This is a genomic window from Hyphomicrobium sp. B1 (genome assembly GCF_049532635.1).
In the GTDB taxonomy this organism is placed as follows: domain Bacteria; phylum Pseudomonadota; class Alphaproteobacteria; order Rhizobiales; family Hyphomicrobiaceae; genus Hyphomicrobium_B.
Map to the genome: position 1 here is coordinate 1,576,206 of NZ_CP134871.1, position 57,671 is coordinate 1,633,876.

Genomic DNA, 57,671 nt, shown 5'->3' on the forward strand with positions numbered 1-57,671 from the left:
GTCGGCTTCTGGGCCATCGGCGAAAAACCAACCGGCTCCGGCGACCCCTATCAGCTCCGCCGCGCCGCCCTTGGCGTCATCCGCATCGTGCTGGAAAATGATCTAAGAGTACCGCTTTCAGAACGGCTCGCCGAACATGGCGCACCAGTGGTCAGAAGTATCTTCACTGCTGGGTTAGCGAAGACCAGCGTGAAGGAATTTTTAAGTTCATGGAAATTGCCGGGCATTAAGCCAGATTTGTTCGATCGGGAACGGCCATCCGACGCGACATTGCAAACGATCGCCGAAGAGGTGGTTGCTGCTTGGGGAGTTGAACGCGTTCCGGACCTCCTCTCCTTCTTCGCTGACCGACTGAAGGTCTTCCTGAAAGACCAAGGCCAGCGTCACGACCTGATCGACGCAATCTTTTCGCTCGGCGGCCAGGATGATCTCGCCCTCATCGTCCGTCGCGTCGAAGCGCTCGACGCATTCCTCAAAACCGACGACGGCACGAATCTGCTCGCAGGCGTCAAGCGCGCCGCGAACATCCTCTCGATCGAAGAGAAGAAGGATAAAAAATCCTACGCCGGTCCCTACGACTTGGCGCTTCTCAAAGAGAAAGAGGAAATCGCGCTGGCCGCCGCCATCGAAGCGGTGAAGCAGGACACGACGTCGGCCATCCAGGTGGAAAATTTCGCTGGCGCCATGCGCGCGCTGTCGGAACTTCGTGCGCCGGTCGATGCGTTCTTCGACAAAATTCTCGTCAACGCCGACGATAAGCAGGTCCGCGAAAACCGTCTGCGCCTCTTGTCGGAAATCCGCGCCGCGACGCTCACCGTCGCCGACTTCTCAAAGATCAGCGGCTGAAAAACATCGGCGGCGGGCCTGGAATGCTGGTCGCCGACGCCGAAAGGTGATGGCCTCACTATAGCCCCACCACCGTCATGCCGACGGAGGTCGGCACCCAGACAAGCTTCAGCTTATCGCTTGCAAAAGGCTTGCCTGGATCCCGGCCTGCGCCGGGATGACGTTTGTCGGGCGGTGGCCCCTACCGCAAGCGCTTCAAAAAAGTCCTCGGGTTTAAGCCCGAGGATCAGGATCACGAGGCGTGGAGGAACAACAAACTCAATGCGCGGAAATCATTGCGACCTTTGCAGGCGCGAACGGCTTCACATCGGTCTGTGAAACCGGCAGTGCCTCCGACGTAAAGAAGCCAGGGCCGTTCATGATGTGAAGCCAATGCACGGTGACGTTCGCGGCGTAAGCGAACGTAATGATTGCAATAACGACCGCCGCGGAAAGCATCGTAACGTACGCAAGATACTCAGAAACGACCAACTTCGCGCTCGCAACACGGGCGCGCGGCGCATTCGTGCGATTGAGGGGATGGTAGACGAATTTCTGGTCCATGATCGTTCTCGCTTGCGCAGTACGCGGGGGAAATGGGGGGAGCACTTAGCCTGCGCGTTCCATTGAACTTCTGGATCGTGAAATGGGTTCCGAAATTCGTTTCGTCCAGGTGTGGATAGGCGCGGCGATTTCGCAAAATCGCCCATCTTTTTCGAATCGCACTGAAAAAATCGGGGTGCTAGCCGCTTGGCCTATGCCTCCGCGGCGGCCGAAGCTTCTTCATAGGCTTCCGTGGCCTCCAGCCAGGCGTCCTCGGCGGCCTGCAGGTCGCGGGCGAACTGGCCGCGCTGCTGGGCGGCCGCCTGAGCCTTTTGCGGGTTGGAGGAATAAATCTCCGTGTCGCCCAGGAGCGCATCAAGCGCCGCAATCTCCTTCGCCAGCTTATCGACGTGCTTTTCGGCCGCCTGCATGGCTTTCTTGAGCGGCGCCAACTCGGCCCGCTTTTCGGCGGCGGCCCGGCGTTGATCCGTACGCGACGTCCGCGCATCGCTTCCGTTTTCGTCGCGCCGTTCTGACGTTCGCGCGCCACGCTCTTCGAGCAGCAACGCGCGATAGCTTTCCATGTCGCCGTCGTAAGGCTTCACCGTGCCGTTGCGCACCAGCCAAAGCCGGTCGGCCGTCGCCTCGATCAAATGCCGGTCGTGGCTGATGAGGATGACAGCGCCGTTGTATTCCATCAGCGCGTGAATGAGCGCTTCACGGCTATCGACGTCGAGATGGTTCGTCGGCTCGTCGAGAATGAGAACGTGCGGTCCATGGAATGCTGTCAGCGCCAACAGCAGCCGCGCTTTCTCGCCGCCCGAAAGCTTTCCGCACGCGGTATCGGCTTTGTCGGCGCTGAAGCCGAACGTGCCGAGCTTGGTGCGCCGCTGCGCTTCCGTCGCTTCCGGCATCAGCTTCACCATGTAGTCGTACGGCGTCGCATTCGGCAGCAGGTCGTCGAGCTGATGCTGCGCGAAATAGCCGACTTCGATTTTCTGCGCGCCGAAAACCTCGCCCGACAACGGCTTCAGCCGCCCCGCGATCAGTTTCGCGAGCGTCGATTTACCGTTGCCGTTCTGGCCCAGCAGCGCGATGCGGTCGTCGTTGTCGATACGCAAGTCGATGCCCGACAAAATCGGATGATCGGCTTCATAGCCCGCGCTCGCCTTCTCGATCCGCAGCAGCGGACTGGCGATAATCTTCTGCGGATCGGGAAAATGAAACGGCACGACGCGATCATCGACCTGCGCCGCGATCGGCTGCATCTTGGCGAGCGCCTTGACACGGCTCTGCGCCTGCGCGGCTTTGCTCGCCTTCGCCTTGAAGCGGTCGATGAATGCCTGCAAATGCTTGCGCTGCTCGTCCTGCTTCTTCTTGAGCTTCATTTCGAGACGCTGCCGCTCGCGGCGCGTTTCCTCGAAATCGTCGTAGCCGCCCGCATAAAGCGTCAGCTTACCCTTGTCCAAATGCAGGATCTCGGTCACCGCGCTGTTCAACAGATCCCGGTCGTGGCTGACGATCAGCACCGTGTGCGGATAGCTCTTCAGATGGTTTTCGAGCCAGAGCGTGCCTTCAAGATCGAGATAGTTCGTCGGCTCGTCGAGCAGCAGGATGTCGGGCTTCAGGAACAGGATCGCACCGAGCGCAACGCGCATGCGCCAGCCGCCGGAAAATTCCCGGCACGCGCGCCGCTGCGCCTCTTCGTCGAAACCGAGGCCCGATAGAATGCGCGCCGCCCGCGCCGGTGCCGAGTGCGCGTCGATGTCGGTCAACCGCATTTGAATTTCCGCGATGCGTTCCGGATCGGTCGCGGTCTCCGCCTCGGCCAGCAGGCTCGCGCGCTCGGTATCGGCCGACAGCACCCAGTCGATCAGGCTCTCGTCGCCGCCCGGCGCTTCCTGCGCCACATGACCGAGCCGCGCATTCTTCGGAATGGAAATCGAGCCGTCGTCGGGCGCGATCTCGCCTTTCAGCAAACGCAGCAGCGTGGATTTGCCCGCGCCGTTGCGGCCGACGAGCCCGACTTTGTGGCCTGACGGAATGGCGGCTGTCGCCTGATCCAGGATCGGCCGGCCTTCGATGCGATAGGTGAGATCGTTGATATGCAGCATGGCATCGCGATAGCCGGTCCGCCGCCCGCTGTCACCGGGTCAGAGCGTAACGCCGAAGCGGGCAAGCGCTGCCGTCATCACCAGATAGGCCGCGAACGTCAGCGCCGAGGCGATGGCGAGGCTTAACCAAAAGCCGAATCCCTGCCCGAGCAACATCGGCAGCGCCAGAAACAGCACGAGAGACGGCAGCACATACCAAAAGATGCTCGTCGAAAGGCTCGCGATCTTGGCCGTATCGCCGGTCTCGCCGTAGAGCCAAATGAAAGCCAGCAGCGATGTCAACGGCAGCGAGGCAACGATGCCGCCAAAGACCGTCGAGCGCTTCGCGATTTCGGAGATTGCGACAACCAAACCCGCGGTCAAAAAAACTTTGAGCGCGGTGTAAAGCATCAGCCGGACACCACAGGCTTCAGCGTTTCGTAGAGCAGGCGGTCGCGGACAGCTTTATCCTGCACGGCCAAGTGCGCGATGAACCATTCCTGCACCATCTTGCACACTTGCTCCGGCTCACGCTTCGCGAGCAGCGTCGGATTGGAGAACACCTGCAGGTCTTCTTCCTTCCAGCCGAGCTTGCCGAGTTCCTTGATCAGGATGTCGTAGTCGCTCTTGACCGCCGAGTCGTGCTTGACCGGATTTTTCGATCCCTCGGAGATGGCCTCGAAAATCGCGTCGGTTTGGGCGTTAAGCGCCGTCGCGGTCTCTGGATGTTCCATTGTCTGGATCACGGCCGGGCTCATCTCGCCCTTTGAGATAAAGCCGAAGCAGGCGCTGACGCTTTGCGCCCTGAGCGCCTTGAGATGATTGAGGAACGCTTCCGCGATCGCTTGCAGCTTCTCTGGGCTTGCCTCAAGGGCCTTTTCCGCATTCTGGCGGCGAAGCGTAACGAGACCCTGCGCTAAGAGCGTCGCGACATCGCTATCGGGCTTGTTGTCAGCAACGAGCTTGTTGGCCGATGAGATTTCGTTCGAATACCAATCCGGGTATTCGCGCTTGATGAGTGCCCACACCGGAACGGTCTGCAGGCGCAGATCGAGCGGCGAGCCATCAACGGCAGGCGGCGAAGGTGGGGTCGGCGATTGTGGCTCGACCGCGGCAACTTGTGTCTGCGAGGACGGCGGCGGAGAAGAAGACGCGTCCGTCGCGGATGGTGAGACCGACGACGTCGTCGTTGCGTCGGCCGGCGGCGCGGACGAAATCACGTCGTTCGTCGGTGTTGCGGACGGAGCGCTTTCATTGGACGCAGTCTGCGTCGTATCAGTGGCTGCGGGTTGGGCCGATTGATCGGCGGAAGCCGCCGCCGTCGTCGCAGTCGACGATGGATCGGATGGCGCAGCGACGACCGGCGCATTGTCCGCGGTCGTGCCATTCGAGCCGCCGACCATACCCATGATGGCGCCCCGATAATTCGTGAATGCGAACGCGCCGCCGCCAATGACCATGATCGCGACGCCGGCAAGCGCCAGCCGTTTGATGAGATTGCTGCGGTCGGGCCGAGGTGCCGCGTCGCTCTCATAGTCGATGCCACGCTGATCATGTTGCGCTGTTGCTTGCCCGTAGGTCACCGCTTGTGGCTGAGCGGCTGGCGCGGACGGCGAAGCAGCGATCTGCTTCGGCTCTTGTCCGAGCGCCTCGAATGCCGTCGGAAATACGTTCGGCGCCGATTGCCATTCCGGCATTCCGGGCCGCCAGATCAGATCGCTGATACGCAGATAGTTATGCGCGACGAATGTGCGCATTTCGATATCGGTCAACGGCCCGTGCTGCTTACCGTCGCGGGCGATATACCACTGAATGTCGTTGGCCTGTGCCGTCATCATCGCTTCTTCGCACACGTAGGCATCGCTGCCTAACCCCCAGACCGTGCGCTCTTCGCCGGCCCACACTGTTCATACGTAGTTGCGCGCGTCAATCGGGCGATTATGCGGTAAAACTCCACTTTCGCGTGTGACGTGCAACCGAATGCTCTGCGGGGCGACGGTCCAGCGCTTGCTGGCGGCGGTGCGCGTCGCTATAAGCCCGCGGAACCCACATAAAATCCGTAAAGCGAGACAGACTTATGGCCATCGAACGCACGTTTTCCATCATCAAACCCGACGCCACGCGCCGCAATCTTACCGGTAAGATCAATGCCGTGATCGAAGATGCGGGTCTGCGCATCGTGGCTCAGAAGCGCGTCCGCTGGACCCGCGCCCAGGCCGAGAAGTTCTATGAAGAACACAAGGCACGGCCTTTTTACGGCGAACTCGTGGATTTCATGACCTCCGGCCCGATCGTTCTGCAGGCGCTGGAAGGCGAAAACGCCATCGCAAAGTATCGTGAAGTGATGGGCGCGACCGACCCGAAGGAAGCCGCCGAGGGCACCATTCGGAAGCTTTTCGCAGAGTCGAAGGGCTCCAATTCGACGCACGGATCTGACAGCCCGGCAGCCGCCGAGCGCGAAATTGCCTTGAATTTCCGCCTCGACGAGATCGTTGGTTAAAAATCTTGGCCGGAGCGCCGCGTGCGCTCCGGCCTCTGCAATGCCAAGGAAAATGGCGATGATTTCGCCGTCCTACCTCCGCACAATGGCCCGCTACAACAGTTGGCAGAACGCCAGCGTCTACCGGGCCTGCGAACAACTGACGGACGCCCAGCGGAAAGATAATCGCGATGCGTTCTTCGGCTCGATCCACGCCACGCTGAACCATATTCTCTGGGCTGATCAGATGTGGCTGTCGCGGTTCGAAGCCGCTTCGCCGCCAGCCAAGCCCGCTCTTTCCGATAGCACAACATTATTCGAGGACTGGGACGCCCTGAAAGCCGAGCGCCAGCGCTTCGACCGCGTCATTGAAGATTGGACCGATCGCTTCGAAGCATCCGGCTGTGAAGGCGATTTGACCTGGTATTCAGGTTCGGCCGGGCGCGAGATGACCCGTCCGAAAGCCCTGATCCTCATGCACATCTTCAATCACCAGACCCATCATCGCGGTCAGGTGAATGCGATGCTGACGGGCTTCGGCATCAATCCCGGCGTGACGGATCTGCCGTTTTCGCCCGATCCCGCCTAGGCGGCGTCGACGATAACACCGCCGTTTCCGCCCAGCTCCCGCTCAAACGTCTCCTCATCGATCGCACCTTCCGACTTGGCGATCACAATGGTCGCGATGCCATTGCCGATCAGGTTCATGAGCGCCCGGCCTTCCGACATGAAGCGGTCGATCCCGAGGATCAGCGCCAGCGACGCAACCGGAATATGCGATGTCGTGCTGAGCGTTGCGGCCAACGTGATGAAGCCCGATCCCGTAACGCCTGCAGCGCCTTTCGACGTGAGAAGCAATACGCCGAGGATCGACACCTCATGCCAGATCGTGAGCTCGGTGTTCGTCGCCTGTGCCAGGAAAATCGCGGCCATCGTCAGGTAAATGCAGGTGCCGTCGAGATTGAACGAATACCCGGTCGGTACGACAAGCCCGACCACGCTTTCCTCGCAGCCGGCCTTGCGCATCTTGGCAATGAGGCGCGGCAGGACGCTCTCCGAGGACGACGTCCCAAGAACGATCAGCAACTCGTCCTTGATGTAGGCGAGATAGCGCAGGATCGAAAAGCCTGACAGCCGCGCGATTACGCCCAGAACGCCGAACAGAAAAATCAGACACGTTAGATAGAAGGCGAACATCAGAAAGGCGAGGCTCGACAGCTTGTCGATGCCGTATCGCCCGACCGTGAAGGCCATCGCTCCGAACGCACCAATGGGTGCCAGCTTCATGATGAAGCCGACCATCTTGAACAGCACGTCGCCAATCTGTGCGACCAGATCAAGCATGGGTTTGCCGCGCGGCCCAAGCGACTGCAGCCCGAACGCAAAGAGCAGGGCGACCAGCAAAACCTGCAGGATATTGCCGTCGACAAAGCCGCTGAGAAACGTGTTCGGGATAATGTCGAGAATGAAGCCGACCGCCGACTCTTCCTTCGATTTCGCAACGAAGCTTGCGACGGCCTTCGCATCGAGCGACGCGATATCGACGTTCATGCCGGCACCGGGCTTCAGAACGTTGACGACGACCAGACCGATGACGAGCGCCAGCGTCGTGAGGACCTCGAAGTAGATGAGGGCTTTAATGCCGACCCGTCCGACCTTTTTCAGGTCGCCCATCGACGCGATGCCGTGCACGACCGTAACGAAGATGATCGGCCCGATCAGCATCTTGATGAGTTTGACGAAGCCGTCGCCCAGCGGCTTCATGGCCTCGCCTGCGGACGGATAGAGATGCCCAAGACCAACGCCCAGAGCGATCGCCGTCAGGACCTGGAAGTAGAGATGGGTATAGAACGGCTTCCCACGTGGCTCCGCGAGAATGGTTTCGTAGTCTTGCTGCATGAAAAGACGTTAGCGCCTCGCTCGATTGAGAGGCGGCACACTAACGGTGACGTTCCGGGCGCGATAGTTTCCGGCCGCAGAAATATCTCGTTCGATGGTTGAATGCGAAAGCCGGTGGCAAAGGCAAATGTGGAATTCGCCGCGAGGGTCGCGCCGAATGCGGCGGAACTGACCCTCGTGGCGCTTCGTCCGGTTGCCAAAGATGCACACCGACGCATCCGCAGGCCGGACGGTGGACGGCGCTTAGGCGGCCGCGACCCAACTTCCCGCGACGAACCCGAAGGCAACGGCATCGGGGTTGCGGCGTGCAGTTTCTATCAATTTCTCGGGCGCTTCCACGTCTAGCGCAACCGCGACGTTCTTTTCTTTCGATCTGCGCGGTTTTGCACCCGTCAACAAGAAGACGGGCTTGCCAAGTACGACGGTTCTCACGGACTCCATGGTGAGGGCCTCCTGGAGTTTGGAACGTAGGCGTTTCGGCTGTGTCTGGACGACACGGGGGGCAGTGACATCCAGAATGTGCTATTAATTCATTAACGTGCAGAGACTATGACAGCATTAACCAGTGCAGGAAACCCGGCACTCTCGCGTATGCGAGCCTCTCTACAACTCGAATTTGCACTTTCCTGAGCACTTTGCGGGCGTAAAAGCCTGTATCGCGGCGCGATATTGCCTGTGGAAAACATTGCGAATGGTATTCACGGACAAGGAATCAAATTGAGTAACGCGATGTTACGCGCACGACTTGAGTGCAAATCCGGCTGAAAAGTTCTGAAAAAGAAATGGCCGGGACGATTTCCCGGCCATTCTGCATCTCAACGTCAATTCGCTGGCAACAAGCGTCAGCTCAGCTCGTGGATTTTGAATTTCAAGCCGCCCTTCGGCGTCAGCGTCACCGTCGCGTTGAGCCCAGCCGGATCCTTGCCGACATACTCGGGCCGGAAGCGACGCAGAAGACGCGACAGCGCCAGCGTGTTCTCGACTTGGCTCATCGCGCCGCCGATGCATGAACGCTTGCCGGCACCGAACGGCAGATAGCTATATTTCACTTGCTTCTTGGCGTTGCCCGCCATCCAGCGCTCAGGCTGGAAGGACTCAGGCTCGGGCCAGAATTTCGGATTGTGGTGCGCGCCGTAGCTGAAGATCGACACGCGGTCACCCGGGTTGATCTTGACGCCGCCGATTTCGTCTTCGGCCGCGGCGATGCGGATGAGGCTCCAGACGGGCGGATAGATGCGCATCGTTTCCTGGATGACAGCGCGCGTATAGGCGAGGCCGGAATAATCCGCCGCCGTCGGTTCGCGATCGCCGTAGACCTGATCGCCTTCGCGACGAATCCGTTCGGCCATTTCCGGCCGCCGCGACGTCTCATAAAGCGCCCACGCCAGCGTCAAAGCCGTCGTCTCGGTGCCGGCCCACAGATACTGTTTCAGCTCGTCGATGGCCTGCTGCTGGTCGAATTCCGGAACGGAAGGATCGGCAACCGTCGCCTCGATCATCTTCAGCAGCGTGCGCTCGCGCATCTCGCGCGGATCGGCGCCCATCACGGCCGGCGGCACGCTCGCCCAAACTTCCATCGCCTTCGCCGGATCTTCGTCGGTCAACTCGAAGATCTCGCCCGCCTGTTTGCGCAGGCGGATGTCGCGATGGTTCATGACGTCGGTATAGGTCTTCACGCACTTGAACACGACGTGCGGATTGAACGGCATATCGCGGTCGAACAGCGCCTTGCAGATCATGTCGGCTGCGAGCGTCCACGTCTGCTCGACCATCTCGACCGTCTCGCCGCTTTTCGCAAGGTCGGCCCAGAGCGCCATCTTCGTATCGATCGCGCGCAGGAAGTACGGAATGTACTCGGCGAACATGTCGGGGTGGAACGCGGGCTGCTGCGGCATCCGGATCTTCTGCCAGAGCGCACCGTCGTTCGTGATCATCGACTTGCCGAAGATCGGCTTCAGGCCGTCGAAGTATTTGATGTAGTTGTCGGCTTTAGTGACCAGCACGTGCTTGAAATATTCGGGCTCTGAAATAAGCACGACACGTTGATTGGCCATATTGACCGGCAGGACAGGACCGTAACGGTCCATCATCTGCATGAGGATGCGCATCGGGTTATCCGGATCGCCGCGCAATAGCGGCGTCAGGTTGAACCAGATGCTAGATTCGTCGCCGAGACCCAGGGTGTGGCTGGGGGTCGTTTCCATAGGCATTCTCCATTCGGGACCGGAGGAGCGGTGCGCGTATCAGCCTTGCGGGCGCTTCGTGCGCCCATCGGGCTCGCGCTGCACTTCGGTCGCCGGATCTCCCTCTCCGGAAGCCATAGAAATACCACGGTTTGGGGGGTGCCTGTCCATGCGACGGCCAGTGCAAGGTAACCAGCAAATGACGCTGTGGATCAGATCACTGGAGAGTACAGTGGGTTCGTTTCGCTAACTTCCGAAGATATAACAATTTTCTCCCCTTCGCAGCATACCTGCCCTGCGGCGACAAGTCTTAACGCTGCCGGGTAAACTCGGTGTTCCACTTTGAGGATCTTGGCCGCGAGTGTCTCCGCGGTATCACTCGATAGGACTGGAACTGCCGCCTGCGCGATGATTGGACCGGCATCCATCTCCGGCCGGACATAATGAACCGTGCAGCCCGCGATCTTCACGCCAGCCGCAATCGCCTGCTCGTGCGTGTGCAGGCCCTTGAAGCTCGGCAGCAGCGACGGATGGATGTTGATCATCCGATTCTGCCAATGCGCGACGAATTCGGGCGTCATCAGCCGCATGAAGCCCGCAAGCGCGACAAGCTCGACATGGTGCGTATCAAGCGCCGACTGGAGCGCCCGCTCGAACGCCGCGCGCGACCCGTAGCCCTTGTGGTCGATGATGACCGTCGGCAGCCCCTGCTCCACTGCCCACGCGATACCCGCGGCATCAGGCCGGTTCGAAGCGACAAGCACGATCTCGGCCGGATAGTCGGGGGCGCGTGCAGCAGCCACCAGCGACTGCATGTTCGAGCCGCGGCCGGAGATCAAAATGGCGGTGCGTTTCTTGGTGCTCATGGCCGCCCGGAATAGCAGAGCAGGCTTCGGTGCGCGAGTGCATCTGAGGTGAGACATGAACGCCACGAGCCGCAGGGTTTGTTAGCCATGGTTGACGACCGTTGTTGCAGCAGGGTGTCACCTTACGCATTCTGAAAGGGATCGGGGGCCACGATCGCAGAAATGGGCGACTGATACGTCAGCGGCGCTTCTGCCGCGCGGCGGTCAGTTATCTGCAAAATCGGGTCGAAATGGCACGCCGGATTTCATTGCTTACCGTTGGAACGCTGGGCGACGTCGGGCCGATGGTTGCCCTCGGCTTGGCGCTCAAAGAGGCTGGCTACGAAGTCAGCGTCGCAGCTCCCGAAGACTTCATGGACTACGTCCGCAGCAAGGGGCTCGAAGCGCGCCGCTGCGGCACGGATTTTTCGAAGTTCATGAAAGAGGGCGAGATGGCGGAGATCGCCGGCGCCCACACGCTCGTCACGGTCAAGAAATGGCTGAGTCCCGGCCCCGACATGCGGGCGCTGTTCGAGAGCATCCTTCTCGATTCCGTAGCTGCGACCGCAGATGCCGATGCCATGATCTTCCATCCCGTCATCTCGGTCGCCGGTGAAATCGCCGAAGCGCGAAACATCCCTGCCGTCATGGCCGGTCTCGGCTCCGTTTCGCCGTCGGCCGAAAACCTGTTGTCGGTCATTCCCGGAACCGGCATCCCGGCCTGGAACCGGTACGGCTACAAGACGCTCGGACTGCAGCGGCTGGCCTATCGGCGTGTCATCGGCGAGATCCGCAAGTCGCTGGGCCTTGGCCGGTCGTTCTGGATGAAGCATCCGCATCGCGTCCACGGCAAGCGTGCGTCCGTTCTCTACCCCGTCAGCCCAGTTCTGCAGCCGCGCGCGAGCACGGAAGGCGACGAGATCTACTTCACAGGTTACTGGTTCCGCGATGAGGCGCCGAATTGGCGTCCATCCGGCAAGCTCGCGGAGTTTCTGGCCGCCGGACCGCGTCCGATCTACGTCGGCTTCGGCAGCATGCCAGCGCTTGGCCTTGAACGCACCGAGATGATCTTGCGCGCCTGCGAGGCGGCCGGACAGCGTGTGATCCTCGGCAAGGGGCGCGGCGAGTTCGATCGCGTGCCATTGTCCGCCAACTTCCATCTGATCGACCAGTTCGTGCCGCACGATAAACTGTTCCGCGAAGTCGGCGCCGTCATCCATCATGGCGGCCTCGGCACGACGACGTCGGCCTTGCGTGCCGGACGTCCAAGCTTCGTCGGTCCCTTCATGATGGATCAAAAATACTGGGGCCATCGGATCTTCCAGCTCGGCGCCGGGCCGGACCAGCTCCCGATCCAGGACTGGACGCTTGAGGCATTGACCGCCCGCATCCGCGACGTGGCGACCAATCCATCGTATGCGCTGAGGGCCGCCGAGATCGGCCGCGCCATGGAGCAGGAAGACGGCGCCGCCAACGCCGTCGAGATTATCAAGAAGCTCCTCGGCGGGCCGGCAGGCGACGCCGCGCACACCGGCGCTTCGCAGGTCGTCGCCGCTTAAAGTGCGCAACGAAGACGTCAACGGATAAATGCGAGATCGCCCGCAATCGGCAGTGAACTTCGTTTTCGATGCGCACCGCGATGACGCCATGTTAGCGCAACAGTCAGGCCAAATTCTCCTCGTATAGGCGCGAGCGTCAAAGAACGAGGAGAAAACATGCTCAGCTCAAGGATCATCCTGGCTGCTATCATCATCGCAGGAACTGCCGGGACCGCCACATCTCAGACCATTCGGCTGGATGATCGCGGCTTCAGCTTCCGCTTCGGCAAGGACGATCGCCGTGGCGATGTCGAAGGCAAACGCGCGAGCTGCGAAGTCTATGCCCGCATCGCGCAGGTTCAGGCTGATGCCAATATCCGCTATCGCTGTGGTTTCCGCGGTCCGCAATGGGATACTGATACCCGCAACCATTTTCGCTGGTGCAGATGGGCTCGGCGCGCCGACTTGGCACGCGATCAGCTCTTCCGGTCTCAGGGACTTCAGGATTGCTTCAATCGTCTGGGCGACTTTGACGACCGTCGCTGATCGCACGGCACATCAGGATAACGGAGGGCCGGAGCATTGCTCCGGCTTTTTTGTTTGCACCCCGCGAGAAACGATCAGCTGATCGGGCGCGCCGTCGCCCGCGGCTTGATATGTAGGTGTTTCGCCGCGTGTGCTTTGACAAGACGCTTGCCAAGCCCTGCTGCCCGTCGCGCCTGATAGATGTTGGCGAGGAAAAGATTGGCGACGCGCGACCAGTCGTGCCGCATGGCCTGCACGCGTACCTGATCGCGGTCGAGCTTCAACGCCGCAAGTGCCGCCGCCCGCAGGTCTTCATCGAGGCAGCCGGTCACGCCGGGCGTCACGACGTCGATCGGCCCGGTCACCGGATAGGCCGCAACACCGAGGCCTGAAGCCATGGCTTCGAGCAGCACCAGGCCGAACGTGTCGGTGCGGCTCGGAAACACGAACACGTCGGCGTTTGAATATTCCTGCGCCAGGTCTTCGCCCGTCTTAGCGCCCTTGAAGACGACATCGGGATACCGGCTCCGCAGAAGTCCGAGGATCGGCCCGTCGCCGACAACGACCTTTCGGCCCGGCAGATCGAGATTGAGGAACGCCTCGACATTCTTTTCGCGCGAGACGCGGCCGACGTAGAGAAACGTCGGCCCGGCTTTGGCGGCGGCGTCTTCAGCGTCGCCCATTTTCGCGCGCGGCTTGAATTGCGCAGTATCGACGCCGCGCGACCACAGCATCAGCCGCCGGAACCCGCGTCCCGACAATTCCGTCTTCAGCGATCGCGTTGCGACGAACATGCCGATGCCGGGCCGGTGAAACCAACGCTGAAACGCGTAGCTGATCCACGCCGGCAGACCGGTGTAGGCCTCGATGTATTCCGGAAACCGCGTATGGAACGACGTCGTGAAGCGAATGCCCTTGCGCAGGCAGACGCCGCGCGTAGCAAGCCCGATCGGCCCTTCCGTCGCGATGTGCACGTGATCGTAATTGCCCTCTTTCAGCAGCGCGGCAACCTGCGACCGCCGCGCCAGCGCCAACCGGATCTCGCGATAGCCGGGACACGGCAGCGTCGCGAAATCCAACGGCGATAGGATCGTGACCATGTGGCCCGCGGCTTCAAGCTCGCGCTTCAGGTTCTCGTAGGTGCGGACGACACCGTTGACCTGCGGCTTCCAGGCGTCGGTCGCGATGAATATTCGCATCACGCTACCTCGATGTTGGGGCGCCGCGCCGATGACAGGCTGTGAGCGGCGCGATCCGCAAAATCGCCGAGCGGGCCAGAGAGCATGACGAGAAGCAGGTCCGAATCTATCTAACGGCGTATTTTAATCCGCTTCTGACCTCACCAGTTTTCGATTGTGTGACAGTTGGCAGGAATTGCCCGAACAATCTGCAATTTAACCTCTACGAAGCCTCAAGACTTGCATCGTGCAACGTCAGTCGCGCTTAGCTGGGCGATCCGGCGCCACGTCATATAGGCGCGGATATCGGTAAACTGCCCGTCGGCGAGACGGGCGATCGGCGGCGCGTCCTCATCCCGATGGATGATCTCGGCCATGATCCAGCGGTCGGAAAATTGCTCGTCCGCCAGCCCGTCGAATGCCGGACGCGGCACGCGATATTTGATCTCGATGATTTCGCCCACAGCGAGGTCTGAGGTAGGGCCAGCCATGTGGGTGCTCCTGTATAGTTTACGGAGCGGCGTGAGTAGACGCGGAATTTTTCAGTTCCGTGGCAGTTCGCTGACCGCCGGATTGCAAGTCGTTAATGCGCGACGCGAGTAACAGCGCAATTCCGGGATTTTCCGCGATGGCGCTTCAGCTTGCCGCGTTTTCATCTCCGGCCGACAAAAGTCTGGTACGCCCGGCTCTTGGGTCCTGATATGCCGGGCCCGAGACCAAGCCGGATCTCGGGAGGAATTGGAATGACGAAGTGTTTGGGCCTCGTGGCCGTCTTGGCGGCATTGGGCTTCGCGACCCAGGCGTCAGCGAACCAGGATGTCCAAACGCTCGCCAGCGATCCCGCCAACTGGGCGATCCAATCGGGAGACTACAGCGGCCACCGCTATTCGAAGCTCGATCAGATCAACGCCTCGAACGTCGGCGACCTTCGCGTCGCGTGGACGTTCTCGACCGGCGTGTTGCGCGGCCACGAAGGCGGCCCGCTGGTTATTGGTGATGTCATGTACCTCGTGACGCCGTTTCCGAACGTCGTGATGGCGCTCGACCTCGCGCATGAGCAGAAGATTCTCTGGAAGTACCAGCCCAAGCAGGACCCGTTCGCCGCTGCCGTGATGTGTTGCGACACGGTCGACCGCGGCGTGCAGTATGCCGAGGGCAAAATCCTCGTGCATACGGCCGATACTTCGCTCATCGCGCTTGACGCCAAGACCGGCATGGAAATCTGGAAGGTCAAGGAAGACGATCCGAAGAATGGCGCGTCAGGAACCGGTGCGCCGCTCGTCGTGAAAGACAAGGTGATCGTCGGTGTCTCGGGCGGCGAGTTTGGCGTCCGCTGCTACATCACCGCCTACGATTTGAATTCCGGCCATCGCGTCTGGCGCGCCTATTCGATGGGACCGGACGCCGACATGCTGATCGACCCCGACAAAACGACATCGCTCGGCAAGCCGGTCGGCAAGGATTCCTCGCTCAAGACTTGGAACGGCGACCAGTGGAAGATCGGCGGCGGACCGGTCTGGGGCTACATGGCCTACGATCCGGCTCTCAATCTGATTTACTACGGCTCCGGCAATCCTTCGACATGGAACCCAGTGCAGCGCGCAGGGCCCGGCGGTAAGCGCATCGACCAGAAATGGTCGCAGACGATTTTCGCCCGTGACGCCGACACCGGCATCGCCAAGTGGGTCTATCAGATGACCCCGTTCGATGAGTGGGACTATGACGGCGTCAATGAACCTATCTTGACCGACCTCGATATTGATGGCGTCAAGCGCAAGGCGCTGACCCACTTCGACCGTAACGGCTTCGGCTACACGTTGGATCGCGTTACCGGCGAGCTGCTCGTCGCAGAAAAATTCGAGCCGGACGTCAATTGGGCGACGAAGGTCGTGACGGACAAGAGCGATCCGCAATACGGACGCCCGCTCATCAATAAAAAGTTCTCGCCGTTCGAGACGGGAACGGACGACGTGACGAAAGGCATTTGCCCGTCGTCGATGGGCGCGAAGAACCAGCAGCCGGCGGCCTATTCGCCGCTCACCAGCCTGTTCTACGTTCCGGTGACGCGCCTCTGCATGGATATGGAAGCTTTCAAGGTGTCGTATCAGGTCGGCCAGCCGTACGTCGGCGCGACGTTGACGATGTTTCCCGCGCCGGGCGAAAACGGCAACACCGGGGCTTTCATCGCGTGGGACGGCGCCAAAGGCAAAACCGTGTGGTCGAAGCCGGAACGCTTCGCCGTGTGGTCGGGCGCTCTGACGACGGCGGGCGGCATCGTCTTTTACGGCACTCTAGAAGGCTATCTGAAAGCGGTAGACCAGAAGACCGGCAAGGAACTTTTCAAGTTCAAGACGCCGTCCGGCATCGTCGGCAATCCGATGACCTACATGCACGACGGCAAGCAATATGTCGCCGTCCTCTCAGGCGTCGGTGGATGGGCGGGCATCGGCCTCGCCGCCGGATTGACCGATCCGGAAGACGGTTCCGGCGCAGTCGGCGGCTTTGCTTCTCTATCGAGCTATACAGGTCTCGGCGGCACACTGACGGTGTTCGCGCTGCCGTGAAAGGCGGCTCAAGCCGCGGAGATCCATCGGCTCCACGATCAGGAAAACCGCAGCTTGCCGTCGTACTTCACGGCCCAGGCTTCGCCCTTGCCTTTGGCTTCCGATTTTTCACCCGTCGGCGGAATAACGTCGCCGATGACGACAGGCTCTTCACCCGCCGATGTCAGCGCCGCGATCACATCGTCGGCGCGCGCCTTCGATACGACTGCGATCATGCCGATGCCGCAGTTGAAGGTGCGCAGCAGCTCCGTATCGGGAATATTACCCGTCTTTGCCAGCCATTCGAACAAGCCGGGCGCTATGAACGACGACAGGTCGATCCGCGCTGCGACATCCTTTGGCATGACGCGCGGCACGTTCTCCGAAAGGCCGCCGCCCGTGATATGCGACAGCGCTTTGATCGCGCCGTTCAAGCCGGAGCCGCCCGTCGCCCGGATCGCGCTGAGGAGCGGCTTGACGTAGATCCGCGTCGGCGTCAGCAGCGCTTCTGACAACGTCTCGTTTTGCGAATGGGCAAACGGCGCGGGCGCGTCCCAGTCGAGCTTGGCGTGTTCGACGAGCTTGCGCACGAGGCTGTAGCCGTTCGAATGCACGCCCGACGATTTAAGGCCGATTAGAATATCGCCGACGCCGACATCGGCGCGGGGCAGAATTTCGTCGCGTTCGACCGCGCCGACCGAGAACCCTGCGAGATCATAGTCGCCGCCTTTGTAGACGCCGGGCATCTCCGCCGTCTCACCACCGATCAGCGCGCATCCGGCGAGCCGGCAGCCTTCCGCTATTCCCGCGATGACATCGCGCGCGACGTTCACGTCGAGCTTCCCGACCGCGAAATAATCGAGAAAGAAAAGCGGCTCTGCTCCCTGGACGACGAGATCGTTGACGCACATCGCGACGAGGTCGATGCCGATGGTCGCGTGCCGTCCCGTGTCGATCGCGATCTTGAGCTTCGTACCGACGCCATCGTTTGCGGCCACAAGGATCGGATCGCGAAATCCCGTGCGCTTTAAATCGAAGAGACCGCCGAACCCGCCAAGGTCAACGTCGGCGCCCGGACGGCTCGTTGCCTTCGCCAGCGGCTTGATAGCTGCGACAAGCGCATTTCCTGCGTCAATATCGACACCCGCGTCGGCGTAGGTGATGGGTTTTTGCGAATTTTCGTCAGCCGCGGACATCAATCCTCGTGGTCGTTTGGAATGCCGGATGCAACAGGGTGAGCGGTCTTGCAAGCATCGCAGCGGGGAAAGGTTCGGTTAAACTCACTTTTGCCCCATTGCCAACCCGTCATGGGGGTCGTAGCAGCGACTGGACCTGAGAGCAAACGAAGCACTGACCTCTGGGTTCCACGGGATGTCGCAGCGCTGGTCTTGCCGGCTTGAGTGGTCCTGCAACACGACAAAGATGGGGGATTAACGGTGCTTGCGAGCCGCTGCCTCGCCATTGCTATTCTGATTTCGTCCGTTCTGGCAGGCGTTGATGTCGCGCCCGCGCGCGCCGACGCCGACGCGCCATACACGGTCGGGAACTATCCTGTCGAGGCGACGGCCGCCAATGCGGTTGCCGCCAAGGAGCAGGCCATGAGCGAGGGCCAACAGGCCGCGTTCCGCTCGCTGTTGAAGCGCTTGGTTCCTGTAACCGCGTATAAGCAGTTGGATCGGCTCCGCGACGTGAAGGCAGGCGATCTCATCTCAGGCATCTCGGTGCGTTCGGAACGCAATTCCTCGACGACCTACTATGCCGGCCTCGATTTCTCGTTTCAGCCGGACGGCGTGCGTTCACTTCTGACGCAGCAGGGCATTCCCTTCGTCGATCAGCAGGCCCCGCCGGTGACGGTCGTAACGGTGCTCTTGCAGGGCACCCCGCCAACGGCGAGCAACGACAGAGGCCTGTGGCACCGCGCTTGGTCGACCCTCGATCTCACGCACACGATCACGCCTGTCGTCATGAAGGATTTAAAGCCCTCGATCCAGACCGACACGATAATCGCGCTGATGTCCGGCCAGGACAGCGCGCTGCAGAAGCTCAAAGCCGAGTACGGTGAGGGTCTGGTCGTTCTCGCCATTGCCGAGCCGGACATGGCGGCCAAGCGGCTCAACGTAACGATCGCGGGCAGTGACGCCGTCGGCGGACTTTTGTTGAAGCGGGTGTATCGCATTAACGACGGTGATCTCGATTACGCCTCGCAATTGGCGGCCGTCATCTCGCTCGGCATCTTGGAGGGACGCTGGAAGGCGGTTAAAGCCGGCGTCCTCGACACGGCCGCTGCGCCGCCTTCGAACATGCCTGTCTGGGCCGCCTCGACGACGGGCAGCGGCGAAGACGTGAGGTTGACCGTGGTCTTCGGCAATTCCGATCAGTGGGACGAGATGCGTGGGCAACTTCTCGATACGCCCGGCGTCGATGCCCTGAATATCGGGTCTGTGTCGGACCGAAGCGCCGACGTGTCACTTAAATATCCCGGCGGCGCTGCAAGTCTTGCGAACGCGCTGGGCGCTCGTGGGTTAAGCCTCGCCAACACATCCTCCGGTTGGGTTCTTCGCCCAAGTTATTGAAAAGCATAGAAAATATAAAACTCTGACCTGCCGCGGATCGCGTCGTCTCACGCCAAACGATGCGTGTTCCTCCCTTTTGTTTTACCGCACTGCAAAGGAGGTTGTTCTCGACGAGACAAACGTCGAGAGGGTAGGTTCGCGCCGCCCGGATATCGAGACGGCCGGGTTGCAGGGAGAGACGGGGTCAATAACGGCGTGAGCATTCCAAATTTAATTACGCTCGGTCGGGTTATCCTCGTACCTGTGGTCTTCTGGCTTTTGCTGACCGGTGAGCTGCAAGCGGCATTTCTGGCATTCGTCGTCGCCGGTATTTCCGATGCGGTCGATGGCTTCTTGGCCAAGCGCTTCAATTGGGAAACCGAGCTTGGCGCTTATCTCGATCCGCTAGCTGATAAATTGCTGATCGTCTGCATCTTCGTGGCGCTGGGCGTGACGGGCCGCCTGCCGTCGTGGCTGGTGATCCTGGTCGTATCGCGCGACGTGCTGATCGTCATCGCCGTCGTCCTGTCTTGGCTTCTCGACCACCCCACGCCGATGAAGCCACTCGCCATCAGCAAGATGAACACTGTTGCTCAAATCGTGCTGGCCGGAACCGTGCTTGCCGATGAAGCGTTCGGTCTGAGGCTGAAAGGGCCGGTACAACTACTAACCCTGCTCGCCGCCGCCACCACGGTTGCCTCCCTCGTTGCTTATTTGCGCGTCTGGCTGCGGCACATGACGGTATACGAAACTCCCGGCTCGAAAAGCTGAGCATTTAAGGCCATGCTGTTTCGGGGTGCTTCGGCAATTGGGTGAGGATCGGGACCTATGCATTTTGAGCGGCACGCGCTGTTCTGGACGGCGACGGCGTTGCTGTTTGCCTATATCGTGCAGCTCATCGCTCCGGCATTGCTGCCGTTCGCCATCGGTCTGACGCTCGCCTACTTTCTGAGTCCCGTCGTCGATGCGATGGGCCGCATCGGTATTCCGCGCTGGATCGCGACGATCCTGCTGCTCGCGTTTTCGACTTTGCTGATCATTTTAGCGCTTGTCTTCGTCGTCCCCATTCTCTTTCAGCAGGCAGCGGGTTTCATCGAGTCTGCGCCAGGAGCAATCGACCGCCTGAAGTCACTGATTGAGACCACTGCGCGCGACCATCTCGGACCCCGCTATCCTGAGGCTGAGGCAACGGTTCGCAACGCTCTGGACAGCCTCAGCAAGGCCGTTCCATCATTGCTCGCAAGTTTTGCGGGAAGCATCTGGACTCAAGGCACCGCCGCATACAACTTTTTTACGGTCGTCCTCATCACGCCGGTGGTGTTCTTCTATGTGTTGCTCGACTGGCCCAGCATCGTCGCGAAAATCGATTCCTGGCTGCCCCGCGACGGAGCCGATGAGATTCGTGGACTCGCCACTGAAATCGATTCACGCATCTCGGCTTTCATCCGCGGCCAAGGCGTCGTTTGCATTCTGCTCGCAATCTACTACGCGGGCGCCTACAGCGTGGCTGGACTGAATTACGGCCTTCTCGTCGGCGTGGCGACAGGGCTCGCGTCCTTCATTCCTGTATTCGGATGGTCGATTGGCGCAATAACGGCCATGCTGCTTGCGATAGTTCAGTATTGGCCCGAGTTCACGCCCATCCTGGTCATTGTCGGCATCCTACTCGTCGGACAGGCGCTCGAGTCTGCGATCCTGAGTCCCTACATCATCGGCTCCGAAGTCGGGCTTCATCCTGTCTGGGTAATTTTTGCGCTGTTGACCTTCAGCTATCTGTTCGGATTTTTAGGTCTTCTCGTTGCCGTGCCGGTTTCCGCCGCAATCGGCGTGCTCGTACGTTTCGCGCTCCGAAAGTATCTCGACTCCTCTGTCTATCAGGGAGAGGTCGAAGCGGCGCCAAAGGATCCGCAGCAACCCTAATCCATGACCACGACGCCACAGCAGCTTGTCTTTGAACTTCCGCACCGCGCGGCAATGGGACTTGAAGATTTTCTCGTCTCAGAGTCGAACGCGGCCGCGGTGAGCCTTGTCGATCGTTGGCCCGATTGGCCCATCGGCGCGGCGGTCATCGCGGGGGCCAAGGGCAGCGGGAAAACCCATCTTGCGAACGTCTGGCTGACGCGCGCCGGCGCGACGGCGGTCGAGGCGTCCCAGATCTCGCGCGAAACCGTTCCCAAGGTTGCGGCAGCCGGCGCGGTTCTGATTGAGGACATCCAGAACGCCGCTGACGAAGCTGCGCTGTTTCACCTCTTGAACCTTGTGCGCGAGCAGCGGCTGCAGATCCTGCTGACGACGGATACTGCGCCGGGCGATCTCTCGATCACCCTGCCGGACTTCCGCTCCCGTCTGAAAGCTCTGCCGCTCGCGACCATCGATCCGCCGGACGATGCGCTGTTGCGCGCCGTCCTCGTCAAGCTCTTCGCCGACCGGCAGTTGAGCGTCGAGCCGCAACTCGTCGATTACGTGCTCGTTCGCATGGAGCGATCGATGCTGGCGGCAGAACGGTTCGTGTCGGCGGCTGACCGCCGGGCGCTCGCCCTGCAGCGGCGGCTGACGCGCGCGATTGCCGCTGCCACGCTCGACGCACTGGGCTATTGAATCAGCTTAAGAATCGGCTGTCACCCACCCATTCGTCATTTGGGTGTAAACCTACTATATGGATTTCTTGAACCGGATTTCGGAGCATTTCCCCATCATGGCGACCGTGAAAAGCAGAAGCAGCAAGGCAAACGTTCCAGACGTGCCCGAGGGGCCGGACCGCTTCTACAATCGCGAGCTGTCGTGGCTCCAGTTCAATCGCCGTGTTCTTGAAGAAGCGGGCAATCGGCAGCACCCGCTTCTCGAACGGTTGCGCTTCCTATCGATCGCCGCTGCCAACCTCGATGAATTCTACATGGTGCGCGCGGCCGGCGTGTATGGCCAGATCCGCGCCGGTGTCACGACGCTGTCACAAGACGGTATGACGCCGATGCAGCAGCTCGCCGCCATCAATAAGTTTGTAACAGGCCTCGTTGCCGACGAGCAGTTGAATTGGCGAACCATCAAAGACGAGCTTAGCGCAGCCGGGCTGCATGTTCTTCAGCCGAAAGATTTGACGGATGGCGAACGCGCCTGGTTGGAAAAGCTCTTTCTGAGTCACATCTTTCCGATCCTGACGCCCATCGCCGCCGATCCTGCGCATCCGTTTCCGTTCATCCTCAACAAGGCCATGACGATCGCGGTGGAAATGGTGCGCCCGGTCGACGGCAAGACCATGAACGGCCTGATCCCCATTCCCGGTCAGCTCGAACGTTTCATTCGTCTCGAAACACATCCCGACAAGCCGCACGACGTGCGTTTCATTCAGCTCGAAAACGTCATCGGCATGCATTTGTCTGAACTGTTCTCAGGCTTCGAAATCAAGAGCCAGGGCACGTTCCGCGTGCTGCGCGACAGCGATATCGAATTCCAGGAGGAAGCCGAAGATCTCGTCCGCTCCTACGAAAGCCAGTTGAAGCGCCGCCGCCGCGGCAACGTCATTCGGCTCGAGATCGATTCACGCATGCCGGAAAAGCTTCGCAAGTTCGTCATCGACGAACTCGAAGTGCGCGATGAAAGTGTTTTCGTGAAGGAAGGTATTCTGGCGCTCGCCGATACCACCCAGCTCATTGTGTCCGACCGACCGGAATTGCTGTTCAAGCCGTTCACGATCCGCTTTCCCGAACGCATTCGCGAATTTTCCGGCGACTGTTTCGCCGCGATCCGCAACAAGGACATCCTCGTCCATCATCCCTACGAAAGCTTCGACGTCGTCGTGCAGTACCTGCGCCAGGCCGTTGCCGATCCGAACGTCATGGCGATCAAATGGACGCTCTATCGCACCTCGCGCGACAGCCCGATCATTCAGGCGCTGAAAGAAGCCGTGGAAGCCGGTAAGTCGGTGACGGCCGTTGTTGAGCTCAAGGCGCGCTTTGACGAAGCGGCGAACATCCGCTGGGCGCGCGATCTCGAAAGTGCGGGCGTCCACGTCGTCTACGGCTTCACCGAATTGAAGACCCACGCCAAGCTTGGCTTCGTTGTCCGCCGCGAAGGCACCGACCTCACGACCTACTGCCACATCGGCACCGGCAACTACCATCCGCAAACGGCGCGTGTGTATACGGATCTTTCCCTCTTCACGACCGACCCGATGGTCGCACGCGATGTCACGCGCATTCTGAATTTCGTCACGGGCTACGGTGAGCCTGTGGAACTAGAATGCATGGCCGCGAGCCCGCACGGCATTCGCAACCGTATCATGACGCACATTGCCGAAGAGATCAGGAATGCGAAGGCGGGCAAACCGTCCGGCATCTGGTGGAAAATGAACGCGCTCGTCGATCAGCAGATCATTTCTTCCCTTTATGATGCCAGCAACGCCGGTGTGCCGATCGATCTCGTCGTGCGTGGCATTTGCTGCCTGCGTCCGGGGATTCCGGGGCTATCGAGCAACATCCGCGTAAAAAGCATCGTCGGCCGGTTCCTCGAGCACTCGCGCATTTATTGTTTTGCCAATGGAGAGGCCTTGCCTTCCCCCAAGGCCGCCGTCTACATCAGCTCCGCCGATATGATGCCTCGAAATCTTGACCGGCGCGTCGAAGCCTTGGCGCCGATTAAGAATCCGACAGTCCACGAGCAAGTGCTGAATCAGATCATGGTTGCGAACCTGAAAGACAACCAGCAGAGCTGGCGGATCAATTCCGACGGCAGCGCGACTCGGATCGAACCGGGTCCGGGGGAGGAAGCCTTCAATGCCCATAAGTACTTCATGACCAATCCTTCGCTTTCGGGCCGCGGACAGTCTCTGAAAGAGAGCTTCCCGCAACGTTTCCGCCAGCCTGGTTAGGCCCGGAGCTTGAATGACACGGTGGAAAGAAATCTCGGGCGCGAATGAGCGCACCGCAGAAATGGAGCCTATCGCCGTTGTCGACATCGGCTCCAACTCCGTGCGCCTTGTCGTCTATGAAGGCGCCGTGCGGGCACCGACGCCGGTCTTCAACGAAAAGATCCTTTGCGGTCTCGGGCGCTCGGTCGCAACGACTGGAAGTCTCGCGGCCGATGCCGTCGAACGCGCCATCGCGGCCCTGTCGCGCTTCCGCGTGATCGCGCATATCCTCAGCGTCAAGAACATCATGGTGATTGCCACCGCGGCCGTTCGCGACGCTCAGAATGGCCATGACTTCATCACCCGCGGCGAGAAGGCTATCGGCGCGAAGATCGAAGTCCTCTCCGGCGAAACGGAAGCCCGCCTCGCCGCCCAGGGCATCATGATGGGTTTCATCGATGCCGACGGCGTCGCGGGCGATCTGGGCGGCGGCAGCCTCGAATTGATCGATCTGGAGCAGGATCGCCTCAAGGAAGCCGCGACCTTGCCGCTCGGCGGTCTGCGCTTGATCGACACCACCGGCAACAAGATCGAACGCGCGACCGATATCATCGACAATGCGCTGGCAAGTTTGCCCTGGCTCAGAAACGGCACGGGGCGCACGTTCTATGCCGTCGGCGGCACGTGGCGCGCGCTCGCGAAAATGCAGATGGACCGTGTCGATTATCCGTTGCGCGTCATGCAGGGTTATCGGTTGACCACGCGCGAAGCGCTCGACCTGTGCGAGCAGTTCCGCAAGGTCAAGAAGCCGCTTGATCTGCCCGGCATCACCGGCGTCGCCCGGGCCCGCCGCGAAGTCCTGCCTTTCGGTGCTCTCGTGCTGGAGCGCCTGTTGCGGCAGATGGAACCGCGCCAAGTCGTATTCTCCGTGTTCGGTATCCGTGAGGGCTTGATCTACGGACTTCTGCCGCCCTACGAGAAAGCGCGCGATCCGCTGATCAGTTTCTGTGAGGATTACGCCGCGCTCCGCTCCCGTTCGGTCGAGCACGCTTACGAGCTTTGCGCCTGGACCGACCAACTCTTCTCCGATCCAACCCTCGAAGAAACGGCTGATGAACGACGCCTGAGACACGCAGCCTGTCTGTTGTCGGATGCCGGCTGGCGGGCGCATCCCGACTACCGTGGCGAGCAGAGCATCAACACCATCGCCCATGCCGGGCTGGGCGGCGTGGACCACCAGGGGCGGATATTTCTGGCCCTCTCGGTTTTTCACCGCCACGAGACATCCGAGGATAGCAGCGCCGGGCTTTCCGACCGCCTGCGCAGCCTTGTTAGTAAACGTGTGCAGCGTCGAGCCCGGATTCTTGGTGCGGCGATCCGGGCTGCCCATATGCTCTCGATCGGCATGGCGGGCGTCATCGACCAGACGCCCCTCAGCTTTGAAGACGGCGCGCTTGTCCTGACCCTGCCCCCGGTTTATGCGGCCCTGGACGGGGAAAGGCTGCGGCGGCGATTCGGAGCACTCGCCGAATTGGTCGGCAAGCGGGCGGAAATCCGATTTAGCGGTTGAGAGGCAGTACGCCTCGCTTGCGTCGCAACAATTTCTGATAATCTCGGATTAAAGTTCGCAGGATGAAGACAGCCTCCATGGCGGAAGATCTTTACGATATTCTCGGCGTATCGCGCGGGGCGTCAGAAGATGAAATACGCAGTGCATTTCGCAAGCTCGCGAAAGCCAGCCATCCTGACGTCAATCCCGGCAATGCAGGCGCAGCCGAGCGCTTCAAGAAAATCACCGCCGCCAACGACATCCTGAGCGATCCGGAAAAGCGCCGCCAGTACGACGCCGGCGAGATCGACGCCAAAGGCGATCCACGCCGCCCGCAATGGAGCCGGGCCGGAGCCGGTGCCGGGCGTCACAGCCCGTTCGGCGCCCGCGGTTTCGAGGGCCGGGCTGGGGCGGGTGGCGGTTTCGATGACTTCAGCTTCTCCGACATTTTTTCGGATGTCTTCGGCGCCGCCGGCACACGCGCCCGCCGCGATGCGCAGGGAGCGGGTCCCCGCGGCAACGATGTCCGCTATTCGCTAGAGGTCGATTTTCTCGACGCAGTTCAAGGCACCAAGAAGCGCGTCACGCTGCCTGACGGCGGCACGCTGGATCTCAACGTTCCCGAAGGCGTGGTCGACGGCCAGGTTCTGCGGCTCAAAGGTAAGGGTGCGCCCGGTGCCATCGGTGGCGAGGCTGGCGACGCTCTGGTCGAAATCAAGGTTCGCCCGCATCCCGATTTCCGCCGCGAGGGTGATGATCTGCTGCTTGAGCTGCCGATCACGATCGACGAAGCGGTTCTCGGCGGCCGTGTCGAAGTTCCGACCGCCACGGGTCGCGTGCAGTTGACGCTTCCCAAGGGCACGAGTTCCGGCAAGACGTTTCGCTTGAAGGGCAAAGGGGCGCGCGGCAAGAACGGCCACGTCGGCGATCAGCTCGTCACCGTCAAGATTGTCATGCCATCCGAGATCGACGACAGCCTCTCATACTTCTTCTCCGAATGGCGCCAGACCCACAGCTACGATCCGGGCCGGAAGTAGCCAGTCCTTATCGTCATCCCGGCGGAGGCCGGGATCCAGTAAAACTGCAATATCTGTCCTGTCGAGGCTTGTCTGGGTGCCGACCTTCGTCGGCATGACGGTGGCGTGTGTCCACGATTGGCGGCCGTACGGAATGCGAGTCGCCAATCGCGATTACAAACTCTACCTTGCAGCAGGTACCGCGCGCACTTCGCCGTTGACGAGGGTCAGCGCAAGCTCGCCGCGCTTAAGCTTAAGCGCAGCATCCCCGAACAGCGTCCGCCGCCAACCCTGCAGGGCCAGAATGTCGGCTTCATCTGACGTCGCGAGCTGTTCGAGATCATCGCTGTCGGCGATGATGCGCGGCGCCACGCCATGCTCGGCAGCGGCCGCCTTCAGCAGTACCTTTAAAAGCTCCAGCGTCGCGCTCGCTTCGGCCGAAAGCGCTTCGTTGCGCTCGATCTTCGGCAGCGTCTTCGGATCGCGCGCCAGACCCACCTTCACGACATCGATGATTTCCTTCGCCCGCTGCGAGCGCGCAAAACCGTCCGAAAGCGTACGCAATTGGCCAAGCGCATCGGCGCTGGCAGGCAACTGATTGGCGATATCGTAGAGCGCATCGTCGCGCAGCACGCGTCCGCGCGGCACGTCGAGCTGCTGCGCCATGCGTTCGCGCCACGCGGCAAGCTCGATCAGGACTGCGAGCGACTTCCGCCCCTTCACGCGCAGCTTCAGCCGCTGCCAGGCGTTTTCCGGCTTCGCATCATAGGTGGAAGGGCTGATGAGCACTTCCATCTCTTCCTGCAGCCACGGCGTGCGGCCAGTCTTCTCCAGCATCTGCTTGAGACGCACATAGACGTCGCGCAGATGCGTGACGTCGGCGAGGGCGTAATCGAGCTGCTTTTCGGAAAGCGGCCGGCGGCTCCAGTCCGTGAAGCGTGAGCTTTTGTCCAGATCGACGCCCGTCGTCTTCTTGACGAGGTTGACGTAGCTGATGCTGTCGCCATAGCCGCACACCATCGCCGCGACCTGGCTGTCGAAAACCGGCGTCGGCACGACTTGCGACTTCAGATAGACGATTTCGATATCCTGCCGCGCGGCGTGAAAGACTTTCACCACCGAGGTGTTGGCCATCAAATTGTAGAATGGCGCCAAATCGATGCCGGGGCTCAACGGGTCGACGACCGCCTCGGCTTCCGGTCCCGCGAGCTGGATAAGGCACAGCAACGGCCAGAACGTCTGCTCGCGCAGAAATTCGGTGTCAACGGCAACATATTCACTTTTCGCCAGCACGTCGCAGAGTGCCGACAGTTCGGACGTGGTCGTGATCATTCGCATCAGGGCAACGCCTATAGCGCATGGATTCGCGGTTGTCGCCATCAGCTTGGTCGCGGAGTGGACAGGCTTTCGGCGTACTCCTACCCTCTCGGGGCCAGCCGGAAAATCCCTGCAATTACCGGACCCGAATGCCCCAATATCCGGGTAGAGACGCCGCCAGGACGTCTCAGGGCCGGTAACCTTGACTTTCCGCCGCCCGCATGCGCTTTTCCGCGGCGATTTTCACCCACATGACCAAAGGGTTTTCCGGCCATGGCCGAGGCTAAGCTGCATCGTTATCGCTCGCACACCTGCGGCGCGCTCCGGAAGAGCGACGTCGGCTCGCAAGTGCGTCTTTCGGGTTGGGTGCACCGCGTGCGCGACCACGGCGGCGTTCTGTTTATTGACCTGCGCGATCATTACGGCCTGACCCAGGTGGTGGCCGATCCCGACAGCCCGGCGTTCAAGGTGGCCGAAACCCTGCGTTCAGAGTGGGTCGTCCGCGTCGACGGCAAGGTCCGCGACCGGCCGGAAGGCACCACAAACGCCGAACTGCCGACCGGCGAGGTCGAGCTTTACGCCACTGAAATCGAAGTGCTTTCCGCGGCGAAAGAGCTTCCCGTCCCGGTCTTCGGCGAGCCCGATTACCCGGAAGACCTGCGCCTGCAATATCGCTTCCTCGATCTGCGCCGCGAGACGCTGCACGGCATCATCATGAAGCGGCTCGACATCACGCGCTCGATTCGCCGCCGCATGCATGACGTAGGCTTCAACGAATTCCCGACGCCGATCCTGACCGCATCGAGCCCCGAAGGCGCGCGCGACTTCCTCGTGCCGAGCCGCATTCATTCGGGCAAGTTCTACGCGCTGCCGCAGGCCCCGCAGCAGTACAAGCAACTTTTGATGGTCTCGGGCTTCGACCGGTATTTCCAGATCGCGCCCTGCTTCCGCGACGAGGACCCGCGCGCCGACCGCCTGCCCGGCGAGTTCTACCAGCTTGACGTCGAGATGAGCTTCGTCGAGCAGGAAGACGTGTTCCAGACGATGGAGCCCGTCATCACCGGCCTGTTCGAGGAATTCGCCAACGGCAAGCCGGTCACGCAAGGCTGGCCGCGCATTCCTTACGATACGGCCATCGCCAAGTACGGCTCCGACAAGCCGGACCTGCGCAACCCGATTGAAATGGCCGATGTCACCGAGCACTTCCGCGGCTCGGGCTTCAAGGTCTTCGCGGGCATGATCGAGAAGGATGCCAAAACGCGCATCTGGGCAATCCCCGCGCCGACCGGCGGCAGCCGCGCATTCTGCGACCGCATGAACTCCTGGGCGCAAGGCGAAGGCCAGCCGGGCCTGGGTTACATCTTCTGGCGCGATGGCGACGAAGCGGGCGCCGGTCCGATTGCGAAGAACATCGGCCCCGAACGCACGGTTGCGATCAAGAACCAGCTCGGCTTGAAAGACGGCGACGCTGTCTTCTTCGTCGGTGGCAACCCGGCGAACTTCTACAAGTTTGCAGGCGCCGCGCGTGATCGCGCTGGTCATGAATTGAAACTGATCGACGAAGACCGCTTCGCGCTCGCCTGGATCGTCGACTTCCCGTTCTACGAATGGAACGAGGAAGACAAGAAGATCGACTTCTCGCACAACCCGTTCTCGATGCCGAAGGGTGGACGCGAAGCGTTGGAAGCTGCCGAGAAGTCCGGCCGCGATGCGCTTCTCGCGCTCAAGGCGAACCAGTACGACATCGTCTGCAACGGCTACGAGATTGCCTCGGGCTCGGTCCGTAACCATGTCCCCGAGACGATGGTGAAAGCGTTCGAGATCACCGGGCTTTCGAAGGCCGATGTCGAGGCGCGCTTCGGTGGTCTCTACCGCGCGTTCCAATACGGCGCGCCGCCGCACGGCGGTATGGCCGCGGGCATCGAACGCATCGTTATGCTGTTGACAGGCGGCAAGACCGTTCGCGAAGTCGCGCTCTTCCCGATGAACCAGCAGGCGGCAGATCTTCTGATGGGCGCGCCGAGCGAAGCCTCGCCCAAGCAACTGCGCGAACTCTCCATCCGTGTCGTCACGCCGGAGAAGAAAGCCTAGAACTCTTTGTCATCCTCGGCTTTGCACCGAGGATGACAATCAACGTGTCACCATCTCTAACGTCATCCCGGCGCAGGCCGGGATCCAGCCAAGTCGCACCATCGTCATGCGAAAGGCCGCCTGGATGCCGACCTCCGTCGGCATGACGATAATAGTGTGTGCGATTGGCGGCCGGCTACCCACAGGGGAGTCGCCAATCGCCAACAAAAAAAGCGCCTTTCATTTGAAAGGCGCTTGAGTTTTATCCGGACTGCTGGGCTTGAAATCCGGTGGGGTAATCGTCGAGATTAGTTCGTCAGGCCCTGCGCCTGCGGCAGCAGCACCGACACGATGACTGTTCTGCCATCCTTGACGGCATTGCCGACCCACTGGCCTTGCTCGCCGCGATAAAGCGGCGAAATTCCCGTATAACCCTGATGCGCTAACTGCACGCGCGCCTGCTCGGCGTTTGCCGCGTTTGCGAGTTCGGCACTGAACGCAGCCGCGGACGCGCCGTTGTTCGTCGCTGCCTCGTCGGCATAAGCCGGAAGCGCCATGCCGGTCAGTGCTAATCCAATTAACATTATGCGAGTCATGTAAGCTCCATTAAACTGCGCGGCGCACATGCCGCCTGTGATGAATCTGAGATAGACACTCGACCCGTTCACCGCCACACAACTCCCCGTGCGTCCGATCGCGAATGTCGTGAACAAGATGTGATCGACGCCCCGTTCGGTTGCATCGAATGATTGAAATGAGAGGCGAAACGCAATGAAACTGCTGTTCCTCGGCGCCGGCGCGACTGGCGGCTATTTCGGCGGCTATTTGGCGAAGGCTGGTGTCGACGTGACGTTTCTCGTCCGCCGGAAGCGCCGCGAGCAGTTGGCGCGCGACGGTCTCAAGATCGAAAGCGTGGACGGGCGTCTCGATATCCCCGTCAAAGCCATAACCCGCGACGAGATCGTCGCGCCGTATGATGCAGTCATCCTCAGCGCGAAAGCCTACGACCTCGACAGCGCGACAGACGCGATCCGCCCGGCTGTCGGCGACACGACACTGATTTTGCCGGTGCTCAACGGCATGAAACATCTCGATACGCTCGACGCTGCGTTCGGCGCTGCGCGCGTGCTCGGCGGTCTTACTCATATCAGCGTGACGCTGACCGAAGACGGGATTATCCGCCAGTTTGGGCAATTGTCGACGCTGACGATGGGCGCGCGCTTCGCCGGGCAGAAGGCGGCGGCGACGGCGCTTTACGAGACACTCGCTCGCGGCATCGAGGCACGCCATGCCGACGACATCATCTTGGCGATGTGGGAGAAGTGGTACTTCCTCGCCGCCTTCGCAGCATCGACGTGTCTGATGCGCGCCGGCGTCGGCGACATCGTGCGCGCCGCGCACGGAGCAGAGTTTACGCTGAATGTGCTGAACGAATGCACCGCCATTGCCGGCGCGAACGGTTATCCGCCTCAGCCTGAGATGATGGAATTTTCGCGGACTTTCCTGACCGATCCGGCTTCGACATTGTCGGCTTCGATGCTGCGCGATATCCAGCGCGGTGGGCAAATCGAGGCGGACCAGATCGTCGGCGACATGATCCGCCGCGGCAGGGCGCATGGCGTCGCGACGCCGCTTCTCGATCTCGCTTATCTCCATTTGCAGGCTTATGAGAACCGCTGTGCGGCCGTTAAGCCCGGTTGATCGCTATAGAGCCCGTAGGATTACGACTTGTTAATCCGGCTGCAGCTTCTGCCTTGTTTCCAATTCGCCGTTGCGAGACTAATACGGAAATCATCTTCAGCCTGGAGATCCGGCATGATCCGTATGCTCGCCGCCGCTGTGTTCGCGCTGTTCGCTCTGACAGCAACGGCGGACGCGCGTGCCCCTGCACACGCCGACGAATGGAACGGTGCCGAGATTAACTGGCGCGACGCGCGGTCCGGCATTTATGAATCGGCGCACACGGGCCGGCCTGTCATCATGGTATTTCACGCCACATGGTGCTCCGTCTGCAAACGGTTCCGCCAGGTCTTCAAGGACCCGGCCGTGGTTGCAGCTTCGCGCGATTTTGTGATGATCCTGGTCGATGCCGACCAGGAAAAAGAGGTCAATGGCGCCTTCCAGCCGGACGGCTCTTACGTCCCGCGCACGCTCTTTCTTGATTCGGATGGCAACGTCTCCGACAAGCTCATCGGAACCGATCCGCAGTATCCCCATTCCGTCAACGTCGACAGTCCAGCTGAACTGCTGGCGCTGATGAAGAAAGCGCACAGCGTCTACAACATTGCGCCTGCTGCGACCGACCCGCAGCCATCCAGCGAAAGCCCGATCTGATAATTCTTCGGAACTTTTCCTCAGCGTGTTGCGCTCGCCCCTCTGACCCGCCATAAGGTCCGGCAACGCGGACGTGGTGGAACCGGTAGACACACAGGACTTAAAATCCTGAGACGGTAACGTCGTGAGGGTTCGAGTCCCTCCGTCCGCACCATTTGTCGAATTGACAACGATCGCGGGTATGTACGCTGGTGCCAACTCGCATTTCCAAACAGAGTCGTAAGCGCCTTGCGAAAGCGTGAATCGATAGCCCAGCTTGCCGAACACGCTCTGCGCCTAGCGCAGGTCGGCGAATTCGAAGGCGCCGCCGCATTTTTCGAGCAAGCCATCGCGCTCGACGCTGGCAATCTCGATCTGCGATACAACCTCGCCGTGGTTGAAGAAAACTTGGGCCACATCGGCAAGGCTGCGTCGCTGCTCATCCAGGTGTTGCAACGCAAGCCGGCGAGCCCGTTCGCGGCGGCTTCGCAGTTGTCGCGGCTGTTCACCCGCTATCGCGTCGACGACGGTGCCGTTTTGACGGCCGCGGGCTTGAGCACCGCGCTGCAAACCCGCGACGTCGCGCTTCAGCCGATCACCGAGGCGGGCCTGCAATGGCTGTCGACGCAGAACGCAGATTGGCGTTATGGCATTCGTCGTATTGCAAGCGGCGAAGTGAGTGAGCTGGAAGCGGGCCGCGCGATCCTCGGTAAGCTACGTCACCTCGGCCGCGCCGAACACGAAATGCTTTGCCTCTGCCTACGCGAGGGCATCGTCAAGAGCATCGACAACGAACGCCTGCTCACAGGGGTGCGCGCAGCGATCCTGCTCGATGGCGGCCGCACGTTGTTCGACGACCGCGATCATTTTAATCTTGCGCTGGCACTGATGGTTCAAGGCTGGAACAACGACTTTGCCTGGGCCGAAACCTCGCAAGAGACGGACGCAATCTCCGCCTTGGAGATCGAGCGCGCCGCGCTGCTGGCGGCCGATATGCCGACGACGCGCGCGTTCCTGTGCGCGGCCCTGTATCGACCGCTGGAGGAGATCGTGTCGCCACCGCTCGGCGTGGACGATATGCGCGTCTTGAAGCCGAAAAGTTTCCGCGAAACGCTCAGCGCACAAATTCTCGAACGCGCCGACAGAGACGCTGCCGCCAAGTCGATCCCGGCAGTCGGTGCGCTTTCTGATGCAACCTCGCTGAAGGTTGCGCGCCAGTACGAAGCCTCGCCCTATCCGCGCTGGAAAACGGTTCAGCGTTCGGCGCCCGGTGCGCTGCAACGCTACCTCGGCCGCTTGATGCCTGCAGATTGCTTTGCGTTCATGGACAAGGAATGTGACGTCCTGATTGCGGGCTGCGGCACCGGGCAACAGGCTTTGATGTCGGCGACGGCGCATGGCCCCAAAGCGCGGCTGCTCGCCATCGACATCTCGCGGGCGAGCCTCGCCTACGCCGGCGTCATGGCCGCGCGTGAGAAGGTCACCAACGTCTCGTTCGTCCAGGCCGACATTCTCGATGTTGCGCGCCTGGAACGTCGCTTCGATCTCATCTATTGCGTCGGCGTTCTGCACCACATGGCTGACTGGCGTGCAGGCTGGCGCGCATTGCTGTCGTGCTTGAAACCGTCGGGCCTAATGAACATCGGGCTCTACAGCGCGACGGCGCGGCAAGGTCTTCGCGACTTGCGCGACGATAAGGATTATCCCGGCGCGGGCTGTACGGATTCTGCTGCGCGCATCTACCGCCGGTCACTGCTGCTGCGTGATGATGGAACTGCGGCGAGCTACGTCAAGCAAAGCCGCGATTTCTATGCACTCAACACATTCCGCGATCTCGTCCTGCACGAAAGCGAAGCAACCGTGACGATCGAGGAGATAGCACAGTTCCTCGATGATGAAGGCCTCGTGTTTCGCGGTTTCGCATTGGACGCGAATGTGCTGCAGGAATTCGCAACTCTGTTTCCCGCCGCCGCCCCCGCCGGCACACTTGCCGACTGGGCGGCTTTTGAGCGGCTGAAACCCCACACGTTCGACGGCATGTACTACTTCTGGGTCGAACGTCAGGACAAACCCGCAGCCGGATAAGGGAATTGCGTCGCGTCATGCAAAGCGCCTGGCGAACATGACGCAAACCACGACCACGCCCGTTGCCGCGATCATTGTCCAGGCGACGGGTTCGTGCAGCACAAGCCCTGCGAACGCGAGGCCGAAAAACGGCTGTAGCAACTGCAGCTGACCGACGCTTGCAGTGCCTCCGATTGCCAGTCCGCGATACCAGAAGACAAAACCGATAAGCATGCTGAAGACCGAGACATAGGCTAGGCCCATCCACGCGGCCGATCCAATGTCGGGCCACGACGATGGCAGCGTCGCAATCGCAATCAGCAACATTGCCGGCGCGGCAAAGACCAGCGCCCATGATATGACTTGCCATCCGCCGTACTGGCGAGCGAGTTTGGCGCCTTCGGCGTAGCCCAAGCCGCAAACGATGATCGCGCAGATCATCAGAATATCACCGACGGGCGACGCATTTCCCTCATAACCGAAGGCGAAGCCAGCGACCGTGGCGCTTCCCACGATTGAGAAGAGCCAGAACAAGGGCTTCGGTCGCTCGCCCCCGCGCACGACGGCGAAGATCGCAGTCGCAAGCGGCAAGAGACCGATAAATACGATCGAATGCGCCGACGTGATGTGTTGGAGCGCGATCGCCGTCAGCAATGGAAAACCGATGACGACGCCCGCTGCCACGATGCCGAGCGGCAGAAGCTCGCCGCGGTCGGGCTTTTTCTGCCGCAGAGCGATCAGCAGCATCGCCGCCAGCAGGGCAGCGATGACGGCGCGGGCGGACGTCAAAAACAACGGAGAAAATCCAGAAACGGCGACGCGCGTCGCCGGCAGGGACCCGCTGAAAATGATCACGCCGATCAGGCCGCTGATCCATCCGTCGGCCGAGGATTTCATATCGCCTCCATAGTGCTGAAGGCCGATAGACTTAAATGGGGCTGACTGGCGCGCCCAGACACAATGCAGTACAATTTCAAGAAACTGTACTGATACAAAAAGCCATACACATGAAGAAACCGAAGAATCGCGGCGCAACCCGCACCGACACCGTCATGCACGAGATCCGGGCCAAAGTCGCAAAACGCACTTTGGCGGTCGGAGACCGATTGCCGTCCGTCCGCCGGTTCGCGGCGACAATGGGTGTCTCCCCGTCGACCGTTGTCGAAGCTTACGACCGGCTGGCGGCCGAGGGCCTGATCCGGGCGCGGAGAGGTTCCGGCTTCTACGTGTCGGGAACGGCGCTGCCGCCGCTCGCCTTCAAGGAAACCGGCCCCAAGCTCGATCGCGCCGTCGATCCGTTTTGGGTTTCGCGTCAATCTCTCGAAGCGGATGCACGCGTCTTGAAGCCGGGCTGCGGTTGGCTACCGTCAGATTGGATGCCGGGCGAGGACTTGCGTCGGGCCTTTCGCAAGTTTGCGCGCGCCGACGATCATCTGCTGACCGAATACGGCAGCACGCGTGGAGCGATAAATTTGCGCCGCCATCTGCTCGCGCGCTTCGCAGAAGACGCGCTTGAGTTGACGCCGGATCAGCTTCTGCTGACCGCATCGGGCACGCAGGCGATTGATCTGATTTGCCGCTTCCTGCTGCGTCCGGGCGATACGGCTTTGATTGACGATCCCTGCTACTTCAATTTTCGGGCGCTTTTGCGCGTGCATCAGGTGAAGATCGTTGGCGTCCCCTATACGCCGTCGGGTCCAGACGTTGCACGTTTTGAAGCCATCCTCGCTTCCGAACGGCCGCGCCTCTACATCACCAACTCCGCGCTGCATAATCCGACCGGTGCAACGATGTCGTTGCAGACCGCTCATCGCCTGTTGAGTGCGGCAGAGGCGCATGACCTGACGATCGTCGAGGATGACATTTTCGCCGATCTCGAACCCGACCCGTCTCCGCGCCTCGCCGCATTGGACGGTTTGAGACGCGTCATTCGTATCGGTAGTTTCTCGAAGACACTTTCGGCGTCCCTACGCTGCGGTTACATCGCCACGCGGCCCGACTGGATCGAAGATCTTGTTGACCTCCAGGTCGCGACCAGTTTTGGCGGCCCGAGCCCCGTCGCGACCGAAGTGCTGGCCGACGTGCTCACCGGCGGCGGCTATCGCAAGCACATGGATGAGCTTCGATCGAAGCTGGCAAGGTTGCGCCGTCGGACGTCAGATAAACTACGTGATCTGAATATCGAGCCGTGGGTGATGCCCCGCGGCGGCTTTCACCTCTGGTGCAAGCTGCCGAACGCACGGGATTCCGCGGCTGTCGCGCGAGCGGCGCTTAAGGAAGATGTTGTGCTCGCTCCAGGAAACGTTTTCAGCGTATCGGATACTGCGTCGGAATTTCTGCGCGTCAACGTCGCACAATCGACCGATCCGCGGGTATGGGACGTTATGCGCCGCGCCATCGACGCCGGAAATCGCGGGGCGGCAGAATGATATTTCCGAATGTCACGTGACCGTCTACCTTCGCGACGCCGTTGCTAAAGAATTTTCAAATACGCACGCAATTCATACGCGTCATTCACTGTGGGAAAGAGTTCCGCTTGTTTAAGCGATAGTGTGGGCCTCGGGCTGTCCCTTGCCACTTTGTAACGCGATTTGTCGGGCAGGCAGCGACGGAACTGCCTTTCTGAACCGTCGTTAATCGGGGGCGACGACTGGCCTCGGATACTTTGCATAGAAACGCATTAGGAAACGGACGTATCGCGGATGCGTGCCAAAAGTTTTGTCTTGCCGATAATCATCGCGCTCGTTGCGGGCGCGGGTTATGCGGCGTGGATGCGCGAGCATCCTGCCGACGCCGAAAAGAAGAAACCGGAAGAAGCCGTTCCCGCCACCGTCGCGACCGCGGAACGCAAAGACTTTCCCGTTTACTATGACAGCTTAGGCAACGTGCAGGCGTGGAATACCGTGACCGTGCGTTCGCGAGTCGATGGCGAGATCGACAAGGTTGCGTTCCAGGAAGGCCAGTTCGTCAAGGCCGGAGATCTTCTGATCCAAATCGATCCGCGGCCGTTTCAAGCGACACTCGATCAGGCCGTCGCTAAAAAAGCTCAGGACGAAGCCGACCTCGTCAATTTAAAGCGCGATCTCGATCGTTTCGTGAATGCGGGACCGTTGGCGTCAACGCAACAGCAGATAGACACGCAGCGCTCGGCCGTGAAGCAGCAGGAAGCATTGATCGCGGCCGACGCCGGCGCCATCGACGACGCCAAGGTGCAGCTCACGTATACGACGATCCGCGCACCGATCTCGGGCCGCATGGGGTTTCGCCTGGTCGATCAAGGCAACATCATCCACGCGACCGACACCGGCGGCGTCGCGACCATCGTGCAGATCGAACCGATTGCCGTGATCTTCACGGAGCCTGAGCAAAAGCTTTTGAGCATCCTCGATCAGTTGAAGCACGGCGCTCTGCAGGTCGCTGCCTATACTCCGGATGGTAAGCGCGAACTGGGCAAGGGCGAGTTGTCGCTCGTCGATAATCAGGTCGACATGACGACGGGCACGATCAAGCTCAAGGGAAAATTCGCCAACGCCGATCATGTGCTTTGGCCCGGCCTCTCGGTGTCGACGCGATTGCTCATCCGAACGGAAAAGAACGTCGTCGTCATCCCCGACGCAGCCGTCCAGCGCGGCCCTGAAAATTTGTTCGCCTACGTTGTGCGTCCCGACAATCGGATCGAGATGCGCAAACTTGTGGTCGGTGAGATCCAGAATGGTGAAGCCGTGATCAAAAGTGGCGTCGAACCCGGAGAGCGCGTGGTTACATCCGGCTACTATCGCCTTGCGCCCGGAACGCTCGTTGATTTGACGGAGCAGAATAACCGCAAGGAAAAGGCCGCGCACACCACCGCGTCAGTTATGACCGCGCCAGTAAAGCGCCCGTCCGGCGAGGCCGAGTAACATGGACAGCGGCGGCATTTCAGGTCCGTTCATTCGCTACCCGATCGCGACGTCGCTGATCATGGTCGGCATTCTTTTCGTCGGCGTGATCGCATTTATGAATCTGCCGGTCGCGCCGTTGCCGCAGATCGATTTTCCGACCATTCAGGTTTCGGCCAATCTTCCCGGGGCGAGCCCCGAGACGATGGCATCGAACGTCGCGCAGCCCCTTGAGCGGCAATTCGCGCAGATTCCTGGCGTGACGCAAACGACGTCGACCAGCGGCCTCGGTGTCACGACTATTGTCGTGCAGTTCGATCTCGATCGCGATATCGACGGCGCGGCCAACGACATCCAATCCGCCATCAACGCTGCTGGCGGTCAGTTGCCGCAAGACCTTCCGCAGCCGCCGATTTATCGCAAGGTCAATCCCGCCGACAGCCCGATCCTGCTGCTTTCCGCTACTTCCGACGCCATGCCGCTGACCGAGGTTGACGACAACGCCGATACGAAACTTGCGCAGCAGATCAGTCAGATCAACGGCGTCGGTCAGGTCGTGATCGGTGGCGAGCAAAAGCCTTCGATCCGCGTTCAGCTCGACCCTGCGAAGCTCTACGCCCGCGGCCTGACGCTCGAAGATGTGCGAACGCCGCTCTCGATCACCACCGTGAACAGCCCTAAGGGCTCGGTCCAATCCGCCAATCGCGGCTATACAATTTACACCAACGATCAGCTGACTGACGCGAAGTCCTGGGACGACGTCATCATCGCCTACCGCAATGGCGCCCCGATCCGCATCAAGGACGTCGGCAAGGCAATCGTTGGGCCGGAAAACGATCAGGAGGCGGCGTGGGCCAACAATAAGCGCGGCGTCTTCCTGATTATCTTCAAGGAGCCGGGCGCCAACGTCATCGAGACAGTCGATCGCATCAAGGCCGAGCTGCCGCGGCTTCAGGCGGCGATGCCCAAGGCGCTCAACGTGCATATTCTGAGCGATCGCACGCAGACGATTCGCGCGTCCATCGAGGATGTCGAATTCGCACTGCTGCTCTCGGTGGCGCTTGTTGTCGCCGTTATTTTTGTTTTCCTGCGCAGCCTTTGGGCGACAATCATTCCCAGCGTGACGGTACCGCTGGCGCTGTTCGGCGCCTGCGCGCTGATGTATGTCTTGGGCTACAGCCTCGACAATTTGTCGCTCATGGCCTTGACGATCGCCGTCGGCTTCGTCGTCGATGATGCCATCGTCGTTCTCGAAAACATCGTGCGCTACGTCGAAGACGGCGAAAAGCCGTTCGATGCGGCGATGAAGGGGGCGCGCGAAATCGGCTTCACCGTCGTCTCGATCAGCATTTCTCTCGTCGCCGTCTTCATCCCGTTGCTGATGATGGGCGGCATCATCGGCCGCCTGTTCCGCGAATTTGCCGTTACCGTCACAATGACGATTGCTGTTTCGGGCTTCGTCGCGCTGACGCTGACGCCGATGATGGCCTCGCGCTTCCTGAAAAGCGAAAAGGAGGTACAGCGCGGCCGCCTTTACAAACTGAGCGAACGCGGATTCGACGCGCTGCTCAATGGCTACAGCCGCGGCCTCGATTTCGTTCTTCGCCATCAGTTCCTGACGCTGATGACATTCTTCGCGACGTTGGGGTTGACCGCTTATCTCTTCGTCACCATCCCGAAAGGCTTCTTCCCGCAGCAGGATACTGGCCTCATTATCGGCATCTCCGAGGCGGCCGAAGACACCTCATTCGACGCCATGATGAAGTATCAGGAGGAAGTCGGCAAAGTTGTTTCCAGCGATCCGGCTGTCGCGACAGTGGCAATGGCAATCGGCGCCGGCGGAACGACGCCCGCGCTCAACAGCGGCCGCGTCTATATCACCTTGAAACCCAAGTCCGAGCGCGATGCGTCGGCATTCCAGGTCATCCGCCGTTTGCAGCCGAAGCTCGCAAAGCTCGAAGGCGTTCGCCTCTTCATGCAGGCGGCGCAGGATGTGAATGTCGGCGGCCGCGCGTCGCGCACGCAATTCCAGTACACGCTTGAGGACGCCGACACCAACGAGCTTAACACCTGGGCACCGCGAATCCTCGAAAAACTGAAGACGCTGCCGACGCTCCGCGACGTCGCGACCGATCAGCAGATGGCAGGCACGACGCTGAAGGTCGAAGTCAATCGCGATCAGGCCTCGCGTTACGGCCTGACGCCCGACGAGGTCGATGCGACGCTTTATGATGCGTTCGGCCAGCGGCAGGTCGCGCAGTACTTCACCCAGCAGAACAGCTATCACGTCATCATGGAAGCATCGCCCGAGGTGCAGGCCGACCCCCACAGCCTCGATAAGCTTTACATCCACTCGCCGACGACCGGCGGCCTCATCCCGCTCGGAACGATCGCTTCGTGGACGACACGGAAGACCGAACCGCTGTCGATCTCGCATCAGGGGCAGTTTCCGGCCGTAACGATCAGCTTCAATCTCGCGCCCGGCGCTTCGCTCGGCACGGCGACCAACCAGATCAGGGCCGCAGAGCGCGAGCTGCGCCTGCCGGCCTCGATGCAGACGACATTCCAGGGCAACGCTCAAGCCTTCCAGGCATCACTGACGACGATCCCGCTGTTGATCGCGGCAGCACTTTTCGTCGTCTATCTGATCCTCGGTATCCTCTACGAGAGCTACATTCACCCGATCACCATCCTGTCCACGTTGCCATCGGCGGGTGCGGGTGCGCTCATCACCTTGATGCTGTTCGGCTTCGACTTCAGCCTTGTCGCCATGATCGGCGTTATCCTGTTGATCGGCATCGTCAAGAAGAACGGCATCATGCTCGTCGACTTCGCCATTCACGCCGAGCGCAACGAGCACCTGTCGCCGGTCGAAGCCATCCGCAAGGCGGCGCTGCTGCGGTTCCGGCCGATCATGATGACGACACTTGCGGCCCTGCTCGGCGGCGTCCCGCTGATGATCGGCGCCGGAACGGGCGCAGAAATCCGCCAGCCGCTTGGCTATGCGATGGTCGGCGGTCTTGCGATCAGCCAGATCCTGACGCTCTTCACGACGCCGGTCATTTTTCTGTACATGGATCGGTTGTCGAACTGGCTGACGAAATCGGCGGAGGACTCTAAGGCGCCGAGTGACAAGGCGGGTCCTGCGAACGCCGCGCCCGCGCCATAACCGAAGCCGCTAATGGCTCCAGACGAACCTATACTTCGCGCCGAACGAAACGGTGAACTGATCCGGCGATCCCGCTTCGCTGACCAGGGGCGAATCCCCGGCGCTGCCGACCAGCCGCTCGTATTCGAACGACGCCATCGTCGAGAACTGTTCGGTCCATTTGTATTCGCCGTAAAGGCCGGCCCCAGCCGAGCGCACGCCCGCAGACGCTTCGTATTTCGAAAGGTGGGCGCTTTCCGCCTGCGCCGCATTCAAACCGTAGTAGGCATTCATGTAGTCGCTGTCTGCGATCGACAGTCGCGGACCGGCGGCGACCGTCCATTGCGTCGTCGGATGCCACACAAAATCCGAGCTCAGATCGAAAACCCAGCCTTCAGCGCCATAGACGGCGTTGCGCGCTTCCAGGCGCGTGCGGAGCCATTCCGCCGGCCAATATTCGACGAAAGCGCCGATCTCAAGCGAAAGGTCAACGCCCGTGTTGCCGATCTCTTTCAGGCCGCGATCGCGCGTATTGCCGAAGTCCCAGCGGATCTGACCGACGGGACCGGCGCGGAAATTATCGGTCGAGAACAGTTCGTAATCGATGCCGTCGTTCGGCAGGCTCAGCCATTCCTTATCGCCGACCCGATGAAAGTCGACGATGGGCGAGCCGCCCAGATCGTAATGGCTTGAACCGGAAAACTCCGGCGAGATATTGCCCCAGGCGCCGAGCGTCACAACCCAGTCGGACGATGCCGTTGCGATGGTCGGATTGGCGATTGAGTTGTCGAACGGGCCGTCGGCGAGCGCCGCATGCGGAGCAATGCAGGAGACCACCGCCGCCAAGAAACCGCTGCAGGCAACGGACACCCGACGCTGAACGCGTGATGCCGCTAGGCCATCCAAAGCAACGGACTTGCCCCGATTATGGGCCATAAAACACTCCAACAGCGCCCATCGGGATATGGTGTACGCGCCCTATTGGGAAAATTAAAGAACCATAAATTCGTAAAAAAGATGTTCTGACGACCGCGAGACGGCGGCGATGACACAGATCAAGAAGCAGGAAACGGCGGCTAACAACTTGAGCCATCGCGAAATTCCGTCCGTCCAATGAGGATGATCCCCTGGTTGCGGCTCAACGCGCGATAGGGCTTTCATGTTCCTTATTTTCTGCAGTCCGCGTTTCAGGCAGCAGCAGCACAACTGCCAGGAAAGCCGCCAGTCCGATGCACGCCAGCGTCAGGAAGGCCGTCGATGCTCCGAAATCGTAGGCGATGATACCCGCCAGCGTCGTGCTGATCGACGCGCCGACGCCCATCGCGATGCCGACAAATCCGAGCGCCAGATTGAAGTTCCCCGACGTTCGCGTGACGTCCGCGACGGCGCCCGAAACCAGCACGCCGAGCGCCGCCGCTGAGATGCCGTCGAGGCATTGGATCGCCACCATGACGACCGGGTCCGAACTCGATGCCAGCAGCGCGGCTCGTATGGGCAGCGCCGCGAAGCCCAGCATTAGCAACGGCCGCCGCCCATGCCGGTCGCCATAGCGCCCGATCCATGGCGAGATCATCGCCACGACGAATTGCGGAACGATGATGCACAACGCGACAAGGATCGTCGCGGCGTCGCTCGCACGCTGCGTAATGAGATTGGCGACGAGCGGCATGATCGACGCATTGGAAAGGTGAAACAGCGATACCGTTCCGGCCAGGATCAGCAGCGGCCGGTTCGACGCCAGCGTCCGTACCGCGTCGAGAATATCGTAATGCGCTTTGGGCTTCGGCGTCACTTCCTCGCGATGAAAGTCGGCGGGCGAGATCAGATAAAGCGAAAGCACCGCCGGAACAGTCATCGCCGCCGCGACGAAGAACACAGCCTGGCTCGAAAGATAATAACCGCACGCGCCCATGCTTGCCGCCGCGATCATGCTGCCGAGCGACGCAAACCGCGCGTTTCGACCGAGCCGCTCGCCGATCAGGTTATGCCCGACGAGCCCCAGGCTGATCGCCGCGAGCGCAGGCCCGGTCACGACGCTCGCGAGCGAATGAAAGACTTGCGCGAAGAAGACCGCGGTAAACTGTGGCCAGATCGCAATCGAAAACGCCGACGCGCCGATCATCAGTGTCGAGGTGGCGGCAAGTGTCCGTTCCCGTCCCATCGCATCGACAAGTGCGCCGCCGGGCACCTGTCCGATGAGCGCGATGATGCTGCCGACCGTCAACACAAGGCCGATGTCGGCGCTCGTCCATTTTTCCGACGTCAGATAGACGGTGAGAAACGGGCCGAACCCGACCTGGGCATCGGCGAGGAAAAACGCAAAGCCGTCGACGCCGAGTTGGCTCCTGCCTGTCGGCCTGATACCCGCGCGCCGCCAAAACCGAGCGATACCGCGCATGGCGTCAGTCCGGCGCGCAAAGCAAATGAATGTGAGCCCCCGCGCTGACGGCCCTCATCATTTGGCCGGAGCAGAAGTGGTTGGCGGTCCTGAAGGTTGTGGCGGCCCGGGCTGCGCCGAGGGCGCCGGCTGTGCAGGGGGAGCAGAAGCGCCGACGATCACCACCGGTTCGCCCTGATGGTATTCGGGCGTCACGCGCAATTCGTCCCGCGTCATGCCGAGTGTGATGGCCTTGGGCGAGAACTGCAGCGTTCCCCACGCAACGGCGATCTTCCGCGACCCTACACCTAGGAAGCCGCCGAAATCGATCACCGCCGCCCGCACCTCGCCGCTGTGGCTGACGAGAATATCGGTGATCTGCCCGAGCTTCTCGCCCTTCGCACTCGTCACGTCCTTGCCAAGCAGGCTTTCGACTTTGTTGTCATCGACGACGACGGCGGGCATATCGCCGGGCGTCTGCTCGTCGGGCTTCTTGCCCGCATCGGCAGGGGCTGTCGCGTGCTGGTCCGGCGGGGCGGTGGACGGCGGCTGCGCTTCAGGAGATGCCGTGTCCGCGCGCGCTACGCCCGCTGCGGCCAATGCGAACATTGCCGCAAGCATCAAGGAAACACGCGCCGTAACCATAACACGCATCGGAAGGTCCCCATTCCATGCTGAAACGCGAGGCATTGCAGCCTCGCGCTCGATTTGCCCACACTCGGCGGCCAAGAGGAAACCGCCGAGCATGGCGCAAGTTCCGCCTTCGCTAACTTTCACAAAGCGCAAAGCTGCGGACGCATGATCACTGGAACCGTGGCGACCTGATTGGCAGGCCGGACTTTTTCTGCTTAGAAGCTGCCCCGGCGCCGCAAGGCGATGCTTTCTGGAGATATTCGCAAATGAAACTTGTTCGCTTTGGCGCCCCAGGTGCCGAAAGACCCGGCATTCTCGATACCAATGGCGAAGTTCGCAATCTCTCGGAAGTCATCCCGGATTTTTCCGGCGAATATCTCTCGCCGGCATCGCTCGATGAAATTCGCAAGCTCAATCTCGCGTCTCTGCCGCTCGCGCCGAAAGACGCACGCCTCGGCCCGCCGGTCGCCGACACGCATAACTTCATTGCCATCGGCCTCAACTTTGCCGACCACGCCAAAGAGACCGGGCAGGAGATTCCAACCGAGCCGATCCTGTTCAACAAGGCGACGACGTCGATCTGCGGCCCAGACGATGATGTGATGATCCCGCGCAATTCGCGCCATCTCGATTGGGAGGTCGAGATCGCGTTCGTCATCGGCACGCGTGCCCGCTACGTCGATGTGCAGGATTGGGCAAAATACATCGCGGGCTACTGCATCTGTAACGACGTGTCGGAGCGCCGCTTCCAATCGAAGCGCGGCGGCCAGTGGGTCAAGGGCAAATCCGCCGAGACGTTCGGGCCCATCGGTCCGTGGCTCGTGACCCCCGACGAGATCACCGATCTCGACAACCTGACGATGACCCTAGACGTCAACGGCGAGCGCAAGCAGACCGGCTCGACCTCGACGATGATTTTCCGCATCCCGACGCTGCTCGCTTACATCACCGAGTTCATGGTGCTTGAGCCCGGCGATATCGTCACCACCGGCACGCCACCCGGCGTCGGTACGGCCCGCAATCCGAAAGAGTTCCTCAAAGCTGGCGACGTCATGGAACTGAAGATCGACGGCCTCGGCACGCAGCGCCAGAAAGTCGTCGACTTCAAGCTCTGAACGGTCGCCTTTCACAACGTCATCCCGGCGAAGGCCGGGATCCAGTCAAGCTTCGGCGCGAACCGTGTAAGTCGCTCAGTGCGCGCTCACGCGTCGTCGCCGGGCTCGCTGTCGCTATCGGATGGCCGATAGAAATTGCGGAAATCCGAACCTGTTCGTATCGCGAGCCGCTGGCGGATTTCGTCCCACGACCGCGGATTGTCGAGATCCAATCGCCCGAGCGCTTCGCGCACGAACTTCAGCTGATCTTTGAGATCCTGCTCGCCGTGCGCGAGGCCGTCGTCCGGCTGTGCCGCAGTCTCGAGTTCATCGATCAGATATGTGACGAGACTCATCTCGGGAAACAGCATGTAAAGCGAAAGGTCGTCGCGCACCGCTCCGTCAATCCCTTCAAGGATTGACAGCTTGCGCTCGTCACCGCCGGTTTCGCTGCGGAGTCTCGAATAGGCTTCGCTCAACAAGCGGTCTTGCTCGTTTTGGAAATCGCGCAAGAGGAAGCCGAGATTTTCATTTTTCTTGCTGTGTGCATTGAGCGCTTTCCACGCTTCCCGGATAGCATCGCGCGACTGCGGCTGACTGAACCGGTTATCGACAATGTCGGACCGTAGGTGAATGGCTTCGAGCAGCACTTCGCGGAAATGCGCCGCAAGCTCCTGCTTTTCTTCGCGCGTCAGAGGCAACAAGCCCGGCAGGGCAGGCGGCTCGCGGCGCCGTTCAATCTCGGGGACGCTGCCTTTGGGCTGTGGCGGCAATTCCGGCTTCGCTTCGCGCAAGATCCCGGCGTCAATGGCCGGACGCTCTTGAACGCCCTCGAACCGCGCCCGATCTCGCGCATAGGCTGCGCTTTCCGGTGCCGTCGCGCGGATGGTCAGCAGCGTCTCATAAAGCGCCGGGCGGATGTAATAGCGGTCGTCGATCTTGACGTCGGGCGCAACGGCCTTCACCGCCGCCCCCGCATTCATCACGCGGCGGACGACGCGCGTGTCATAGTCGTTGGTGATCTCCGACAGCGTCACCATCGACGTGAAGCCTTCCGTCTCCCGGATCGGCTCCAGCGTATTGAGCACGATTTCGGAATGCTCGCGCGGATGCGGCGCTAGCGCGGCCGATACAAGCTGGTCGAGCCGCGCTTTGTCTTTAGCGGAAGCGTCGGTCTTGAACTGCTTGTCGCAGATCGAAGACAGATACTCGCGCAACTCGCTGCGCACGCGGTACCGCTCAGGGTTATGGCTGATCGTCTCGACCGCGCCGATATCGGCGCCCGCCGTAAGCACCATGCGCACGCGATCGGCCTGCGACCGCTCCATCGCGCTCAAATCGGCGAGTGCCGAAAACCCGTCTTGATTGGTGATCGGCCTGAGCGATGTCAGCGTCAGCCACGCCGTCTCATGCGGATGCGCGCCGAGCGCGGCGTTGATCGTTGCTTCAAGCTGCGCGCCCGAGCGCGATCGATAGCTCGGAATATCCGACAGCGGCGAGCGCACGGCATTGGCGCCGAACAAGCCCGACATGAAAATCAAGCCGTCGAGCCCGATCGCGATCGCCAGCGCCAGGTAGGCGAGGTGGTTGCCGTCCTGGAATGCATTGAGCGTGACGACGAAGCGGTGCGCCTTGTCATCGCGCGAAAGCTCGATGCGGTTGATTTCGGTCCGCAGCGCATCGGTGTCGTGGCTCGGAAGCGCACTGTCTGACAGGCAGCGCCGCGCGAACGCGAACAGCGCATCGGTCGACGTGTTGGCGTTGAGCTTGTCGCCGCCCGCGCAAGTGTTCTCGAAAACCTTTGTGCCCGCCTGCAGCGCGAACAGCGTGCCTGCCGCATCGGCCGTCGTCTTCGGATCGCAGTCGATGCCGGAGACGAGCGACTTTGTTTCTGGCGTCGCCTGCATCGCCGTATAGATGTCGCCGCACATCTGCTGCACGCTGTTGAGATGCGCGACCGTCGGATCGGCGCGAAACTCTGACCGGATGCGCTCGAACAACGGCAGGATCCGCGTCGGATCGACCTTCGGTCCGGCATCCGTTTGCACGCTGTCCTGGGCGAGCTTGATCCGCTGCTCCGCCGTCTGGGCTTCGCCCTTGTACTTGGCGAGATCGCCGTCAAGCGTTGCAAGCTCGGTGTCGATGGACGATAGCCGCGTTTCGACCGTGCTCAGACGTTTCTGCGCATTCGCCATGCGCTCTTGCGCGATTTGCGCCGCGCCTTGCAGTGTGGAGAGTTCCGCCATGCGCTGGCGATAAAGCGGTCCGCGTCCGGCCTTGCCGCTGCCTTCCACGCCCTTGTCTTCGGCCAACGCCTCGACGCGCTTGGCATCGACGTCTTTCAGCTTTTGGTCGTAGTCGGCTTTCTTGGTCTGATAATCGGCCGCCAGTTCGGGGCGCTGCGCCGCAAGGCTCGCTTTTTCGTCCGTCAGCGAAACCTTGCGATTGGCGAGGCCCGCTTGCCCTGCCTGCGCCGACGCCATCCGCTCCTGCTGCTCTTGCACGGCACGGCGACGCTCTTCGATCTGATCGTTGACGAACTTTTCGATCACGGCCTGCGATTGCGTCGCGGCCTGTGTGATCTTCTCAAGCTGCACGTCGTAATCTTTCCACGCTTGCGTCTTGAACAGTTCATCAGCCAGCGCCGCATGACGCGCCGCGATCGCCTGCTCGATATCGGTGATGATGCCCGAGACCTGGTTCTGCGCGCGCAGTTCGGCTGCGCGCACGCGCTCCGACTGCGGGAAGATCGACGTGAAGAAACTATCGAACGAGAAGAACACGCTCGTCGCCATGCAGGCGAGGAACATCAGCCACAGCATCGAATTGCGCAGGATGATGCGCACGACCTGGACGTAAGGGCGGACGATGTCGCTCGCCGCATAGAGCGCGAACAGCGCCACGAGCAGAAGCCCGGCCCCGAACATCAGGAACTTGTTGCCCGCCGTCGACCAGTCGATATCGGACAGGCCAGTCGCCTGCCGGCCGTCGCCGCTTCCCGACCACTGCAGAAACAACACGAAACAGGTGAGGAACAGCAAAAGCCCGATGAAGGTGCCGATCCACGGCTGCGCGCCCGAGCTTGCGAGTGCTGATTGTCCCGGTCGCGATTGCCGGTTCATCCCCGTGGCGAAACTCTCGCCGATCAGCCACGCGACGATCAGCATGATGCCCTGGATGCCGAACGTCACCATGCCGGAGAGCAGGGGCTCGCCGGTGAAATTGTACATGCCTTCCCATGTGCGCCAGCCCGCCGCGGCAGAAAGCACGAGGCCGGTCGTACCGAGTAAGGCTAAGCGCCAATTGGAAAAAATCGTTTCTTCGATGGCGGTCCTCAGCCGTCGCGCAATCCGGCTGCGCAGCAGGAGGGTGAGGGTGCAGGCAATGACAACGGCAATACCGATCGGACGGGCATTCTCCGCCAGTCTGTCGATCAAAAACTTGACGTCCATCCTGAAGTCGTTCCCAGCCAGTGCGCCCGTCGAATCGCCGGCCGCGTTGGTTAAAATTGCGCGCCCCAACGGGCTGATTGGCGGCGACATTAAGACGAAATGTGCTCATCGGATGAACTTCTTTTGAGAATCTCACCCATTCCGCCAGCCACCGGCGCATTTTACCTTGGTCGCGCCGCACGGGGATAAAATAAGGCATGCGGCCCTTGAACCGGATGGTCCGCCATCCCGACATGTTATATCGTCCGGAGAGGCATCAGTTCCACGGTTTGCCCTTCGGCCGGGCTCCAGAGGATGACCATGATAGCGAACGCAGCCGACGAGCAGAGGGCAAGGGACCGCTTGAAGACATCTCTTGAGCAGGCGACCGCGATTTTCGCTGAAAAGAATATCCGGTTCACCGACCTTCGCCGTAAGGTTTTCGAGGAGATCGCCTCGACCCAGGCCAGCGTCGGTGCTTACGAGGTCCTCGACCGGCTGGCCAAGAAGGGCACGCGCCTCGCCCCGATCTCGGTGTACCGCGCCCTTGATGCGCTGCTTGAAGCGGGCGTCGTCCATCGGCTTGAAAGCAAAAACGCTTATTTCGCCTGCCGGCGCATGGACAAGCCGCGCACCGGCCGGCCGCCGATCTTTCTGAGCTGCGAAAAGTGCGGCGCCGTGCAAGAGGTCGACGGCGACGAGATCTTCCGCGCCATCGACACGGCTGCGGCCAACACCGAATTTGAGACCCGCGTCCGCTTCGTCGAAGTCTCGGGCACGTGCCGCGAATGCGCCGCCGCCCGCCGCACGGCCTGACACGGAGACTGCCGTTTTGTCAGCTTTGGACGACGCACGAGGGAAGGCCCTCACGGAGGAGGCCGCAGCGTGTAGTTGCGGCCACCATCACGAGCACGCGCCTTTACAGGAAAAGGCTCGACCCTTCGATACGACTGCGTTGATCTCGGCACGCGGCCTGGCGATGACCCGCGGCAGCCGCGAGGTGCTCTGGAATATCGACCTCGATGTTCACCGCGGCGAGATCGTCACGCTGATCGGGCCGAACGGCGCGGGCAAAACGACACTCGTCCGCCTTCTTCTCGGCATCGAACGGCCGACCCGCGGACACATCGAGAAGGCGGCTTCAACCCGCATCGGCTACGTCCCGCAACGCTTCGATGTTGATTCCACAATCCCGATGACAGTCGCCTCGTTCCTGGCGCTTGGTGCGAACGTCACGACCGACGAGATCATGCGCGCCTTGGAAGAAACGGGCGCCGCTCGCACACTCACTCAGCAGCTTTCGAAGCTGTCCGGCGGCGAAACACAACGCGTTCTGATCGCTCGCGCGCTGCTGCGCCGTCCCGATCTTCTCATCCTCGATGAACCGGCGAGCGGCGTCGATTTTACCGGTGAAGCCGACCTCTACGACATGATCGGCAGCTTGCGCGACCGCCACAATCTTGGCGTCCTGCTCGTCTCGCACGATCTCCATGTCGTCATGGCGAAGAGCGATCGCGTCATTTGCCTCAACGGCCACGTCTGCTGTTCCGGCAAACCCGAGGATGTGTCCCAACACGCGTCATACGTCCGCATCTTCGGACCGCACGCCGCAACAGCGCTCGGTGTCTATCGCCACCACCACGATCATCAGCATGGCTTGACCGGCGAAACCGAGCCGCTCATCGAACCGGCGACGCAAACGCCAATGCCGGGGCGAGGCACCTGAGTGATCGTTGGACTTGATCCTTTCATTTGGCGCGCCTTCTTCGCGGCAGTCGGCTTGGCTGTCATCGCGGCGCCGCTCGGCTGCATCGTCGTCTGGCGGCGCATGTCCTATGTCGGTGAAACGCTATCGCAGGCGAGCTTGCTCGGCGTGGCGCTGGGGCTCGCCGCCAACATCAATCTGACGCTCGCCGTCGTCATCGCCGCAGTCGCCGCTGCGGGCGTGCTGACGCTGCTCGGACGGCAGAAAACGGTGCCGCTCGATTCCGCGCTCGGCCTGACGCACCACGCGACGCTGGCGCTCGGCATCGCCGCGATCTCGCTCGTCAAGGGTCCGGGCATCGACCTGATGAGCTACCTCTTCGGCGACGTCTTCGCGGTCACGTCCGGCGACCTCGTCTGGATTTACGTCGGCGGGGCCGCCGTCATGGCCGTAACGCTCTATCTATGGAAGCCGCTCGTCCGCCTGTCGCTGCACGAGGACCTCGCGACCGCCGAGGGCATCAACCCGCGCGTCTCCCGCGCTGCCTTCGACCTCTTGCTGGCCATCGTCATAGCGGTCGCCATGAAAATCGTCGGCGTTCTGCTCGTCATGGCGTTTCTTGTCGTTCCGGCCGTGGCCGCCCGGCCACTATCCACAACCCCGGAGCGGATGGCCGTCCTGGCCGCCGCAATCGCGATTTTCGGCGTAATCCTCGGGCTTTGGCTGTCATTGTCGAGCGACGTTCCCGGCGGCCCTTCAATCGTCATAGCGCTGTGCACAATCGCGGCCATATCACTTCTGGCGGGAAGCGCGAGAGGGCGCTAGAACTCGGGGCCCCAGGGACGGGACCAGGGACGGGAAAGGCAATTCGATGTTGCATAGCGACAGCATCACGATGAAACCGCGCCACAAGACCACAGCGGTCGCGGTCGGCGGCGTGCAGGTCGGCGGCGGAGCGCCGGTCGTCGTGCAATCGATGACCAACACCGATACGGCGGACGTCGCCTCCACGGTGAAGCAGGTCGCAGACTTGGCGCGCGCTGGTTCGGAGCTTGTCCGCATCACGGTCGATCGCGACGAAGCCGCCAAAGCCGTCCCGCACATTCGCGATCAGCTGCGCAAGCGCGGCGTCAACGTTCCGCTCGTGGGTGATTTCCATTATATCGGCCACAAGCTTCTGGGCGAAAATCCGGACTGCGCCGAAGCCCTCGACAAGTACCGCATCAATCCCGGCAACGTCGGCTTCAAGGACAAGAAAGACAAGCAGTTCGGCGCCATCATCGACATGGCGATGACGTACAACAAGCCGGTCCGCATCGGCGTCAACTGGGGCTCGCTCGACGCTGAGCTGCTGACGCATTTGATGGACGAGAACGCCAAGTCCGCCGAGCCGAAACCCGCACGCAGCGTCATGCACGAAGCCATGGTGCAGTCGGCGCTGATGTCGGCGCAGCGTGCCGAGGAAATGGGCCTTAACGCCAACAAGATCATCGTTTCCGGCAAGGTCTCCTCGATCCAGGATCTCTTGGCCGTCTACGCCATGCTCGCCGACCGCTGCCGCTACGCGCTGCACCTCGGGCTGACGGAAGCAGGCATGGGCTCGAAGGGCATCGTTGCGTCTTCCGCTGCGCTGGGCATTCTCTTGCAGCAAGGCATCGGCGATACCATCCGCTTCTCGCTGACGCCCGAGCCCGGCGGCGACCGTACACAGGAAGTCCGCGCCGCGCAGGAGCTGCTGCAGACGATGGGTCTGCGCTCGTTTGTGCCGGTTGTCGCGGCATGCCCCGGCTGCGGCCGCACGACATCGACCGTATTCCAGGAACTGGCGCGCGACATCCAGGATATGATCCGCGATCGTATGCCCGACTGGAAGACGCAGTATCCCGGCGTCGAAACGCTGAACTTCGCCGTGATGGGCTGCATCGTGAACGGTCCCGGCGAGAGCAAGCACGCCGACGTCGGCATCTCCCTGCCGGGCACGGGAGAAAGTCCCGCCGCCCCAGTATTCATCGACGGAAAAAAGGCCATGACGCTCCGCGGTCCCAATATCGCCGGAGATTTCAAGGCCATCGTCGAGGACTATATTTCCCGCCGCTTCGGCGCGGGCGCCGTTGCCGGTGGAGAGGCTGCCGAATAGCTGCCCTTCTGATTAAGCAAGAAAGCGGCTATTTCTTAAGTAATTCTTGGAAAATCGCCGCCTAAGTGCGGCGTTTGCGACGTTGCTGCGCTCGCATTGCGGTCGGTCAATGATGTATCGAAGCGGACGATTACGACCGCTTCCCAGGGACCCTCCGCCTTGCGGACGCGTTGCTGATGGATGCATGAGCATCCGCCATCAAGGATATTTCAGAGAATGAGCGAAGGTATAAGCACGCTCGAGCGTCACATCATCGTTGGCGCAGGCCCAGTGGGTTTGGCGATGGCCGCGGCCTTGAAGCACCGCGGCATCCCCTTCGATCTGATCGACGCCGCGCCAGGCGTGGGCGGCAACTGGCTGCACGGCGTTTATCGCAATGCGCACATCGTTTCGTCCAAAAAGGCGACGGAATATACCGACTACCCGATGCCGGATGATTTTCCGGATTTTCCGTCGGCCGACCAGATGCTCAGCTATCTGACCGATTTCGCGAAGGACCGCGGGCTTTACGCCAACGCCGAATTCAACAAGCAGGTCGTGCACGCTGCGCCCGACGACGCCGGACACTGGACCGTGAAGTTCGCCGACGGTGAGGAGCGGACGTACAAGGGCGTCATCGTCTGCAACGGCCACCATTGGGATAAGCGCTATCCAACGTTCCAGGGCACTTACACGGGCGAGCTGCTGCACTCGAAAGATTATGTCGCTCCGCACCAGTTCGACGACAAGCGTGTGCTTGTCATCGGCGGCGGCAACTCTGGTGTCGATATGGCTGTCGATGCGGGGCGCTTCGGCAAATCGTGCGATATCAGTTTGCAGTCAGGTTATTGGTATTTGCCCAAAACGTTTCTCGGTCGTCCGCTGACGGACCTTCCGATCTGGGGCCTGCCGATCTTCCTGCAGCGCGCGATCTTGAAATCGATCATCGCCATCAGCATCGGCGACTATCGTCGTTACGGTTTGCAGCAGCCCAAACACAAAATTTTCGAGCGTCATCCCGCGTTCGGAACGGATCTGTTGAATGCCATTCGCTTGGGTCGCGTGAAGCCGCGTCCGGCTATCGATCACGTCGATGGCGACACGGTCACATTCGTCGATGGCACGACCGGCACCTACGACATGATCGTTGCGGCAACGGGCTTCAACACCACGTTCCCGTTTCTGCCCGAAGGCCTCGTCGATGTGAAGAATAACGTCGTGCAAGTTTACGGCGGCGCATTTCCGCCAGGATTGCGCGGTCTTTATCTCGTCGGCTGGGCGCAGGCGCGCAACGGTTTCGGTCGATTGATCACGCCGCTCTCTGAACTTTATGCACGTATGATCGCCTTACAGGACGAGCTTCAGCTTCCGCTGGGTACACTCATGGAGAGTTCATTCACGCAGAAACTGCCGACGTCCCATCTCGTCGATCCCGAGAAATCCCGGCGCGAAATTAGGCTCGCACACTGGATATTACCGCTTCTTAAACTGCGGGATAAGCGGATGGCTCGTAAAGAAAAGATCAATGCAGATAAAAGTGGATTAGCGGCGCGAGTCTAATTGCGTTTAATCAACGCGTTATTAGTATCCACCCGTTAATAGGGCATTTCAGAAATACCTAGGCCACTCGTGGCCGCTAGTTGATGCATACCAGCGTATCGGTTTGCGCATCGAAATTGTCCAACTGGAACCCCAAATGGGTTGTTGGCGTTAGTGCGTACGATTGGGCCGCTGGGCCTACTGTGACGGGGTTCTAAAAATGAAATCGCAAATCGCTAAGTCCCTCCTGGGCGGAGCTGTGCTCGCGTTGACTGCAAGCGGAAGCGCTTGGGCAGCCGATCTCGGTCCTTACCAGCCATACAATCCGCCTGCGGCTCCAGTTGTTCAGTACAGTGAGCCTTCGATCTGGCAGGGCGCTTACATCGGTATCAACGGCGGCTACGGCTGGTCGAACTCGACTTTCACGAAGCCCGAAGGCGGCTTTGGCGGTGGTCAGATCGGCTATAACTGGCAGCGTGGCAATTTCGTCTTCGGCTTTGAAGGCGATTTCCAGGGCGCGGATATCAGCGGCAGCGCGTTCGATCAGTTCGGTGACACGGCGCATAGCAGTGTGAACTGGTTTTCGACCGTGCGCGGACGTCTCGGATACGCGAGCGGACCGTTCCTGGTTTATGGCACGGCCGGTCTCGCCGTTGCGGACTTCGATACCAACGTCAACCTCGCAGGCATCGGAAACTTCCGCGACAACGACACCAAGGCTGGCTATGCAGCCGGTGGCGGTGTCGAGTGGGCGTTTGCTCCGAACTGGAGCATGAAGGCCGAGTATCTCTACATGGGCTTCGGCGACGATACGCTCTCGAGCGGCGATCGCATCAACAACGACTTCCAGACCGTTCGCGTCGGCTTGAACTACAAGTTCTGGTAACGCGCCGATCTCGCCTCTCGCTAGCTGTCGCGGCGGCCCATCAGCCGCGCAGCGTTGGCGAGAGGTTCTGCCTTTTCTCCGAACACGTTGAGGGCTGCGATAGCCGCCGCGATCGAGCGGTCGAGGTGGCTACGCGCCTCTTTGATTCCGAGCATGCCGATAAGCGTTGCTTTACCGGCGGCGGCATCCTTGCCGGTAGCTTTGCCCGTATCGGCGCTTGAGCCTTCCGCATCGAGCAGATCGTCGCTGATCTGGAACGCAGCACCCAGGTGCTCGCCATAGGTCTTCAGCGCCGCGCGTTCCTCCGGCTTCGCACCACCGACGACGGCACCCATCTCGCACGCCGCCGTAATCAGCGCGCCGGTCTTCATCGCCTGCAATCGCATGATGCTTTCGATCGTCGGCGTCGGCTGATTGCTGAGTTTCCCCGCTTCGAGATCAAGCTGCTGGCCGCCGACCATGCCGACCGCGCCTGAGGCGACGGCAAGAATGTGCACGAGATCGGCTCTGATACTCGGATTGCTGTTGCTCTCCGGCCGCCCAACCAGCTCAAAAGCAAATGCCTGCAGCGCATCGCCAACGAGAATTGCGGTCCAGTCGTCGTACGCCTTCCACACCGTCGGGCGGCCGCGCCGAAGCTCGTCGTTGTCCATCGACGGCAGATCGTCGTGCACTAGAGAATAGCAATGGATGCATTCGATGGCCCCTGCCGCGGGAAGTGCCGCTTCCTCGGTCGCGCCGAATAGCGCAGCGCTGTGGAAAACCAGGAAGGGCCGGAAGCGTTTGCCGCCGCCCAGGACGGCATGGCGGATAGCATCGGCGAGGCGTGCAGGGGTGCCCTCGCTTTCCTGTCGGGCGAGAGCAGAGGTTAAATAGGCTTCGACGACTGTTGCGGAGTTGCCAAGCTGGACAAGAAACTGTGACACTGCCTTATGCTCTCCCCCGAGAATCCGACCACTGCTCAAACATGGCCATGGTTCGGCGATATGTGGCACGCGGTTAGCACAACGTGATCGATTGAAGCAAAGCATGGATCGGCCGGACGAGACATCGGGGTTATCTGCCGCGCCGCCTATGAACGTGCCGCAAAGGGCTCCCTCCCGGCCGGCGGAGGCCGAAATGTCGCTGCAGCCGCCGCGGCCACTGCCTGCGCGCGCCTTTCAGCCTGAGCCGAGCACATCGCCCGCGCCTGCTCCCGCGATGCCTGCAGGCAGCCATGCGCATGCTGCGGCTGGCACGCTCTCGGCAGACGCTATCTTTTCCGAGATTGACGCTGAAGCCTCGTCACGATCGCTCTCGGCAATCGAAGCGGCGGCCGCGGAGGCGCTCCGCGAAATCAAGCCCCACAAGCCCCTCGATATCGCCGAACTCGTGCTGCCGTCGCCCACAGCTGCCGCGAGCACCGATCTCGGCCATATGATCCCGCAGCGCATGTTCGAGCCGCATTTCCTGACGCCCCCTCAGGCAGCTTCGGGCGGCCTTCGCATCGACACGGCGACGCGCTCCGAACCGCTAAGGGCAGACGACGCGGGAATAGAGCCCCCCACCGCCGTAGAGCGGCCTCCACAGCCTTCTGGAAGCATTTGGGGGCTCTTGAAGCGCGGATTGAAGCTACTGGTCTGGATTGCCATTGGCTGGCTGGCGCTCATTCTGGCGCTGATCGTGGCTTATCGTTTCGTCAATCCACCGGCCTCGATGCTGATGCTGCAGCATTGGCTCACCGGCCAGCCCGTGGTCCAGGAATGGGTGCCGTTCGGTCAGATATCGCCGAACATCGTTCGTGCCGTCATACTCAGTGAAGACGCGCGCTTCTGCCAGCATCCTGGGGTCGATCTCGAAGCCATCGAGGAAGCCATCGAGAACACCGATGGCCGCGCGCGGGGCGGCAGCACGATATCGATGCAGGTCGTGAAAAACCTGTTTCTGTGGCCGTCCAAGAGTTACGTCCGCAAGGCCATCGAGCTGCCGCTGACCTATCTAACGGAGGTGATCTGGTCGAAGCGCCGGATCATGGAAATTTACCTCAATATCGCCCAGTGGGGGCCGGGCATTTTCGGCATCGGCGCGGCGGCCGAACATCATTTCGATAAGCCAGCCCGAAGCCTGTCGGTCCGGGACGCGGCACGCTTGGCCGTGTCGCTGCCTAACCCATTGGAGCGAAACGCCGGCCGGCCGGGGCCGGGGCTTCAGCGCCTTGCCAATGCAATCCAAGTCCGGATGCGGCTCGCCCCATCGGGCCAGTTCGCTTGCGTCCTGCCCAGAAGGCCCTATTAAGATGGCTTCGCAGGGGACTGGCTTTTCTCCTCTAACTTGCGTATAAGCCCCGCCCGAGGTACTGAGCGCGCCCAAAACAAGGCGCCGCCGGTTCATCCAGCAATTAAGACGTTCGGCATTTCCGCCGCATGTTCGGCGGCCCGCCCGCATTTGTGGGGTGGGATGTCACTTTTGGAGCAACACTGATGGCAGTTCCACGCAAAAAAACGTCCCCG

General features: G+C 61.1%; 48 protein-coding genes and 1 tRNA gene (2 of these 49 cut by a window edge). 29 read left to right on the top strand and 20 right to left on the bottom strand.

What is annotated here, in order from left to right:
* Positions 1-846 carry the 3' end of a glycine--tRNA ligase subunit beta gene (glyS, locus tag RLW55_RS07700; RefSeq protein WP_423416038.1) on the top strand. It extends 1,377 nt beyond the left edge of the window, so only the last 846 of its 2,223 coding nucleotides appear in the window; its start codon lies off the left edge, out of view; it ends in the stop codon at positions 844-846.
* A 258-nt stretch (positions 847-1,104) separates the two neighbouring features.
* Here glyS and RLW55_RS07705 read toward each other — a convergent pair whose 3' ends face one another.
* From RLW55_RS07705 to RLW55_RS07720, 4 genes are all read right to left on the bottom strand, one after another.
* Positions 1,105-1,389, bottom strand: a complete 285-nt coding sequence (locus tag RLW55_RS07705) for a hypothetical protein (RefSeq protein ID WP_423416039.1) — start codon at positions 1,387-1,389, stop codon at positions 1,105-1,107.
* 191 nt (positions 1,390-1,580) lie between these two features.
* Positions 1,581-3,482 carry an ABC-F family ATP-binding cassette domain-containing protein gene (locus RLW55_RS07710; protein ID WP_423416040.1) on the bottom strand — a complete coding sequence of 634 codons (1,902 nt, stop codon included), beginning with the start codon at positions 3,480-3,482 and terminating at the stop codon, positions 1,581-1,583.
* A gap of 39 nt (positions 3,483-3,521) precedes the next feature.
* The gene (locus RLW55_RS07715; protein ID WP_409561203.1) at positions 3,522-3,872 is read right to left on the bottom strand and encodes a DUF3147 family protein; all 351 of its coding nucleotides are present in this window, start codon (positions 3,870-3,872) and stop codon (positions 3,522-3,524) included.
* Positions 3,872-5,299, bottom strand: a complete 1,428-nt coding sequence (locus RLW55_RS07720) for a DUF4339 domain-containing protein (protein WP_423416041.1) — start codon at positions 5,297-5,299, stop codon at positions 3,872-3,874. Before RLW55_RS07720 ends, RLW55_RS07715 begins: the two co-directional genes overlap by 1 nt.
* A gap of 239 nt (positions 5,300-5,538) precedes the next feature.
* Between RLW55_RS07720 and ndk the strand changes: the two genes are divergently transcribed.
* The gene (ndk, locus tag RLW55_RS07725) at positions 5,539-5,961 is read left to right on the top strand and encodes a nucleoside-diphosphate kinase (protein ID WP_409561201.1); all 423 of its coding nucleotides are present in this window, start codon (positions 5,539-5,541) and stop codon (positions 5,959-5,961) included.
* 58 nt (positions 5,962-6,019) lie between these two features.
* The gene (locus RLW55_RS07730; RefSeq protein WP_423416042.1) at positions 6,020-6,529 is read left to right on the top strand and encodes a DinB family protein; all 510 of its coding nucleotides are present in this window, start codon (positions 6,020-6,022) and stop codon (positions 6,527-6,529) included.
* On the opposite strand, the gene RLW55_RS07735 is transcribed toward RLW55_RS07730, so the two are convergent.
* The 4 genes from RLW55_RS07735 to purN all read right to left on the bottom strand — a co-directional run bounded on the left by RLW55_RS07735 (position 6,526) and on the right by purN (position 10,888).
* A complete protein-coding gene (locus tag RLW55_RS07735; RefSeq protein ID WP_423416043.1) occupies positions 6,526-7,839 on the bottom strand; it encodes a dicarboxylate/amino acid:cation symporter in 1,314 nt (437 codons plus the stop codon). The genes RLW55_RS07730 and RLW55_RS07735 overlap by 4 nt on opposite strands.
* Before the next feature lie 243 nt (positions 7,840-8,082).
* Positions 8,083-8,280, bottom strand: coding sequence for a hypothetical protein (locus RLW55_RS07740; protein ID WP_013949728.1), 198 nt, complete (start codon positions 8,278-8,280; stop codon positions 8,083-8,085).
* A 401-nt stretch (positions 8,281-8,681) separates the two neighbouring features.
* Positions 8,682-10,043 carry a cytochrome P450 gene (locus RLW55_RS07745; protein WP_423416044.1) on the bottom strand — a complete coding sequence of 454 codons (1,362 nt, stop codon included), beginning with the start codon at positions 10,041-10,043 and terminating at the stop codon, positions 8,682-8,684.
* A 191-nt stretch (positions 10,044-10,234) separates the two neighbouring features.
* On the bottom strand, positions 10,235-10,888 hold the full coding sequence (gene purN / locus RLW55_RS07750) for a phosphoribosylglycinamide formyltransferase (RefSeq protein ID WP_423416045.1): 654 nt from the start codon (positions 10,886-10,888) through the stop codon (positions 10,235-10,237).
* Positions 10,889-11,118: 230 nt separating this feature from the next.
* Here purN and RLW55_RS07755 point away from each other — a divergent pair, with 230 nt between their 5' ends.
* A complete protein-coding gene (locus RLW55_RS07755; RefSeq protein WP_423416046.1) occupies positions 11,119-12,426 on the top strand; it encodes a glycosyltransferase in 1,308 nt (435 codons plus the stop codon).
* 165 nt (positions 12,427-12,591) lie between these two features.
* Here the strand turns inward: RLW55_RS07755 and RLW55_RS07760 are convergent, their stop codons facing one another.
* The 3 genes from RLW55_RS07760 to RLW55_RS07770 all read right to left on the bottom strand — a co-directional run bounded on the left by RLW55_RS07760 (position 12,592) and on the right by RLW55_RS07770 (position 14,599).
* Positions 12,592-12,957, bottom strand: coding sequence for a hypothetical protein (locus tag RLW55_RS07760; protein ID WP_423416047.1), 366 nt, complete (start codon positions 12,955-12,957; stop codon positions 12,592-12,594).
* A gap of 68 nt (positions 12,958-13,025) precedes the next feature.
* Positions 13,026-14,129 carry a glycosyltransferase family 4 protein gene (locus RLW55_RS07765; RefSeq protein ID WP_423416048.1) on the bottom strand — a complete coding sequence of 368 codons (1,104 nt, stop codon included), beginning with the start codon at positions 14,127-14,129 and terminating at the stop codon, positions 13,026-13,028.
* Between the two features lie 212 nt (positions 14,130-14,341).
* Complete coding sequence (locus RLW55_RS07770) at positions 14,342-14,599, bottom strand: hypothetical protein (protein WP_409561192.1); 258 nt, start codon at positions 14,597-14,599, stop codon at positions 14,342-14,344.
* A gap of 252 nt (positions 14,600-14,851) precedes the next feature.
* Between RLW55_RS07770 and RLW55_RS07775 the strand changes: the two genes are divergently transcribed.
* Positions 14,852-16,672: a methanol/ethanol family PQQ-dependent dehydrogenase gene (locus RLW55_RS07775; protein WP_423416049.1), complete on the top strand. Its 1,821-nt coding sequence runs from the start codon at positions 14,852-14,854 to the stop codon at positions 16,670-16,672.
* A 38-nt stretch (positions 16,673-16,710) separates the two neighbouring features.
* Here the strand turns inward: RLW55_RS07775 and purM are convergent, their stop codons facing one another.
* Entirely contained in the window at positions 16,711-17,847 is a 1,137-nt protein-coding gene (purM, locus tag RLW55_RS07780) for a phosphoribosylformylglycinamidine cyclo-ligase (protein ID WP_423416050.1), read from the bottom strand.
* Positions 17,848-18,087: 240 nt separating this feature from the next.
* Between purM and RLW55_RS07785 the strand changes: the two genes are divergently transcribed.
* From RLW55_RS07785 to RLW55_RS07815, 7 genes are all read left to right on the top strand, one after another.
* Entirely contained in the window at positions 18,088-19,224 is a 1,137-nt protein-coding gene (locus RLW55_RS07785; RefSeq protein ID WP_423416051.1) for a DUF2066 domain-containing protein, read from the top strand.
* A 195-nt stretch (positions 19,225-19,419) separates the two neighbouring features.
* Positions 19,420-19,974 (top strand): CDP-alcohol phosphatidyltransferase family protein, encoded by a 555-nt coding sequence (locus RLW55_RS07790; protein ID WP_013949717.1) that lies wholly within the window; start codon positions 19,420-19,422, stop codon positions 19,972-19,974.
* A 57-nt stretch (positions 19,975-20,031) separates the two neighbouring features.
* Positions 20,032-21,123: an AI-2E family transporter gene (locus tag RLW55_RS07795; protein ID WP_409561188.1), complete on the top strand. Its 1,092-nt coding sequence runs from the start codon at positions 20,032-20,034 to the stop codon at positions 21,121-21,123.
* 3 nt (positions 21,124-21,126) lie between these two features.
* Entirely contained in the window at positions 21,127-21,801 is a 675-nt protein-coding gene (locus RLW55_RS07800) for a DnaA ATPase domain-containing protein (protein ID WP_409561187.1), read from the top strand.
* A 97-nt stretch (positions 21,802-21,898) separates the two neighbouring features.
* Entirely contained in the window at positions 21,899-24,067 is a 2,169-nt protein-coding gene (locus tag RLW55_RS07805) for an RNA degradosome polyphosphate kinase (protein WP_423416052.1), read from the top strand.
* A gap of 13 nt (positions 24,068-24,080) precedes the next feature.
* Entirely contained in the window at positions 24,081-25,616 is a 1,536-nt protein-coding gene (locus tag RLW55_RS07810) for an exopolyphosphatase (protein ID WP_414464045.1), read from the top strand.
* A 77-nt stretch (positions 25,617-25,693) separates the two neighbouring features.
* Positions 25,694-26,632: a DnaJ C-terminal domain-containing protein gene (locus RLW55_RS07815; RefSeq protein WP_013949712.1), complete on the top strand. Its 939-nt coding sequence runs from the start codon at positions 25,694-25,696 to the stop codon at positions 26,630-26,632.
* A 162-nt stretch (positions 26,633-26,794) separates the two neighbouring features.
* Here RLW55_RS07815 and rnd read toward each other — a convergent pair whose 3' ends face one another.
* Entirely contained in the window at positions 26,795-27,949 is a 1,155-nt protein-coding gene (gene rnd / locus RLW55_RS07820; protein ID WP_423416053.1) for a ribonuclease D, read from the bottom strand.
* Positions 27,950-28,216: 267 nt separating this feature from the next.
* Here rnd and aspS point away from each other — a divergent pair, with 267 nt between their 5' ends.
* Positions 28,217-30,019 carry an aspartate--tRNA ligase gene (aspS, locus tag RLW55_RS07825; protein WP_423416392.1) on the top strand — a complete coding sequence of 601 codons (1,803 nt, stop codon included), beginning with the start codon at positions 28,217-28,219 and terminating at the stop codon, positions 30,017-30,019.
* Positions 30,020-30,306: 287 nt separating this feature from the next.
* Here the strand turns inward: aspS and RLW55_RS07830 are convergent, their stop codons facing one another.
* Positions 30,307-30,594 carry a hypothetical protein gene (locus tag RLW55_RS07830; RefSeq protein WP_409561184.1) on the bottom strand — a complete coding sequence of 96 codons (288 nt, stop codon included), beginning with the start codon at positions 30,592-30,594 and terminating at the stop codon, positions 30,307-30,309.
* Between the two features lie 175 nt (positions 30,595-30,769).
* On the opposite strand from RLW55_RS07830, the gene RLW55_RS07835 reads away from it, so the two are divergent.
* The 4 genes from RLW55_RS07835 to RLW55_RS07850 all read left to right on the top strand — a co-directional run bounded on the left by RLW55_RS07835 (position 30,770) and on the right by RLW55_RS07850 (position 34,396).
* Positions 30,770-31,699: a ketopantoate reductase family protein gene (locus RLW55_RS07835; protein WP_423416054.1), complete on the top strand. Its 930-nt coding sequence runs from the start codon at positions 30,770-30,772 to the stop codon at positions 31,697-31,699.
* Positions 31,700-31,813: 114 nt separating this feature from the next.
* Entirely contained in the window at positions 31,814-32,332 is a 519-nt protein-coding gene (locus RLW55_RS07840) for a thioredoxin family protein (RefSeq protein ID WP_409561182.1), read from the top strand.
* 67 nt (positions 32,333-32,399) lie between these two features.
* Positions 32,400-32,486, top strand: a tRNA-Leu gene (locus RLW55_RS07845).
* Between the two features lie 74 nt (positions 32,487-32,560).
* A complete protein-coding gene (locus RLW55_RS07850; protein WP_423416055.1) occupies positions 32,561-34,396 on the top strand; it encodes a methyltransferase domain-containing protein in 1,836 nt (611 codons plus the stop codon).
* 15 nt (positions 34,397-34,411) lie between these two features.
* Here the strand turns inward: RLW55_RS07850 and RLW55_RS07855 are convergent, their stop codons facing one another.
* On the bottom strand, positions 34,412-35,272 hold the full coding sequence (locus RLW55_RS07855) for a DMT family transporter (protein WP_423416056.1): 861 nt from the start codon (positions 35,270-35,272) through the stop codon (positions 34,412-34,414).
* 110 nt (positions 35,273-35,382) lie between these two features.
* On the opposite strand from RLW55_RS07855, the gene RLW55_RS07860 reads away from it, so the two are divergent.
* The 3 genes from RLW55_RS07860 to RLW55_RS07870 all read left to right on the top strand — a co-directional run bounded on the left by RLW55_RS07860 (position 35,383) and on the right by RLW55_RS07870 (position 41,422).
* Entirely contained in the window at positions 35,383-36,804 is a 1,422-nt protein-coding gene (locus tag RLW55_RS07860) for a PLP-dependent aminotransferase family protein (RefSeq protein ID WP_423416057.1), read from the top strand.
* A gap of 273 nt (positions 36,805-37,077) precedes the next feature.
* Complete coding sequence (locus tag RLW55_RS07865; protein WP_423416058.1) at positions 37,078-38,274, top strand: efflux RND transporter periplasmic adaptor subunit; 1,197 nt, start codon at positions 37,078-37,080, stop codon at positions 38,272-38,274.
* Between the two features lies 1 nt (position 38,275).
* Positions 38,276-41,422, top strand: coding sequence for a multidrug efflux RND transporter permease subunit (locus RLW55_RS07870; RefSeq protein WP_423416059.1), 3,147 nt, complete (start codon positions 38,276-38,278; stop codon positions 41,420-41,422).
* A 9-nt stretch (positions 41,423-41,431) separates the two neighbouring features.
* Here RLW55_RS07870 and RLW55_RS07875 read toward each other — a convergent pair whose 3' ends face one another.
* From RLW55_RS07875 to RLW55_RS07885, 3 genes are all read right to left on the bottom strand, one after another.
* A complete protein-coding gene (locus RLW55_RS07875; protein ID WP_409561176.1) occupies positions 41,432-42,337 on the bottom strand; it encodes a MipA/OmpV family protein in 906 nt (301 codons plus the stop codon).
* A 202-nt stretch (positions 42,338-42,539) separates the two neighbouring features.
* Positions 42,540-43,799 (bottom strand): MFS transporter, encoded by a 1,260-nt coding sequence (locus RLW55_RS07880; RefSeq protein ID WP_409561175.1) that lies wholly within the window; start codon positions 43,797-43,799, stop codon positions 42,540-42,542.
* A 57-nt stretch (positions 43,800-43,856) separates the two neighbouring features.
* Positions 43,857-44,432 (bottom strand): PRC-barrel domain-containing protein, encoded by a 576-nt coding sequence (locus tag RLW55_RS07885; protein ID WP_423416060.1) that lies wholly within the window; start codon positions 44,430-44,432, stop codon positions 43,857-43,859.
* Between the two features lie 245 nt (positions 44,433-44,677).
* Here RLW55_RS07885 and RLW55_RS07890 point away from each other — a divergent pair, with 245 nt between their 5' ends.
* The gene (locus tag RLW55_RS07890) at positions 44,678-45,526 is read left to right on the top strand and encodes a fumarylacetoacetate hydrolase family protein (RefSeq protein ID WP_409561173.1); all 849 of its coding nucleotides are present in this window, start codon (positions 44,678-44,680) and stop codon (positions 45,524-45,526) included.
* Between the two features lie 86 nt (positions 45,527-45,612).
* Here the strand turns inward: RLW55_RS07890 and RLW55_RS07895 are convergent, their stop codons facing one another.
* Complete coding sequence (locus RLW55_RS07895; protein WP_423416061.1) at positions 45,613-48,957, bottom strand: hypothetical protein; 3,345 nt, start codon at positions 48,955-48,957, stop codon at positions 45,613-45,615.
* 300 nt (positions 48,958-49,257) lie between these two features.
* Between RLW55_RS07895 and RLW55_RS07900 the strand changes: the two genes are divergently transcribed.
* The 6 genes from RLW55_RS07900 (at position 49,258) to RLW55_RS07925 (ending at position 55,182) form a co-directional block, all read left to right on the top strand.
* Positions 49,258-49,752, top strand: a complete 495-nt coding sequence (locus RLW55_RS07900) for a Fur family transcriptional regulator (protein ID WP_013949693.1) — start codon at positions 49,258-49,260, stop codon at positions 49,750-49,752.
* A 163-nt stretch (positions 49,753-49,915) separates the two neighbouring features.
* The gene (locus tag RLW55_RS07905; RefSeq protein WP_409561171.1) at positions 49,916-50,662 is read left to right on the top strand and encodes an ATP-binding cassette domain-containing protein; all 747 of its coding nucleotides are present in this window, start codon (positions 49,916-49,918) and stop codon (positions 50,660-50,662) included.
* A complete protein-coding gene (locus tag RLW55_RS07910; protein WP_423416062.1) occupies positions 50,663-51,466 on the top strand; it encodes a metal ABC transporter permease in 804 nt (267 codons plus the stop codon).
* A 46-nt stretch (positions 51,467-51,512) separates the two neighbouring features.
* The gene (ispG, locus tag RLW55_RS07915) at positions 51,513-52,778 is read left to right on the top strand and encodes a flavodoxin-dependent (E)-4-hydroxy-3-methylbut-2-enyl-diphosphate synthase (protein ID WP_423416063.1); all 1,266 of its coding nucleotides are present in this window, start codon (positions 51,513-51,515) and stop codon (positions 52,776-52,778) included.
* 216 nt (positions 52,779-52,994) lie between these two features.
* Positions 52,995-54,317, top strand: coding sequence for a flavin-containing monooxygenase (locus tag RLW55_RS07920; RefSeq protein WP_423416064.1), 1,323 nt, complete (start codon positions 52,995-52,997; stop codon positions 54,315-54,317).
* A 199-nt stretch (positions 54,318-54,516) separates the two neighbouring features.
* Positions 54,517-55,182: an outer membrane protein gene (locus RLW55_RS07925; RefSeq protein WP_013949688.1), complete on the top strand. Its 666-nt coding sequence runs from the start codon at positions 54,517-54,519 to the stop codon at positions 55,180-55,182.
* A gap of 20 nt (positions 55,183-55,202) precedes the next feature.
* Here the strand turns inward: RLW55_RS07925 and RLW55_RS07930 are convergent, their stop codons facing one another.
* Positions 55,203-56,108: a polyprenyl synthetase family protein gene (locus tag RLW55_RS07930; protein ID WP_423416065.1), complete on the bottom strand. Its 906-nt coding sequence runs from the start codon at positions 56,106-56,108 to the stop codon at positions 55,203-55,205.
* 193 nt (positions 56,109-56,301) lie between these two features.
* Here RLW55_RS07930 and mtgA point away from each other — a divergent pair, with 193 nt between their 5' ends.
* Together mtgA and rpmF are read left to right on the top strand one after the other, a co-directional pair.
* A complete protein-coding gene (mtgA, locus tag RLW55_RS07935; protein ID WP_423416066.1) occupies positions 56,302-57,456 on the top strand; it encodes a monofunctional biosynthetic peptidoglycan transglycosylase in 1,155 nt (384 codons plus the stop codon).
* A gap of 185 nt (positions 57,457-57,641) precedes the next feature.
* Positions 57,642-57,671, top strand: partial view of a 50S ribosomal protein L32 gene (rpmF, locus tag RLW55_RS07940; RefSeq protein WP_013949685.1) — the 5' portion only. It continues 156 nt past the right edge of the window; the window shows 30 of its 186 coding nt (coding positions 1-30); its start codon is at positions 57,642-57,644; its stop codon lies beyond the right edge, outside the window.

Coding starts and splice junctions, on each gene's coding strand:
- RLW55_RS07805 (WP_423416052.1), top strand. CDS start 21,899: ATGGCGACCGTGAAAAGCAGAAGCAGCAAGGCAAACGTTCCAGACGTG.
- RLW55_RS07765 (WP_423416048.1), bottom strand. CDS start 14,129: ATGCGAATATTCATCGCGACCGACGCCTGGAAGCCGCAGGTCAACGGT.
- RLW55_RS07755 (WP_423416046.1), top strand. CDS start 11,119: ATGGCACGCCGGATTTCATTGCTTACCGTTGGAACGCTGGGCGACGTC.
- RLW55_RS07710 (WP_423416040.1), bottom strand. CDS start 3,482: ATGCTGCATATCAACGATCTCACCTATCGCATCGAAGGCCGGCCGATC.
- rnd (WP_423416053.1), bottom strand. CDS start 27,949: ATGCGAATGATCACGACCACGTCCGAACTGTCGGCACTCTGCGACGTG.
- RLW55_RS07715 (WP_409561203.1), bottom strand. CDS start 3,872: ATGCTTTACACCGCGCTCAAAGTTTTTTTGACCGCGGGTTTGGTTGTC.
- RLW55_RS07730 (WP_423416042.1), top strand. CDS start 6,020: ATGATTTCGCCGTCCTACCTCCGCACAATGGCCCGCTACAACAGTTGG.
- ndk (WP_409561201.1), top strand. CDS start 5,539: ATGGCCATCGAACGCACGTTTTCCATCATCAAACCCGACGCCACGCGC.
- RLW55_RS07740 (WP_013949728.1), bottom strand. CDS start 8,280: ATGGAGTCCGTGAGAACCGTCGTACTTGGCAAGCCCGTCTTCTTGTTG.
- RLW55_RS07775 (WP_423416049.1), top strand. CDS start 14,852: ATGACGAAGTGTTTGGGCCTCGTGGCCGTCTTGGCGGCATTGGGCTTC.
- RLW55_RS07705 (WP_423416039.1), bottom strand. CDS start 1,389: ATGGACCAGAAATTCGTCTACCATCCCCTCAATCGCACGAATGCGCCG.
- RLW55_RS07925 (WP_013949688.1), top strand. CDS start 54,517: ATGAAATCGCAAATCGCTAAGTCCCTCCTGGGCGGAGCTGTGCTCGCG.
- RLW55_RS07885 (WP_423416060.1), bottom strand. CDS start 44,432: ATGCGTGTTATGGTTACGGCGCGTGTTTCCTTGATGCTTGCGGCAATG.
- RLW55_RS07800 (WP_409561187.1), top strand. CDS start 21,127: ATGACCACGACGCCACAGCAGCTTGTCTTTGAACTTCCGCACCGCGCG.
- RLW55_RS07840 (WP_409561182.1), top strand. CDS start 31,814: ATGATCCGTATGCTCGCCGCCGCTGTGTTCGCGCTGTTCGCTCTGACA.
- RLW55_RS07735 (WP_423416043.1), bottom strand. CDS start 7,839: ATGCAGCAAGACTACGAAACCATTCTCGCGGAGCCACGTGGGAAGCCG.
- RLW55_RS07830 (WP_409561184.1), bottom strand. CDS start 30,594: ATGACTCGCATAATGTTAATTGGATTAGCACTGACCGGCATGGCGCTT.
- RLW55_RS07875 (WP_409561176.1), bottom strand. CDS start 42,337: ATGGCCCATAATCGGGGCAAGTCCGTTGCTTTGGATGGCCTAGCGGCA.
- RLW55_RS07815 (WP_013949712.1), top strand. CDS start 25,694: ATGGCGGAAGATCTTTACGATATTCTCGGCGTATCGCGCGGGGCGTCA.
- RLW55_RS07895 (WP_423416061.1), bottom strand. CDS start 48,957: ATGGACGTCAAGTTTTTGATCGACAGACTGGCGGAGAATGCCCGTCCG.
- RLW55_RS07900 (WP_013949693.1), top strand. CDS start 49,258: ATGATAGCGAACGCAGCCGACGAGCAGAGGGCAAGGGACCGCTTGAAG.
- RLW55_RS07865 (WP_423416058.1), top strand. CDS start 37,078: ATGCGTGCCAAAAGTTTTGTCTTGCCGATAATCATCGCGCTCGTTGCG.
- RLW55_RS07745 (WP_423416044.1), bottom strand. CDS start 10,043: ATGGAAACGACCCCCAGCCACACCCTGGGTCTCGGCGACGAATCTAGC.
- RLW55_RS07770 (WP_409561192.1), bottom strand. CDS start 14,599: ATGGCTGGCCCTACCTCAGACCTCGCTGTGGGCGAAATCATCGAGATC.
- RLW55_RS07720 (WP_423416041.1), bottom strand. CDS start 5,299: ATGATGACGGCACAGGCCAACGACATTCAGTGGTATATCGCCCGCGAC.
- RLW55_RS07855 (WP_423416056.1), bottom strand. CDS start 35,272: ATGAAATCCTCGGCCGACGGATGGATCAGCGGCCTGATCGGCGTGATC.
- RLW55_RS07810 (WP_414464045.1), top strand. CDS start 24,081: ATGACACGGTGGAAAGAAATCTCGGGCGCGAATGAGCGCACCGCAGAA.
- RLW55_RS07880 (WP_409561175.1), bottom strand. CDS start 43,799: ATGCGCGGTATCGCTCGGTTTTGGCGGCGCGCGGGTATCAGGCCGACA.
- RLW55_RS07905 (WP_409561171.1), top strand. CDS start 49,916: ATGACCCGCGGCAGCCGCGAGGTGCTCTGGAATATCGACCTCGATGTT.
- purM (WP_423416050.1), bottom strand. CDS start 17,847: ATGTCCGCGGCTGACGAAAATTCGCAAAAACCCATCACCTACGCCGAC.
- RLW55_RS07860 (WP_423416057.1), top strand. CDS start 35,383: ATGAAGAAACCGAAGAATCGCGGCGCAACCCGCACCGACACCGTCATG.
- ispG (WP_423416063.1), top strand. CDS start 51,513: ATGTTGCATAGCGACAGCATCACGATGAAACCGCGCCACAAGACCACA.
- RLW55_RS07795 (WP_409561188.1), top strand. CDS start 20,032: ATGCATTTTGAGCGGCACGCGCTGTTCTGGACGGCGACGGCGTTGCTG.
- mtgA (WP_423416066.1), top strand. CDS start 56,302: ATGTCGCTGCAGCCGCCGCGGCCACTGCCTGCGCGCGCCTTTCAGCCT.
- purN (WP_423416045.1), bottom strand. CDS start 10,888: ATGAGCACCAAGAAACGCACCGCCATTTTGATCTCCGGCCGCGGCTCG.
- RLW55_RS07835 (WP_423416054.1), top strand. CDS start 30,770: ATGAAACTGCTGTTCCTCGGCGCCGGCGCGACTGGCGGCTATTTCGGC.
- RLW55_RS07870 (WP_423416059.1), top strand. CDS start 38,276: ATGGACAGCGGCGGCATTTCAGGTCCGTTCATTCGCTACCCGATCGCG.
- RLW55_RS07890 (WP_409561173.1), top strand. CDS start 44,678: ATGAAACTTGTTCGCTTTGGCGCCCCAGGTGCCGAAAGACCCGGCATT.
- RLW55_RS07920 (WP_423416064.1), top strand. CDS start 52,995: ATGAGCGAAGGTATAAGCACGCTCGAGCGTCACATCATCGTTGGCGCA.